Origin of the sequence: Nocardia fusca NBRC 14340, from assembly GCF_001618425.1 — a bacterium.
Taxonomy (GTDB): Bacteria; Actinomycetota; Actinomycetes; order Mycobacteriales; family Mycobacteriaceae; genus Nocardia; species Nocardia fusca.
Genome location: NZ_BDCU01000042.1, coordinates 1 through 57,671, shown reverse-complemented (window position 1 = coordinate 57,671; position 57,671 = coordinate 1). Strand labels below are relative to the sequence as shown.

General features: G+C 65.8%; 42 protein-coding genes, 6 pseudogenes and 1 other annotated feature (1 of these 49 running past the window's edge). Of the genes and pseudogenes, 23 read left to right on the top strand and 25 right to left on the bottom strand.

Features of this window, described 5'->3' with window-relative positions:
* The 3 genes from NF4_RS27050 to NF4_RS27040 all read right to left on the bottom strand — a co-directional run.
* A protein-coding gene (locus NF4_RS27050; RefSeq protein WP_063130216.1) for a hypothetical protein crosses the window boundary here: on the bottom strand, nucleotides 1–737 show its 5' portion. It extends 49 nt beyond the left edge of the window; 737 of the gene's 786 nt are visible here — the first part of the coding sequence; the start codon lies at nucleotides 735–737; its stop codon lies beyond the left edge, outside the window.
* Complete coding sequence (locus tag NF4_RS27045; RefSeq protein ID WP_063130215.1) at nucleotides 737–1,444, bottom strand: hypothetical protein; 708 nt, start codon at nucleotides 1,442–1,444, stop codon at nucleotides 737–739. The genes NF4_RS27050 and NF4_RS27045 overlap by 1 nt, the downstream gene beginning before the upstream one ends.
* 1,068 nt (nucleotides 1,445–2,512) lie before the next feature.
* Nucleotides 2,513–2,719, bottom strand: a complete 207-nt coding sequence (locus NF4_RS27040) for a hypothetical protein (RefSeq protein ID WP_232330665.1) — start codon at nucleotides 2,717–2,719, stop codon at nucleotides 2,513–2,515.
* A 717-nt stretch (nucleotides 2,720–3,436) separates the two neighbouring features.
* Between NF4_RS27040 and NF4_RS27035 the strand changes: the two genes are divergently transcribed.
* Nucleotides 3,437–4,609 carry a hypothetical protein gene (locus NF4_RS27035; RefSeq protein ID WP_157120625.1) on the top strand — a complete coding sequence of 391 codons (1,173 nt, stop codon included), beginning with the start codon at nucleotides 3,437–3,439 and terminating at the stop codon, nucleotides 4,607–4,609.
* Between the two features lie 245 nt (nucleotides 4,610–4,854).
* A pseudogene (locus NF4_RS36965) lies at nucleotides 4,855–5,043 on the top strand (transposase); the annotation flags it as partial.
* 36 nt (nucleotides 5,044–5,079) lie between these two features.
* Here NF4_RS36965 and NF4_RS36960 read toward each other — a convergent pair.
* A complete protein-coding gene (locus tag NF4_RS36960; protein WP_084533494.1) occupies nucleotides 5,080–5,253 on the bottom strand; it encodes an IS3 family transposase in 174 nt (57 codons plus the stop codon).
* A gap of 181 nt (nucleotides 5,254–5,434) precedes the next feature.
* Between NF4_RS36960 and NF4_RS27030 the strand changes: the two genes are divergently transcribed.
* Nucleotides 5,435–6,811 (top strand): IS30 family transposase, encoded by a 1,377-nt coding sequence (locus tag NF4_RS27030; protein WP_232330671.1) that lies wholly within the window; start codon nucleotides 5,435–5,437, stop codon nucleotides 6,809–6,811.
* Here NF4_RS27030 and NF4_RS27025 read toward each other — a convergent pair.
* Together NF4_RS27025 and NF4_RS27020 are read right to left on the bottom strand one after the other, a co-directional pair.
* Nucleotides 6,708–7,388 (bottom strand): IS3 family transposase, encoded by a 681-nt coding sequence (locus NF4_RS27025; protein ID WP_232330670.1) that lies wholly within the window; start codon nucleotides 7,386–7,388, stop codon nucleotides 6,708–6,710. The two genes, NF4_RS27030 and NF4_RS27025, sit on opposite strands and share 104 nt — an antisense overlap.
* Nucleotides 7,347–7,476: a sequence feature (AL1L pseudoknot), on the bottom strand. (Overlaps the previous gene by 42 nt.)
* The gene (locus NF4_RS27020; protein ID WP_063814725.1) at nucleotides 7,436–7,774 is read right to left on the bottom strand and encodes a transposase; all 339 of its coding nucleotides are present in this window, start codon (nucleotides 7,772–7,774) and stop codon (nucleotides 7,436–7,438) included. It overlaps the preceding feature by 41 nt.
* A gap of 161 nt (nucleotides 7,775–7,935) precedes the next feature.
* Here NF4_RS27020 and NF4_RS27015 point away from each other — a divergent pair, with 161 nt between their 5' ends.
* Nucleotides 7,936–10,368, top strand: coding sequence for a recombinase family protein (locus NF4_RS27015; protein ID WP_063130211.1), 2,433 nt, complete (start codon nucleotides 7,936–7,938; stop codon nucleotides 10,366–10,368).
* A 28-nt stretch (nucleotides 10,369–10,396) separates the two neighbouring features.
* On the opposite strand, the gene NF4_RS27010 is transcribed toward NF4_RS27015, so the two are convergent.
* From NF4_RS27010 to NF4_RS26990, 5 genes are all read right to left on the bottom strand, one after another.
* Nucleotides 10,397–11,677 (bottom strand): hypothetical protein, encoded by a 1,281-nt coding sequence (locus NF4_RS27010; protein WP_063130210.1) that lies wholly within the window; start codon nucleotides 11,675–11,677, stop codon nucleotides 10,397–10,399.
* Between the two features lie 156 nt (nucleotides 11,678–11,833).
* Nucleotides 11,834–12,169, bottom strand: a complete 336-nt coding sequence (locus NF4_RS27005; RefSeq protein WP_157120622.1) for a hypothetical protein — start codon at nucleotides 12,167–12,169, stop codon at nucleotides 11,834–11,836.
* Between the two features lie 20 nt (nucleotides 12,170–12,189).
* Nucleotides 12,190–12,528, bottom strand: coding sequence for a hypothetical protein (locus NF4_RS27000; RefSeq protein ID WP_063130208.1), 339 nt, complete (start codon nucleotides 12,526–12,528; stop codon nucleotides 12,190–12,192).
* A 44-nt stretch (nucleotides 12,529–12,572) separates the two neighbouring features.
* Complete coding sequence (locus NF4_RS26995; protein WP_063130207.1) at nucleotides 12,573–12,983, bottom strand: toxin C-terminal domain-containing protein; 411 nt, start codon at nucleotides 12,981–12,983, stop codon at nucleotides 12,573–12,575.
* A 165-nt stretch (nucleotides 12,984–13,148) separates the two neighbouring features.
* On the bottom strand, nucleotides 13,149–13,535 hold the full coding sequence (locus tag NF4_RS26990; protein WP_063130206.1) for a DUF4258 domain-containing protein: 387 nt from the start codon (nucleotides 13,533–13,535) through the stop codon (nucleotides 13,149–13,151).
* Nucleotides 13,536–13,878: 343 nt separating this feature from the next.
* Between NF4_RS26990 and NF4_RS38825 the strand changes: the two genes are divergently transcribed.
* Nucleotides 13,879–14,154, top strand: coding sequence for a DUF2283 domain-containing protein (locus NF4_RS38825; protein ID WP_063130205.1), 276 nt, complete (start codon nucleotides 13,879–13,881; stop codon nucleotides 14,152–14,154).
* Between the two features lie 265 nt (nucleotides 14,155–14,419).
* Nucleotides 14,420–14,718: pseudogene (locus NF4_RS39515) on the top strand (transposase); the annotation flags it as partial.
* 648 nt (nucleotides 14,719–15,366) lie between these two features.
* Here the strand turns inward: NF4_RS39515 and NF4_RS26980 are convergent.
* Nucleotides 15,367–15,663: a hypothetical protein gene (locus NF4_RS26980; RefSeq protein ID WP_063130204.1), complete on the bottom strand. Its 297-nt coding sequence runs from the start codon at nucleotides 15,661–15,663 to the stop codon at nucleotides 15,367–15,369.
* 569 nt (nucleotides 15,664–16,232) lie between these two features.
* On the opposite strand from NF4_RS26980, the gene NF4_RS26975 reads away from it, so the two are divergent.
* The 4 genes from NF4_RS26975 to NF4_RS26960 all read left to right on the top strand — a co-directional run bounded on the left by NF4_RS26975 (nucleotide 16,233) and on the right by NF4_RS26960 (nucleotide 19,445).
* Entirely contained in the window at nucleotides 16,233–16,595 is a 363-nt protein-coding gene (locus NF4_RS26975) for a hypothetical protein (RefSeq protein WP_157120620.1), read from the top strand.
* The gene (locus tag NF4_RS26970; protein WP_232330664.1) at nucleotides 16,592–17,260 is read left to right on the top strand and encodes a HEAT repeat domain-containing protein; all 669 of its coding nucleotides are present in this window, start codon (nucleotides 16,592–16,594) and stop codon (nucleotides 17,258–17,260) included. The genes NF4_RS26975 and NF4_RS26970 overlap by 4 nt, the downstream gene beginning before the upstream one ends.
* A gap of 814 nt (nucleotides 17,261–18,074) precedes the next feature.
* Nucleotides 18,075–18,473: a hypothetical protein gene (locus tag NF4_RS26965; RefSeq protein ID WP_157120618.1), complete on the top strand. Its 399-nt coding sequence runs from the start codon at nucleotides 18,075–18,077 to the stop codon at nucleotides 18,471–18,473.
* 150 nt (nucleotides 18,474–18,623) lie between these two features.
* The gene (locus NF4_RS26960) at nucleotides 18,624–19,445 is read left to right on the top strand and encodes a hypothetical protein (protein WP_157120617.1); all 822 of its coding nucleotides are present in this window, start codon (nucleotides 18,624–18,626) and stop codon (nucleotides 19,443–19,445) included.
* A 989-nt stretch (nucleotides 19,446–20,434) separates the two neighbouring features.
* Here the strand turns inward: NF4_RS26960 and NF4_RS26955 are convergent.
* Together NF4_RS26955 and NF4_RS39510 are read right to left on the bottom strand one after the other, a co-directional pair.
* Nucleotides 20,435–20,874, bottom strand: a pseudogene (locus tag NF4_RS26955) (DUF1931 family protein).
* A 13-nt stretch (nucleotides 20,875–20,887) separates the two neighbouring features.
* Nucleotides 20,888–21,019, bottom strand: a pseudogene (locus NF4_RS39510) (NAD(P)/FAD-dependent oxidoreductase); the annotation flags it as partial.
* A gap of 1,158 nt (nucleotides 21,020–22,177) precedes the next feature.
* Between NF4_RS39510 and NF4_RS26950 the strand changes: the two are divergent.
* From NF4_RS26950 to NF4_RS26940, 3 genes are all read left to right on the top strand, one after another.
* On the top strand, nucleotides 22,178–22,783 hold the full coding sequence (locus tag NF4_RS26950; protein WP_063130199.1) for a TetR/AcrR family transcriptional regulator: 606 nt from the start codon (nucleotides 22,178–22,180) through the stop codon (nucleotides 22,781–22,783).
* Nucleotides 22,784–22,860: 77 nt separating this feature from the next.
* Entirely contained in the window at nucleotides 22,861–23,754 is an 894-nt protein-coding gene (locus tag NF4_RS26945; protein WP_063130198.1) for an alpha/beta hydrolase, read from the top strand.
* Nucleotides 23,755–24,226: 472 nt separating this feature from the next.
* Nucleotides 24,227–24,772, top strand: coding sequence for a hypothetical protein (locus tag NF4_RS26940; protein ID WP_063130197.1), 546 nt, complete (start codon nucleotides 24,227–24,229; stop codon nucleotides 24,770–24,772).
* A gap of 354 nt (nucleotides 24,773–25,126) precedes the next feature.
* Here the strand turns inward: NF4_RS26940 and NF4_RS26935 are convergent, their stop codons facing one another.
* The 6 genes from NF4_RS26935 to NF4_RS26910 all read right to left on the bottom strand — a co-directional run bounded on the left by NF4_RS26935 (nucleotide 25,127) and on the right by NF4_RS26910 (nucleotide 32,244).
* Nucleotides 25,127–25,636, bottom strand: coding sequence for a glucose-6-phosphate dehydrogenase (locus NF4_RS26935; protein WP_157120616.1), 510 nt, complete (start codon nucleotides 25,634–25,636; stop codon nucleotides 25,127–25,129).
* A gap of 731 nt (nucleotides 25,637–26,367) precedes the next feature.
* Nucleotides 26,368–26,598, bottom strand: a complete 231-nt coding sequence (locus NF4_RS26930) for a hypothetical protein (RefSeq protein ID WP_063130195.1) — start codon at nucleotides 26,596–26,598, stop codon at nucleotides 26,368–26,370.
* 746 nt (nucleotides 26,599–27,344) lie between these two features.
* On the bottom strand, nucleotides 27,345–27,809 hold the full coding sequence (locus NF4_RS26925; protein WP_063130194.1) for a RidA family protein: 465 nt from the start codon (nucleotides 27,807–27,809) through the stop codon (nucleotides 27,345–27,347).
* Between the two features lie 25 nt (nucleotides 27,810–27,834).
* Nucleotides 27,835–29,220, bottom strand: coding sequence for an FAD-binding oxidoreductase (locus tag NF4_RS26920; RefSeq protein ID WP_157120615.1), 1,386 nt, complete (start codon nucleotides 29,218–29,220; stop codon nucleotides 27,835–27,837).
* A 4-nt stretch (nucleotides 29,221–29,224) separates the two neighbouring features.
* On the bottom strand, nucleotides 29,225–30,802 hold the full coding sequence (locus NF4_RS26915; protein WP_063130193.1) for an N-acyl-D-amino-acid deacylase family protein: 1,578 nt from the start codon (nucleotides 30,800–30,802) through the stop codon (nucleotides 29,225–29,227).
* A gap of 11 nt (nucleotides 30,803–30,813) precedes the next feature.
* The gene (locus NF4_RS26910; RefSeq protein WP_157120614.1) at nucleotides 30,814–32,244 is read right to left on the bottom strand and encodes a Na+/H+ antiporter NhaC family protein; all 1,431 of its coding nucleotides are present in this window, start codon (nucleotides 32,242–32,244) and stop codon (nucleotides 30,814–30,816) included.
* A gap of 124 nt (nucleotides 32,245–32,368) precedes the next feature.
* Between NF4_RS26910 and NF4_RS26905 the strand changes: the two genes are divergently transcribed.
* From NF4_RS26905 to NF4_RS26885, 6 genes are all read left to right on the top strand, one after another.
* Nucleotides 32,369–33,232 (top strand): LysR family transcriptional regulator, encoded by an 864-nt coding sequence (locus NF4_RS26905; protein WP_063130192.1) that lies wholly within the window; start codon nucleotides 32,369–32,371, stop codon nucleotides 33,230–33,232.
* Between the two features lie 921 nt (nucleotides 33,233–34,153).
* A complete protein-coding gene (locus tag NF4_RS39860; RefSeq protein WP_269749661.1) occupies nucleotides 34,154–34,285 on the top strand; it encodes a hypothetical protein in 132 nt (43 codons plus the stop codon).
* A complete protein-coding gene (locus NF4_RS26900) occupies nucleotides 34,282–34,578 on the top strand; it encodes a WXG100 family type VII secretion target (protein ID WP_063130191.1) in 297 nt (98 codons plus the stop codon). The genes NF4_RS39860 and NF4_RS26900 overlap by 4 nt, the downstream gene beginning before the upstream one ends.
* Before the next feature lie 344 nt (nucleotides 34,579–34,922).
* Nucleotides 34,923–35,348: a hypothetical protein gene (locus tag NF4_RS38820; protein ID WP_063130190.1), complete on the top strand. Its 426-nt coding sequence runs from the start codon at nucleotides 34,923–34,925 to the stop codon at nucleotides 35,346–35,348.
* Complete coding sequence (locus NF4_RS39855) at nucleotides 35,261–36,082, top strand: hypothetical protein (protein ID WP_063130189.1); 822 nt, start codon at nucleotides 35,261–35,263, stop codon at nucleotides 36,080–36,082. The genes NF4_RS38820 and NF4_RS39855 overlap by 88 nt, the downstream gene beginning before the upstream one ends.
* 2 nt (nucleotides 36,083–36,084) lie before the next feature.
* Nucleotides 36,085–36,750, top strand: a complete 666-nt coding sequence (locus NF4_RS26885) for a pentapeptide repeat-containing protein (protein WP_063130188.1) — start codon at nucleotides 36,085–36,087, stop codon at nucleotides 36,748–36,750.
* Nucleotides 36,751–37,233: 483 nt separating this feature from the next.
* Here NF4_RS26885 and NF4_RS39495 read toward each other — a convergent pair.
* The 3 genes and pseudogenes from NF4_RS39495 to NF4_RS38100 all read right to left on the bottom strand — a co-directional run.
* Nucleotides 37,234–37,368: pseudogene (locus NF4_RS39495) on the bottom strand (magnesium transporter); the annotation flags it as partial.
* Between the two features lie 246 nt (nucleotides 37,369–37,614).
* Nucleotides 37,615–48,429: a hypothetical protein gene (locus tag NF4_RS26880; RefSeq protein ID WP_157120611.1), complete on the bottom strand. Its 10,815-nt coding sequence runs from the start codon at nucleotides 48,427–48,429 to the stop codon at nucleotides 37,615–37,617.
* 9 nt (nucleotides 48,430–48,438) lie between these two features.
* The gene (locus NF4_RS38100) at nucleotides 48,439–49,110 is read right to left on the bottom strand and encodes a hypothetical protein (protein ID WP_157120610.1); all 672 of its coding nucleotides are present in this window, start codon (nucleotides 49,108–49,110) and stop codon (nucleotides 48,439–48,441) included.
* 609 nt (nucleotides 49,111–49,719) lie between these two features.
* On the opposite strand from NF4_RS38100, the gene NF4_RS36925 reads away from it, so the two are divergent.
* The gene (locus NF4_RS36925; protein ID WP_084533487.1) at nucleotides 49,720–49,920 is read left to right on the top strand and encodes a hypothetical protein; all 201 of its coding nucleotides are present in this window, start codon (nucleotides 49,720–49,722) and stop codon (nucleotides 49,918–49,920) included.
* 109 nt (nucleotides 49,921–50,029) lie between these two features.
* Here the strand turns inward: NF4_RS36925 and NF4_RS26870 are convergent, their stop codons facing one another.
* Nucleotides 50,030–51,544 (bottom strand): hypothetical protein, encoded by a 1,515-nt coding sequence (locus tag NF4_RS26870; RefSeq protein ID WP_063130185.1) that lies wholly within the window; start codon nucleotides 51,542–51,544, stop codon nucleotides 50,030–50,032.
* Nucleotides 51,545–53,103: 1,559 nt separating this feature from the next.
* On the opposite strand from NF4_RS26870, the gene NF4_RS26865 reads away from it, so the two are divergent.
* The 3 genes and pseudogenes from NF4_RS26865 (at nucleotide 53,104) to NF4_RS40310 (ending at nucleotide 56,637) form a co-directional block, all read left to right on the top strand.
* Nucleotides 53,104–53,472 carry a Het-E N-terminal domain-containing protein gene (locus NF4_RS26865; protein WP_063814728.1) on the top strand — a complete coding sequence of 123 codons (369 nt, stop codon included), beginning with the start codon at nucleotides 53,104–53,106 and terminating at the stop codon, nucleotides 53,470–53,472.
* A gap of 15 nt (nucleotides 53,473–53,487) precedes the next feature.
* Nucleotides 53,488–54,915 (top strand): annotated as a pseudogene (locus NF4_RS40315) (ATP-binding protein); the annotation flags it as partial.
* Nucleotides 54,916–55,101: 186 nt separating this feature from the next.
* Nucleotides 55,102–56,637, top strand: a complete 1,536-nt coding sequence (locus tag NF4_RS40310) for a WD40 repeat domain-containing protein (RefSeq protein WP_439956775.1) — start codon at nucleotides 55,102–55,104, stop codon at nucleotides 56,635–56,637.
* On the opposite strand, the gene NF4_RS26855 is transcribed toward NF4_RS40310, so the two are convergent.
* Nucleotides 56,632–57,540 carry an IS5 family transposase gene (locus tag NF4_RS26855; RefSeq protein ID WP_063130182.1) on the bottom strand — a complete coding sequence of 303 codons (909 nt, stop codon included), beginning with the start codon at nucleotides 57,538–57,540 and terminating at the stop codon, nucleotides 56,632–56,634. The two genes, NF4_RS40310 and NF4_RS26855, sit on opposite strands and share 6 nt — an antisense overlap.
* Between the last annotated feature and the right edge of the window lie 131 nt (nucleotides 57,541–57,671).

The following is a 57,671-nucleotide window of genomic DNA, read 5'->3' as shown; positions in this document are numbered from 1 at the left end:
TTCCCGCCGCGGTGGCTGTGGCCATAGTCCGGGCGAGGTCGGACGGGACGTTCCGGATGGCTGCCCGTCCGGCAAAGACTCCTAGTAGCCCCCCCCACGCCACCACCGGCGCCGGAGGCTGCCGAGATTCCGACCGAACTCCAGTCCATCCCCGCACGGTTGCCATCCAAAATACCGGCAATCTGCCCGACTTGAATGCCGGCGTCGACCCCACCTTCCAGCAAAGCCGATACCGCGATCAGTTCGGCGAGGAAACGGGACAGTGTGACGTGGGCGTCGGTTCCCTTGGCAGAACGGCGAGCGACGAATGCGTCGAACCTCGCCACATGTTTCGACCGGGCTCTGGTCAGCACCTGCACAGCCCGCAGCGGATGCCAGCCACCGGCTATCATGAGTTCGAACACCGTCATCAGCCCGAAGGCATACATTGTGTACACCTCTTTGTCGCTGTCGGCGGTAGTCGCGTCGTGGTACCGCGCCATCTGGTCGGATACCTGTCGCATCTCTACGACACTGGCACGCAGTGTCGCTGCCGCGCTGAGTATCTGGTCGCCGGCTTCGCCGCGAACGGCATAGGAGGCCGACGCGACCTGCGTGTCGATCCGTTGCAGGATCCGGTCCAGGTCGGTCTGCGCATGCTGCCACGCCGCCCCCACTCGACGGCCGGCGGCACCGTCCATCCGCGGGACCTCCTGCCCGAAGACGACGACCTGCACCGGCGTGGGCAGCTCGGCCATCAAATCCTGTGGCGTGACCAGAGCACTCCCTCTCGCGCCGCGCCCTCGATCAGCAGCCGGCACAGCACGCGGGCCGGCTCGGTCGCGGCTGAGCCGTTTACCGCGACGTCGGTGAAGCTTTCGATGAGTGCCATGGACGGATCGAGCCGGCCCTGCCGGAAACCGGCGCCGCTCAACTGGTCGCGCCACCGCTTGTAGCCCGCTACCACCTGCGCCAGGTTCCGAGACCGGTATGCGGTGCCGCGCAGATATTCCGCGATGAGTGTCCGTTCGGCGTGGCTTCGTACCCGCCCGGCAGTACAAGTCTCAACAGCCCGGCCGAACTCCGCGATGGTAGCCGCATAGACCAGCCGGTCCACCGCCCGCGCCACCACCGATTCCGGTCGGTGCGCCTTCCGAATCACCTCGGCGAGCCGACCGGGCTCCCGAGTCAGCTCTTCGCCGAGGACCACCGACCACCGCAGTGGTCCGGTCGGATCGCTGTCGTCCGTCGCAGGCGTAACGCGGATGACGGCCTCCGTACCTGAACCGGCCAGGTCGATACTCTGCACGCTTATCTCCGGAAACCTGGTGACCACATCGTCGACTGCCGTCAGAAACTCACCGATCGTCTTCTCGTCGATTCCCACGGTGGCGATATCGAAACCGTGCACCGCACAGCCGTGCCTGTACTCGATCAGCCGCGCGTGACGCGCCAGATCGCTCACGCTCTGGAAAGAAGCCCTGAGGAGTTGTTTGCGCGCAGACCGGTCGGCACCATCGCCCCGCTGCGGGGACTGGCCGGATTTCTGCTCGCCTGCCTGCTTACCGGCGATCGGACCGGGAGAGCCCGGCCGCGACCACGGTGGCGCGTCCGATGCACGAGGCGCCGGGCTTCCCTCCTGCCGCAGTTTGCCCGGCGGTCTTCGTTCCATAGGTGCACTGACAGCCGGCCGCCGTTCACGGCCCCCGGCGCTACTCGACCGTGCCGGGAGTATTCCGCGTTCCGCCGCGGCCGATGCTCCTTTCCGGTCGGCGGGTCGGCCAGAATCGTGCACGCCGGATTTGAAGTCGCCGCGCGCCGGTTCTGTGGGGCGCGGTCCAGCGTGTCCCATGGATGAGGCGTCACTGGCTTTCGATCCGGCCCCTTCCGCTGGAAGCGTCGTATCAACGTCGGATCCCGGCCCGGTCCCCGCTATCGACGCGGCAAGGGGACCGGCCGAGGCAGGCATATGGGTCCGGACGAGCCGCTTTTCCTCCGGGGCGTTTGCGCGCCGACTGTCGGCGCGAGACTGCACCGGAGCCAATCCGGTCATGGTCATCGGCTGTCCCTCAGCGAGCGGCAACGGGTCCGCAACTATGGACCGGATGGAAAGCTGTCGGGCGGAATCGCCGACAGCTCGCACGTCCCCGCTCACGGCTGCATCCGTCGACTCCAGTGTGTTCGCGGCCCCGATCACCTTCTCTCCGAAGCCGGCGAAGGCTTCGGCAACGGCCCGGAAGGCTTCGAGCGCCTGCCCCTGCATGGGCTGGTACGTCTCGGCGAAAGCCGTACCGGCCACGTCATCACCCCACCACGCGCCCTCCTGAGCGCTGACATCGGTCAACCGCTGCACAATGCGATGAACTTCCGCACCGATTTCGCAGAGCTCCGAACCATAGGCCCGGAGTCCGTCGGGATCGAGCCACAAGTCGCCGTTCACGCCATGCTCCGCCCGCTGGGACTACATGCCGGGACCTGTCGCACGGGTAAACAGGAGCGGTTACGCACGGCCGCCGTGGCGACGCCGCGAGGATCAGTCACGGTAGATCGTGACGTAGGCATTGGTCGCGGGTCCGATACTGGTGGGCCCCAGGCATGTGGCCGCACCCTGACCGGAAGGTGGGAAGGGGCCACTCCAGGACCCCTGGTACGGACCGATAGCCAGGATCGGAAACGCATTCGGTACGGCGTGCAGGCCGAAGCACTCGACGATCAGCGCGTATTCCGTGCCGACGGGCATGTCGACATCATGGCAGCCCGCTGTGGTACCGAAAAGGTCCAGCGTGACGGTACAGTTCTGCGGTGCGGCTCGGGCTGTACCGGAACCGATCACCACGGCAAAACCCAGTATCGACACGGCCCGGCCGCGACCCGCGCGGCAGCAGTTGTCGTTCTTTTCATCGGAGTCCCTCCCAGCAGATCACCTGATCATCGGATGTCGACACGCCGTCATTCCGAGAGAACCACCCGCCACAGCAGGTCGCTCCCTTCGTGGAGTGCCTCCCGTATGGGGTGTTGCCGGACACCTCCGACTCTCAGTCGTCTCTGGCACCAACCCGCAGTGTCGTCTCGATTATCTGGGGCCGGCCGGCTGCGGGTAACACGTAAATTGCCAGTCTCGGCCAGGCAGAACAAGACCGGCAATATGACCGATATCGACTTCTTTGCCGGTCGGGCAGACTGAGGCCCCGCCGCCGGCGAACGAGTGCCGAGGAGATGGTGCGATGGGTGAGCTCCACGTCAGTTCGAACATCCTGCTCAGCGGCGCAATCCCGGCAAACGGTGGCCTCCCGAAGGGTCAGGAGAAAGTCGTGCAGCTCATCCCGGTCGAGCTCCCCCATCAGGCGCGAAAGTTACACCGCGCCAACCTCCCTCGACCAGGTTTCAAAAGCGTTCATGTACCGGGTGACACGATCATCAACGGCACCGCGTGTGGCCCAAGTCTCTCTGGCTCCTGATGAAACAACCACTGGACATTATTCGACAAGCTGCCCTCGATCTCACTTCCTGCCTCGGCCGAGCAGCCAGACGCTTCGAAAGTGCATATCGCGGTGATCGCATGGGCGCGAAAGCTGTGGATGCCGCAGTTGACAAATACCAGGTTGTGGACCACGGCGGAGCCGGAGCACTTCGCAGCCCTCTGGTGTCGGCTGTCGACCTACCTACTCCGGGGCGGATGATACAGCATGCCTCACCCCTCACCGAAAAATCCGCGCTAGCGACGGCCACCCGACGAGAGTTCGCCGAGTTACAAGCCACTGCAGCGAATATCGGGCTGCAGAAGATGGACCGCCTGGGCAGGCCGCCCACCGCCCTCGACTGGGCCGCCGAACACCGCCGTCTCACGGTGGAGCGGGCAAAACAGCCAGAGTCCTATTCCGGGTCCACGCAAGCTGCGCTCACTCCGCTGACAGACGAGGGCGGGTTCATCACTCATATGGGTCTGAACATCCCGCCCGAAGGAGCGAAGCGAGACCCCGAGACGGGAAAGTACGAGTTGGACCCCAGGACCGGCGAGGTCGCCGGGCAAGCGACGCCTGCCAGCATCGTCCGCGCGGAGGCCGGGCGAAGAGCCCATGCGCGATTCGGGCCCGGAAATGACCACATCGACGAACTGCAGAACACCGTGCGGTTGACGGATGGAACAACAGTGAATTCGAATCGTCTGGTCCGGGGGGAACGTGGAACCGAGGTCAACGTCCAGCAGCGGGAGTATCAGGCCTCGCGGGGCAAAGATGTTTCCCAGTGGGCGTCGGAGATCCCCGCCGATAGGGTCATGTCGGTACCAGCGCTGCAGGCGGATCGGGAAAAGATCCGGCAAGATGCATATGAACAGCTCGCAAATCCCGGCGAGTTCACAATACGGACCTGGGCAGATGCCGCTTACAAGCTGTTTCTGTCACCGGAGATGCGGAGCGGGAATGATGCGGTGTCGCGAACCCTTCTCGCCGAGGCCGGTGCATATCACCTCGGCCGCGTGCCGACCTATCCACACGATATAGACTTCTTCGCTATGACCGTGGATCAGGACGAGTTCATCGACTACATCGTCGAGCACGACCGGCGTATGCAGACCGGTGAGCCCGTCTGGGGCTCCGTACCTTCCCGGCGATCCGCGTCGGAGGACTGACCCGGGCCGAAGTGGCGCGGTAGGAGCACTGCACAACGTCATGCATGATGCGAGCGACGTACAGGATGCCTTACAACGCGGCGCGATCGTCGGACCGATGCCCTCGAGTTCCGGAATGTGGATTTCTCTACGACGACCGGCCGATTCTCGGTGGCGTGACGTTTTCGGTTCCGTTATGCGGCGGCAGGGATCGTATTTCCCGGACTGGCTGCTCGAGCGCCGCGAACGTGCCGAGCGGGCCGAGTATCTGCCCGGAAAGTTCGTGGCCGTGGGTCCGGACTCTGCTGCACTCGGTGTTCGACCAGGCCGACACCGAAGCCGTTCACGCCCAATGTGATCGGATGCTCGACACTTTCAGCGAGAAACTCCCGAAAGTCGTTGAACACCTCGACACGGCACGCGCGGACCTGCTGGCGTTCACCGCGTTCCCTGAGGTTGCCCCGGTTCCCCGGGCGGTTTGGGTGTGGTGGCTACGCCGCTCGTTCGGCGGCGGTGTGAGCCAGTTCGTACTGTACGGGGCTGAGCATCCCGATTCTGGAGTGCCGCCGGATCGGGTTGTAGAACGCTTCGATGTAGTCGAAGAGCGCGTTCGCCAATTCCTGCCGGGTCACCCAGTGCTTTGTGTCGAGTAGTTCGAGTTGCATTGTGCCGAAGAAGCTTCGACCATGCTGTTGTCGAAACAGTCCCCGATCGTTCCCATCGAACCGAACAGGCCCGCAGTGCGGATACGCTGGCCGAAGGCTCAGCTGGTGTATTGCTCAGGTTCAACCGGTGGACGCAACACCCGAGGTTATGGAGGGTGTTGTGGGAAGGCCGTCGGATTGGATGCGGGAGATCACCGGGCGAGCGCCGATGCGGTCGCTGGGGGCTCCAGGGACGCCGCGGTCGGTGGAGCGCCTGTTCTGGGGCAAGATCGCCGAGGGCCTGCTGCCGACGGAAGCTGTTGTCGCAGTTGGGGTATCGCCTGTCAAAGGAAGTCGGTGGTTCCGCGATGCTGGCGGGATGTCACCGTATTCGTGGAGCCGGCCCGGCGGCCGCTACTTGTCGTTCGCCGAGCGTGAGGAGATCGCGCTGCTGCGGGTGCAGGGCAAGGGTGTGCGGCAGATCGCGCAGGTCCTGGGCCGCAGCCCGTCGACCATTTCCCGTGAGTTGCGGCGTAACGCCGCGACCCGCGGCGGCAAGCTCGACTACCGCGCCTCGGTTGCCCAGTGGAAAGCCGAACTGTTCGCCAGGCGCCCGAAAACGGTGAAGCTCGCCGAAAACAGGCAACTCCGGGACTACGTCCAGCAGCGCCTGGCGGGGTGGGTCACCGATGCGAAGGGCAGGGTCGCCGTTGGGCCGCCGACGGGAATCTGGACCGGCCGCAACAAGCCGCACCGTGCGGACCGGCAATGGGTTCAGGCGTGGAGCCCGGAGCAGATCGCGCAGCGGCTGAAGATCGACTTCCCCGACGATACGTCGATGCGGATCAGCCACGAGGCCATTTACCAGGCACTGTATATCGAAGGGCGCGGTGCCCTCGATCGGGAACTGATCCTGACTCTGCGCACCGGCCGGTCGCTGCGCATGCCACGGGCCCGCTCGAAGCGCGTCGCCTGGGCCCACATCACTGCCGACGTTCTGATCAGTAACCGGCCCGCCGAAGCCGAGGATCGTGCGAATCCGGGCCACTGGAAAGGCGATCTCATCATCGGTACCGACCGCTCGGCGATCGGCACCCTTGTCGACCGGTCCACCCGGTTCACAGTCCTTGTCCACTTGCCTCGTGAAGACGGATGGGGAAAGACGGCGCCGGTCAAGAACGGTACCGCGCGCAGCGGTTACGGGGCGTCATCGATGAACAAAGCGCTATCGGCGGCGCTGCGGAAGATCCCCGAGCCGATGCTGAAGTCCCTGACCTGGGACCGGGGAAAGGAGTTGTCGGCCCATGCGGAGCTGGCATCGAGGACCGGTGTCCCGGTCTTCTTCGCCGACCCGCGCAGTCCTTGGCAGCGCGGAACCAACGAGAACACGAATGGACTTCTGCGCCAGTACTTCCCGAAGGTCACCGACCTCTCGCGGTGGACCGCGAAGGATCTCGCGGCCGTCGCGCATACCCTCAACACACGACCGCGGAAGGTTCTCGAGTGGTGCACTCCCACCGAAGCGGTGGAACGTCACCTACAATCGCTGCAACAGCAAAGTGTTGCGTCGACCAGTTGAATCCGCCTTGCGACCCGGCGTCTGTGTGGAATATGAGGCCGGGCTCGATCGGATGACCGTAGTGGTCGCGCCGCCAGACAGCCATATTGAGTGCCTTGGTGACCAGGGCGGTCGTCTTCGAACTCGCCGCGGTCCAGCCGACGATCGCGCGGGAGTAGGCGTCGAACACGAACGCCACATCCGCCCATCCGGTCCAGGTCGAGACATAGGTGAAATCGGCGACCCACACCTGGTTCGGCGCGGCAGCGGTGAAGTCCCGGTTGAGTCTGTCACCAGCGCGTATCCCGTCCTTGCCGGGAATCGTGGTCCGATGCCTGCGGCCTCTGGCCACCCCGTTCAGACTCAGCTCCCTCATCAACCGGTCGACCGTGCAGAATGCCACCTCATAGCCCTGGCGTCGCAGGTAGCGGGTCATTTTGCGGCGGCCGTACATCGCTTCGGGTGTGTTCTGCAGATCCCGCAGGGCGTTCTCGACCTGCGCGTCGGTGATGTCACGGTCGGAGGCCGGCCGGTGGCGGGCCTTGCGGTAGGTCCTGGGCGCGATCTGCACGCCGTGCGCCGATAGTGCGCGGCAGATCGACTCGACGCCATAGACCTGGCGGTATTCGTCGATGAACCCGACGATCAGCGGTGTCGCGGGTCGAGTTCCCGCGCGAAAAAACTCGAAGCCAGCTTCAGGATCTCGTTGGTTTGCTTGAGTTCCCGATTCTCTTTCCGCAGCCGCGCCAACTCGTCGCGCTCAGCCGAGGACAGACCCGGCGCTACCGAATCACCTGGCCGTGAACCCGCGGCAAGAGCTTTCTTGATCCACAACCGCAACGTCTCGTGATGAACATCGACCAGCGGCCCGATCACACGGGCAGCGGCATAGGCGGATCCGTACTCATCGAGCCGTTCCAGAGCCAGGCGAACGGCTTTCTCACGAACCTCGGGCGGGTAACGCTTCGACATGATGGTGACCATCTTCCTCTACGACGGAAGCGGCCCCCAACCCGTGACGGTTCAAGCATGGGGTTCACATAGAAATAGATCAGGCCCGGTATTAACCGGACCTGACCAGTTGTTTTGGGTGGAGCTAAGGGGGCTCGAAGCACTGACCCTCCCTCAGCAGTTCCAGTTATCTCATGATCACCGCTCCACAAACGTATTTCGATGTCGGACAGTCCCGTTCGGTGCCTTGGGACCGCCGGCCGGAGGCGTCCCGGCTACTGGCCGATCTGAAGCGGCCGGACCGTGGCTGGTCGGCCATCGTGGTCGGGGAGGGTACCCGGTGCTGGTTCGGCAACCAGTTCTCCCTGATCGCGCCCCGTGTCCACGCCTATGACGTCGAAGTGTGGGTTCCCGAGCTCGGCGGGATGTACAACGCTCGCAATGCCACGCACACGATGATGATGTCCATGCTCGGTGGGCTCAGCGAGTCCGAACGCCAGCATGTGCAGCAGCGCACCCGCGCCAGCATGGACGCCCAAGTTCTGAACGAGGGCCGGCATCAGGGCGGCCGCGCACCTTATGGGTATGTCGTCGTCGATGGGCCGCCGCATCCGAACCCGAACCGCGCCGCCGATGGTCTGTGTCTGCGCATTCTGTCCTTGGACGTGGAGGCGGCACCCGTAGTGCAGCGGGTATTCCGGGAGTACATCGAGGGCCAGGGCGACAAGGCGGTCGCCACGCGGCTAAACCGCGACGGCATTCCGTGCCCCAGCGCGCACCGCCCAGGCCAGGACCGGCACCGCTCCGGCGACGGGTGGCAGGCCTCCACTGTGGCCGCGATCCTGCAGAACCCTCGCTACACCGGATACGCGGTCTTCGGCCGCTGGGCCAAGAAAGAGGAACTGATCGACCCCGACGACGTCGCGGCCGGCTACGCCATCCGATTCGTCCGAACGACAGCCGATCGGGTGATCCGCTCGAAGAAACCCGCACACCCGCCCGTCGTGTCGGTCGAGACCTTCACCGAAGCCCACTTGATCCGGCGCAGCCGGGCCGGAGCCAGCAATCGTGATCGCGCACGGAACACCCGGTCCAGGATCACGACACGCCCTTACCTGCTGCGGGGGCTGATCACCTGCGATATCTGTGGCCGGGAAATGCAGGCCGGTGTCATCCGCAGCGGTGTTTACTACCGGTGCCACTCGAAAACCCTCGCGCCCGGCAGTCCCGTCTTGGCCGAGCATCCCAAGACCGTGAACCTGCGCGAACTGACTCTTGCCGACCCCTTGACCAGATGGCTTGCCGATCTGTTCAGCAAGCATCAGCGGACACAGACCCTGGAATTCCTGCTCGAAGCGTACAACGCCGACGACAGCGATATCCGGCGCAGCATCATCAAGGCACGGCTCGCGGATGCGAACCAGAAGCTGGAGCGGTACACCCGAGCGATCGAGGCCGGCATCGACCCCAGCAGCCTGGTCGCAGCGATGAACGCGGCACAGGCGGAGAGAGCTGCCGCTCAGGTCGAGCTGGACACCACACCGAGGCCGGTCCAGGTCACCGCGCGCGAACTCAGCGGGATCATCGATTCACACGGCGATATCCGCGCCCGACTCGATGCGGGCGACCCGATGGACAAGATGGAACTGTACAAAGCCCTGGAAGTACAGATTCGATACCAACCGATACAGCGCGGGTCTATCTCAGGAACGATGATCGCGAGAAATTCGACCGCGCTGCCGATCGGCCTCGCCTGCGCCGGCGTCGTGTTGCTGACGGCGTGTGGCGGGGGCTCGGGCCGGCTGGCGGAGGTGGTCGCGAGCCTGTTCGGACCGCGCGGCACCGCCGCCGCCGCGACTCGTTCGATCAACTGGCGCGATACCGACGCCGTCTTCGGCGTCTCGTTGCCGCTATTCGATACGGTTCGCAGGATCCTGGACTCGATCGACCGCCCATACGCACTCGGACTGGGTGAACTGTGCGTCGCGCACGGCTCGGACAAATGGGGCCTGCACCAGTACACGCAGCACTACGAAGGCCATTTCGAAGCGATCCGTGACCGACCGCTCACTGTGCTCGAGATCGGAGTCGGCGGCTACTCCGATCCCCGGCGCGGCGGCGAATCGTTGCGCATGTGGCGGGACTACTTCTGCCGGGCCACAGTGTTCGGCGTGGATATCGTCGACAAGACAGCGCTGTCCGGACAGCGGATGACCGTACTGCGCGGCGACCAGTCCGTACCTGCCGACCTCGCCGAAATCGTGCGGACCACGGGCCCGCTGGATATCGTCATCGATGATGGGAGCCATCTGGGCTCCCATATCATCACATCGTTCCAGGCGTTGTTCCCGGCTCTCCGCGACGGCGGCTGGTATGTGATCGAAGATCTGCAGACATCCTATTGGCCCGGCTTCGCCGAGAACTCCGGTGATCACACGAGGTCGTCGACGGCGATCGACTTCGTCAAAACGCTGATCGACGGTTTGAATTACGCCGAGACGGACAGCAGAACCGACAGCGAGACCGACGCACAGATCAAAGGGCTGCACTTTTACCACAACATGGTCTTCATCGAGAAGGGCGCCAACCGCGGTGCCGGCGCACCGCAGTGGATACGGAGGGCCTGAGCGAACCGCCGGCCCCGGCCACCGCCGGTCAGCGACTGTCCGGATTATATGGATAGTCTTGCACCCAGTGGAAGCCGCGCCCTTTCAGGGGCAGACCCGACGTGTCGGACTTCCGTAGCGCGATGGTTACCTCCTGTCCCTCCAGTACACCGGACATTCGGAGCCGGTCACCGTCCAAGAGGCCGAAAGCGAGTGTCGAACTCTGCCCGCTGTTTCCGTACCGCCGCAGGTCGATCGTGTGGGAATCCATATCCACCGCGGCCAGATAGATGCCGAACGCGTCATCCATCCGCTGGTATTTCATCTCACCGGCGTACTCGAAGAACACCCGCCGCCACAGCTTGTCCTCGGTGACCGACAACGGAACCATACGACCATCGGCGGAGAAACTCTCCACCTCCCACATGCCGTAAAGCGCGGGTTTGTCGCGGGTATCGCCGTGCGTATCGCGAGAATCGACACCGGATTGGACGATCGGAATCGCGATCCAGAGAGCCAGCGCGATCTGGGCGACCACGACGCAGGCATTCGCGCGCCTACTCCCGAAGATCGGCGCTCGGCGAACCGGTTCCACAACGCGTAGCGACAGCAGCACATCAGCCAGTCGACGCAGATCGGGAGCCAGAAGGAAGACGCCGATCGCCAGGAGGTGACAGGACATGATCTTGACCGGTACGTCGTAGGTCATGTTCAACACGAAGACCTGGGTCAGCGCCACAGAGCTCACGAGGGCTCCGAGTGCGGCCGTCGCGGGTACGAGCAGCAGGATTCCGCCGATCGTCTCGGTACAGCCGACCACCACTTCATAGGCGGGAGAGGCGCCGACCGATGACCAGAGCACCCCCATCGGGGTCAGTTCACCGAACGGTGTCATCAATGTGCTGAGCGGCGGTGACGGCATCTGCGCCAAAACGATCTTGGCCACCCCGTACAACAACAGTTGACCCGCCAGCGCGAATCGAAGAAGCAGCCGGAACCAGGTGAACAGCGCGGGGTGACTCGTCCGCCCTCGTGCCGATACCGACCAGATCACCGTCACCGCGGTGGCGATCATCATGAGCACGAAGACCAGGACCCAGTCCGAGCGCCGGTCGCTACTGGCGGTAGCGGCATGCACGAGCGGACCGGCGACACCGAACACGTCGGCGGCCACCCGATCGACGAGCGGGCGCAGGAATCGGGCACCGCTCAGATCCGAGGTGGGACCGGTGAGTACCCCACCGAACACCGTGATCACCTGAGTGCACAGGCAGTACAGGCCCAGATATACGAAGCAGAAGCGGAACACTACCCGGGTCGACGGGGCCACGCCTTTTCCTCTACAATTCCGGAGAATTCCTCGTGGCTCGTCCCTTTACGCATCGGTAGAACCACCGATGATCCTTTCGTTCGCTATCGGGACGGTGATCCCGAGCGATGTAGCGCAGCGGCCGCCGGCTCCACCCGAATCGGGAGCCCACCGCCGTCAGTCCGCGCCCGGCGCTTTGCCCGGGTCGCCCGATACGCTCGGACTGCCGTCGGAAGGCTGTGTCCAGCGCTCGAGTTCGTCCACGTAATCCGTCAACGTCATGCGATCGGCAGATGTCAGCTCTCTACCGTCGAGCACCTTTTGCAACACGTGGCGGTACAGTTCGACGGTGGCTCGGTCGTAGGAATAGAGGAAATCGCGCCGGGTATTCACACCTTCCGAGGAAGCCGCGATACCCTCACGCACCGCGAATTCAGCGATACGCACGACCTGCGATTCAATCAAGCCGTCCGGGAATATTAGCTGCCACCCATTCGACACGGGGTAACTCAATTCCCACCGCTCCTCACCTGTCAATCGAAGTCGAAGAAATCGCTATCGCTGTCATAGATTTCGCTGCGCGCGTATGCGACGCTCACCAGCCACTCGTCGAATCGTTCGATGCAGCCGCGAACCAGGTTCGAATCCTGTTCGTCCAGAGGACGACCGTCCAGCGCCTTCTGGACGGCGTCACGATGACGGGCAGCGGAGGCACGGTCCAGGACACCGGAGAACCAGTAGCGAGGATCCTGTCCGACCCGTACCGCAGCCGCACCCTCCGAGTCCACGATCCCTTCCGCGAGAGCGAATTCGGCGATCCTCGCCACCTGCTCTTCACTCAACCCGGGATCGAAGCGGATCTGCCACTGCACAACCGGGTCCGCATTCGACGTACCGCTGCCCGCATCGTCCAACGCTAGTCCCCGACCCGGTTGAGGTGCTCGTCGTAGGTACCCATTCTGGTTTCCTTCTTCCCGAGCTTGGCGGCCGCATCGGCTATCTTCCACCGACCGCCGTTGTGCCCGTCCACATCCTGTGTGATGTAGAGGTTTTTCTTCTTGTGCTTGAAGATGATACATCCGTGGCTACGGCCCACGAATGCCTCGTTGAAACCCAGGGCCTGTGCGGCAGCACGATCCTCTCCGTCGGAGAAGCGCTTTCCCCCGACAGTTTCGAAGTGCGGCTCGACGGGGCCGAATTCCAACCCGACAGTCGCCGGCGGCGTGGCCGGGATCGCCATCGGGACCTGCGCGCCGGCGACTCCAGCCAAAGGCAGCAGGGCGACGATCAGTGCGCCCGCAGCGAACGACCTATTGACAAAGTTCATGTTCTGATTCCTGACGTTTACGGCACCTGGGCGGCATTCGGTAGTCCCCGATATGGATCACCGAACGGTGCAAAAGTGATCAACGGAATGACCGGTCGATCCACCCCGTCGGCCGACACCGAGCGGGCCGCCACCAGCCGCGAGGTTCGGCTGTGTCCATTTCGATCAGAAGACCGTCACGATCTCGGCCGCGTCGTTGATGGCCACACAGGTGCCGCCCCAGCACACCTTCCACGTCCGGTGCTCCGGCTGCCATACGCCGTTGTTGTGGCTGGCGATGACCGACTCGACCTGATCCTTGCTGATCCGCCGCTCCGCCATCCGGTCCAGCGCGTGCTGGGTGTATCCGGCGATGTAGTTCGGCCTTCCCCGCACTGCCTGGAATCCGGTATCGCTCAGAGTGCTCGCCGTCGCCGCGGTGGCCACCACGGAAGTCGAGTTCGCACCGAGGACCGCGGGACTGTCCGCAACCGCGGCCGCGACCGGCGCCGCGGAGAGGAGAATTGCGGAGAACGCCAGCAGTTTCGCAGCGGCGCGGGTGAACGAGTTCATTTCTTTCCCTCCCAGTTGTCCACGCCGAGGTATGTACACCTCGCGCGTATTCCATGCGCCCCGATCCATTGCGGATCGCTTCGACGGACCTCTGAATCATGCACGCATCGTGCTCTGCACACATTGCTCGACAACAGTCTTGGCACCCACTTGGCAGAGGTGTGTCAGTGGCCCGGAAGTACGGACACAACCTCACTATCCGCGACTCCACCACCGAGAACGGGCTCTCGAGCCGGCTGGGCCGAAAGAGCATGTCCGTACTGGTTGCACAAGCGCAGCAGCCCTCGATAACCTATCGGTGACAAGAACCGCGAAGACCGGGGCCGACCAGGGGGATCGACCAGTGACCGAGCAACCGCAGCACTCGTACGTCAAGGAATTGACCTGGGACAGACAGGCCAACGCCGCCTATATCGCCATGGCATCCAGCGAGCCGGGGCCACGCCGGGCCGCATCGACGCTGCAGGTCGAGAACAAGGACGGCGAGACCGTGGCAACGCTGGATTTCGCGGCGGACGGCACACTGCTCGGGGTGGAACTACTGGACGCGGCCAAACAATTGACGGCCGCGATGAAGTCGTCGGCGGTCGACATCACGGACGGCCGCCCGACGTCTTGACCAGCGTGACCCTCCCGAGGGCGCGAATATCTCGGGGACGAGCGATTGCACAGGCGCCATCCGCAAACCAGGGCACCCGTGCGGTCGAATCCGTTCAGACCGCAGGACCGGTGTGCATGGTCAGCAGGTAACCGAGGTTTCATGTCGGCGTGCGATCCCGCCGACCGCAACGTCGGTCGTGAACACCAGGTCTGCCGTCCAGAGTGATGCGGCCCAACGCATAACGGGGTGTCTTACGTGGGTGTAATTCGTTGTCCGGCATGATGTGACCCGTGGTCGACAGGCTTCTGCCCAGAGACTGGTCCCGGATGTGTTGTGGGACATCGTGAAACCGTTGCTACCCGAGTTCAGCCCAGGCGGCATGGCGGCGGGACCGTTCCGGTTGGCGAGCGGGCAGTGTTCACCGCAGTGGTGTTCGTGTTGACCAGCGGGTGAGCGTGGCAGCACCTGCCGCCCTCGTTCGGGGTGAGCGTGCCGACCGCGCATCGCCGGTTCATGGTGTGGGCTGATTCCGGAGGCTTCGACGCACTGCACCGGGAGATCCTCGACCGGCTCGGAGCCGCGCCGGTTCGACCTGCCGGTCCGGGTCACGGCGGGCCCCGGCTGCATGTTGATGGGTGCGGGCGATCGTGGAATCTACACTCGCTGTCCATCGGATTCACCCGGCTCAGCAGCCAGGGGTGACTGATAGCTCAACGCTGGTCTTCACACCGTCGCCACGGTTCGGTACATGCACCCTTGCGGCGCCCACTACGACCGCAGGAGTCGTGCCCGATCCGGGGCCCTATGTAGACGAAAAAGGAACCGACCAGCCTCTTCTTGCTGGCCGGTTGATGATCGAAACCGACTTCGCCGTCTCTGGACCGGGCGGAGCGGCCATGCGACGGCAGTCAGCGACCGCGGACGTGTCACGCCTCTGGTCCATTGCTCGCGTTCTCCCGTGATCGGCCGGGCGGTCGAGAACATCGAACGGACTGTGTCCATCCACCTGCTCGCCCCACATACCAACATGCAGCGTCCGACACATCAGACCCAGTTTCTCCAGATCAGGAATACCGGACGGCGGCCTGGGCATGTCGCCTCGGGGTGCGCTGGTGGTGCCCAAGCAAGTCACCCAGCCTTGAGCTGCTGGATCGACGGGAACTCGTCGGCCACCGCGTTGATGCTCCTTCCCGTAGGTGTGGCCGCTGTCGGCGGCCGACTCTCTGCTGCTCACTCGTCTTGCGGCGTCCGCACCACGACGATGCCTGCAACGTTGCCAGGCATGTTCGACGCCAAAGCGTCCTCATCGAATTCCCCCGTCATGATCGCGAGGACGTAATCGGGCGGTGTGGATCGCAGAGGATCGAGCGTGTGCTCGAAATACCTCAGACCCCAGTGCCCGGTGTCGTCGGGAACGTCGCTAAAGACCGAACCAAGCAGTTCATGGTCGCCATAGTGCTCGCTTGCGACACTCGTTGATACTGAGGAGAACTGAGCGAGGCGAGCTCTCAGCACGGGGTCGATCATCGAACGGGTGACTGCCAGCGTTCCGTCCTGCCGAGTCTGTAGGAACTCCCGAAGGTCCGGTGAAAGCTGATTGTCGAGCGCGGGTATCAGCGGTACGCTAGCCGGGGTGCCCGTCCGGCGGATATGGGGGTCCGAGCTACTTCCCGTAACCGTTCCGGTAATTCCAGCCCCCGTTTGGAGCGCTTGGCCGTCGCGGCTGACACCCAAGGCCGCGCAGCGGCGCCAGTTTTGGCTTCTGCAAGTCGCTCGCTGCGGTGCTCGGTGAACAGGTCGATAAGGACTCGGGTGGGGTTACATCACTGCCGCGATCTCGCCTGGTGTCAAACCTTCGTTGCCGGGTCGCTGTGTCGGAAACGCTGCCAGGCACCGATGGCGCCTGAAGTGCGACAAGCGTCACCATAACTGGATCATGTTTGGGGGGAACCGAATCCGTGGCTGGTGCATCGAATACTGGTGAAGGGGAAGAGCTCCGGTCCTTTCGAGCCTGGGCCGAATCCACAGGGGATATGGCCCGAAGGGCTGCATCGAGTTTCGATGCTCGTCCGGAGCTGTAGAACGGGAGAAGCGAAATGTTCGGTAAGGGACTGGTTAGCGCAGCTGTCGTGGTCGGAATGGCGCTGATGGGGGTATCGGCGGGGTCGAGTGCTGTCGCCGCGGCGGCGCCGGGCTATACGGCGGTCGACACGCAGGTGCTCGCTGCTCCGTCGAAGGCGACGTGCGACAAGGCTGTCAAGCTGCTGACCCAGGTTGTGCGCTTGGCCGAAAAGTACAAGATCAAACTGTCGCCGAAGCGGAAGAGCGAGCTGCAGGCAAAGATCAACAACGGCACCATCACCTCAAACGACCTCCCGGGAAAGATCCAGTCGGAGTTCCCGGGCGAGTTCAAAGGTAAGACGCTCAACGACATCAAGAAGGAGTGTGGGATCAAGTGACCACAGAGGAAGGGCCGGAGGGTGAAAGTCCATGGTCGGAGGAGTTGACGGCCGAAGAGATGCGCGAAAGCCTCGTGGGTCTGTCGACGACTGAGCTCGCTGCCCGGTGGTCGGTCGGTGACGAGTACGACGACTACTACGAGGCAGTCGCCCGAGAGCTGTACGAACAGGGTGAACCGGGCGTCGAGGTGCTCACCCAGGAGCTGGCCGGTCGTCGAGTGCCGCAGCTACGCGCAGCGCTCACCGTCTTGGCAATGCACCAGGGCAGCGAACCGGCGTTCGTCGAGAAGGTCAAGCTGCTGGCAGGTGATTCCGAACCGGTGATAGCTGGGGACGCGATCAGGCTTCTCGGCTCACTCGGTGTCACAGAACTGGGAGAACGCATCCGCGGCTTGGGGGATCATCCGTCGCCGTTCGTGCGGGCCAGCGTGCTGGACTATCTGGCTCGGGCCGAGCCGGAGTTGGCGTATCCGGCGCTGGTGCAGGGCCTTCGCGACAGCGACTACGTCGTGCGTGAGACCGCCGTCGATGCGCTCGACGACCTCGACTCGACGGAAGCGATCCCCGCGATCGAGCCGCTGCTGGAAGACCCTCACGAGGATGTTCGCCAGGCCGCGCGGACTGCCGTGGACAACCTGCGCGAGCGTGCCGGCTCCACCGGCTGAAGCGCGGCACACGATTCGGGAGTGCGACGGAACGGAGGTGTCCTTTCTGTCGTGCTGACGAACTGTGATCCCGGACGTCGAGCTCGCGAGATGTGAGACACGAACGAATGCGGCCCCCGGAACACTGATTTCGGGGGCCGCATCCGGACATCATCGGCATTCAGGCTCTGCCCTGGTCACTCAACCGGAGAATCTCTGCGCCCAGGCGGGTGGATAAGCTCCGGACGGAGAATCTCAAAATGATGGAACCGAACGACAACTTGCTGTGTCGAAGCTTGTAACAGAACAGATTTCGATCAACGGCTCGCAAGTCGATGGACAGGCGGTGTAAGGCCGCCACTATACAGGGGAGGACTGACTCAAGTCCTGATGGATGTAGCGGCGGTGCAGGGCATCGCCGGGGCCCTACAACGGTCAGCAGGAGCGGTCAACGACGCAGCACTACGTGTCTCCGACGATTTGCGGGGGTTCGAGACCAGCGACACAGGTCGGGAATATCAGGCTACGGGCGAGCGACTGGGCCATGGCCTGCACGATCTTGGTCGCTTTCTCTTCTCCTGGGCCAACTGTGTACACGACTGCGGCTCAGCACTTCAGGCCAGCGCAGACAGCTGCGCCGGAGTCGATCAGTCGACCGCGACCAACCTCGGCGCTGTCGCAGGAGCGTTCGAGTGAGACCTCCCAATGCCGACAGCGTCGACACGATCCTGGATTCTGGCGCTGAAGGGCTGCGCTACTTCGAGGTCTTTCTCCCGCGGTATCGCGAATGGGCCGGCCAAGAACCTGCAGGGGGTGGCTACTACGCTCTGCTGCGTTGTATGACCAGCAGCGCGGCGCGGACTTGGAAGCCTTGAGCAGGATCGCTACCACGTTAGGAGAAGAGCTCGAAGGACGACTCGGCGATCAAGCCAGCGCCCAAACCGCCCGCTTCGGCGAGGTCCCGAACCACTGGAACGGCTCCCCCGCCGCCACCAGCGCCCAGCAGTTCTTCACCGACACCACAACCAGGCTCACCGCGGGCATAGACGCATTGCGCGCCGTGCACACCGCCGCCACCACCGCGATCGCACAGATCGATGCTGCAGTCCGGAACAAAGCCGACACCAGCAAGAACGAGTTCGACGCCACAGCAGCAGCAAACAAGACACCCGAGCAGATCGACTGGATTGTCGACCTGGCCCAAGGCCAAGGCGACACCGGCCAGTCCGTCTAGGACCGCCTGCGCACCGAGCTCCCCGACCACTATGTCGACGGCGCGAACCCGCAAACGACCTGCCGCACCTGGCTCGACCAGGTCTTCGTCGCCGAGATCGACGCGAAGATCGCCCAATTCACGACCTTGTGCTCGGATACCCACACCGCGGTGACCGCAGCCTACGAGCAACTACTCACCGCGCTGGACAGCATCGAACCCACACATTTCCTCTCACCCGGCGGAACGCCCTCAACCGACACCGACCTCACCTACACCGTCGGCCAGCAGAGCCACGTCCTCGACTCGCCCCAATCAACCACCCCACCGGAAGGCGTCGACCCCTCCACCTCCTCCAGCCTCGCATTGACTACCCCGGCACCGGTAAACACCAGCGAGGACACCTCGACCGAGGACGAGACCAGCGAGGACACCTCGACCGGGCCCGCAAGCGATCCCAGTTCATGGACGCCCGCCGATATCGCAAACATGGTGACCGCGATAAGCCAGATCACCGGCAGTATCCCCGACATGGTCACCGCTGTAAGCGACCTCGCAAGCAATGTCGATGAGATCGTTACGGCCGCCGGTAACGCCACCGCAGCCGTCATCGATGCCGCAGACAACCAGCCCAGCGCACTCCCTGTCGAAGAAACTGAAGAGACCGAGGACACCGACGGCACTACGGACGGCGGCGAAGAAGAAGCATCGAGCGAGGACTCGGACGAAGTCGGCTCCAACGACAGCGACAGTGAGGACTCCTCCGAAGAGACAAAGGATACCGAGAGCGCGGCCGTTGAGGTTGGCGTCGGCGAGTCTGCTACCGACAGCGAAGTACCGGCTTCCACTGCGGCGGCAAATGCAGGAGCCAGCCCAGCGACAACCACTTCGTACGGAAGCCTGCGCGGGATCACTCTGGCTGCGCCGGCCCGTGGCTCAGGGGACCGCGCGGTACCGCCCACTATCGGCGTTGCGCAGACACCAGGAAGCTAACGGGATGATGTGCCCCCGGTTCTACGGAGTCGGTGATGTGCCCCCGGTTCTACGAAGTCGGATTTGGGCTTATCGGCGACGACGAGCATCAGGATCACCCCTCCCTGCTACTGGTGACACCTATACGGTATCGGCCCGACCCGACAGGCTGCGGGACAATGATTGTGGCTCAGCATCTTTCGGACCAACAGCAAGGGCGGGCGCCACGCAGAGGGGCGGCCAGAGCATCTGGCACACCAGGTCAGCACGCCGGACGATATGGCGGTTCGGGTGCCGGCGCCCGAGCCGAGTATCCAGCTCGCAAGCTCCACGCCGGCATCGACTCCCCGATCCCGACGATGCCACCGGTTGATTCGTCGCCCCGCCCCCACTGGTCACGCTCTACATGCTGCCGCCCACCCGGCCTCCCGACGAAATAGCTCACAGTCGGCGAGGACGCCCGCACCTCGTCCCATGCGGGGCACGGATTCAGGCCTCCGGCAACGGCAGCGCCGCGATGTGGGTTGGCCGCCGCGAAAGGACACATACGCGAGTTGGTTCTCAGGACTGTCTCAGCTGAACCCGACTTGAACCCCCACACCGCTGACCTGCGCATATGGTTCGATCAATTGATGCTCACACCAAATAACAGCAGGTAGAAAGAGGGAGATATGTGTCCGGAGGGGGAATCGACCACTACGCCCACGCGCTCAACCACCGAAAACTCCTGGTTATCAACAAAGCGTAGCTCCCGGTCTGCCCCAACGCTCTAGCAGGAAAGCCGCATGTCGGTGCGCCCAGGGCATCGGTTCATCGGACACAGCGGCCTTCGCCAGTCGGCACCGGACGCGGCCGGCCTTGGTCGTGGCAGGCTGTGCGTGTGAACTCCCCCGGCCTGTCGAGCAGCCGGTGCCCCACACCGACCGCTCGGCCGTGTCAGGTGCGGAGGAACTGGTCTCAGCGTCGCGCCGAGCGGCGATCTACTGGCTCGACGGGCTGCGGGCGGGTGGTCAGAGCAGGAGATGGAAGATGTCGAAGGCGACCTTCCATTCGGCGGTCCCGGGGTTCTTTCGGTCCGGCTCGATCGTGACGAATGTGTGCGCCAGCGCCACGCTCAAGCCCCCGGCAATCAGCGGCAGTCGCTGCTCGGTCGCCTCGGAGAGGGTCATGTCCAACGGCGGCCGGGCCGTCAGTTGATCGAGCACGGACTGTAGTTCGATCTCCTGGTCCAGTTTCTCGAACCGGTGGATGCCCTCCTGCAGTCCCTTGGTGATCGGCAGGTCCCACGGTTCGATCACGTCCCTCAGATTTGCCTTTGCCGACGCTTGCCGATGAGTATCAGGTCGTAGATCTTGTCGTCGACGAAATCCGTATAGCGCTTCAGATCGTTCCGGTCGACGTGCAGGCTGGCCGCTGCCCGGAAGAATTGCTGGAATTTCACGGTACCCATTACTGGCATGTCGTCAGCTCCTGTCGAAGTATTCATGGATTTGGCGAACCGCCATCGCGCCTTCGCCGACAGCGGATGCGACCCGCTTCACGGAGCCGCTACGGACGTCGCCCGCGGCGAGCAGGCCGGGCAAGTCGAACTCGACTCGTTATGTGAGCTTCGACGGCTGCTGGCGTCGTCCCGTTCTACTCGACGCCAATGGTGCTGAATTCAGTGGGGATGACCTTGTTCTAGCTCTTTCGAACAAGGATGGCGGAGCTCATATCGATCGATTGAACGAGAGACCTACGCGCTGGTGCACTCGAACAGCGCCGGGTTTGTACGCTTGGCAACGAAGACGCTGCGGGTGAACCGATTGCCGACACCGATCTACGCATCGGTAACACGCAGTGCGCAAGGCCCGCCGAACAGGTGGGCAGCGTAGAACAGATGATCGCCCGCATCGGAATCACCGCAGCGGCGTCATAGGGTGCCGGCAGATGTTGTGATCATGATGTGGACCCTTGCCTCCGCCCGGACAGCCCTCGATGGCCGATGGCAACGGCTCAGGTCGAGTCGGCGAAATGGATGTGCCTGCCTTAGATGGCCGATTGCCGGATGTGCCGAGCCACAGCTCGCTGCCGACCAGATCCTCGGCACTTCGGAACCCGAGCACGCGACTGACAATCTGCAGGTCGTGCAGTGTCAGCCCGGTCGCCGTGCCGACGGGACGTGTGCGTCCGCCACCTCGCCGCCCCGGGCTGGGTCGTCTGCTCATTGCGCACTCGCCCCTCCCTGCAGCGCAACTCTGCCGCTGAAGAATTCCACCTCGTCACACATGACCCCGCCTTCAATTACATGTCGCCTTGTAATGGAAGGTAACCCATCGGCGATGTGACGTCAACCACAGCTGAATCGGTGGTACACCAGGCCCACCACATCGGTCGCGGACCGCACTGCGCGCTGCACGAAGCGCGCCCCGACCGTCGGCCGGACTATCGAGGCCACGGTCCGTCGAAGGAACAGCTGAACGCAGCACTCACTGCCACCGCACCGAACGAACTCGTCACCGACTTCTACTACAAGGCGATCCCGACGGGACCCACACCGCCGGCATCGGTATCTGCTTCAACGGTGCCCGCGCCGACGCCGAACGCGCACTCGAGCCGCTCACCGGACTCGGCCTGTTGCCGGATAATCCGACCCCGAACACGATGACACCCACAAAGTCTGGACTCGAGAGCTCAGCAAGAGTCCGCGATCACTGGCGATGGATTCCTGCTACGCCAGCTCTCCGATGATGCACTCTCGGTACGGTGAACACATGCCGGATATCTCCGCCGTGCCTCGCACCGGCCGCCCCCGCGACACTCGAGTGGACACGGCGCTACTCGAAGCCGCGGCTCAACTGATCGCCGAACGCGGCTACGGCGCGCTCACCTTCCAAGCTGTCGCCGATGCGGCGGGAACCAGCAGACCCGCACTGTATCGCCGGTACAGCTGCCGCGCCGACCTCGTCGTCTCCATGCTGATCGACCGGTACGGCCTACAGCCCGGCGCCGAGGATCTGGGCGACATCGAAGCCGAACTCCTCGCAATCCAACAACACCAACGCGAGCTGTTCAACGACCCGGTACTGCGCCGAGCCGTGCCCGGACTACTGGAGGAACTCGGTCGCACACCGGAGGTCGCACACCGGTTCCAAGAACAGTTCCTCCGACCGCGCCGCCGCTCCACAGCAACAATTCTCGAACGCGCTGTCGCCCGGGGCGAGATCACTGTCGAAGTCGACCCCGAATGGCTGTGCGACCTCATCACCGGGCCGATGCTCATGCGCGCACTGATACCCGAACTCGGGCCCATCGACGAGACGTTCGTTCAGTACACAGTGCGCTCCGCGCTCGACGCAGTGGGCCTGACCGAGCACTGACAACTCTATGGTTGACGTCACAAATACCCGCGCGGTATATTCCATTACGGATCGGTACGTAATGGAAGGCGTGGTCCATGCGTGAAGACGTGGAGTTCCTCAGCGGCGGAGTCACCCTGCGCGGGTGGCTGTATCGGCCGGAACAGCACGTCGGCTCCGTGCCCCTGGTCGTGATGACGCACGGATTCGCCGGCGTGAAGGAATGGGTCGCACCGTTCGCCGAAGTATTCAGCGCCGCCGGCCTCGCCTGCCTGGTCTACGACCACCCCGGATTCGGCACCTCCGACGGCGCCCCGCGTTTCGAGGTGGATCCGGCCGCGCAGATCGAGGGCTACCGCGACGCGGTCACCTACGCACAGACACTCGACGGAATCGACACCGACCGGATCGGTATCTGGGGCACCAGTTACGCGGGCGCCCACGTCCTGGTGGTCGCGGCCACCGACCGCCGCGTCCGCGCCGTCGTCTCTCAGGTCCCACTGACCAACGGCTGGGCGACCTTCGGCCGCCTCGTACCCTCGATCATGCTGCCGACCGTGCACCAGGCGATCGCCGCGGATCGGTCGGCCCGCGCCGCGGGCGAACCGCACCAGACGATCAAGGCCGCCTCCGACGACCCCACCGAACTGGTCGCGATGCCGGGCGCCGAGGTCTACGAATGGCTGATGGCCAACGGTCCGCAGGTGCCGACCTGGCGCAACGAGGTGACACTCTCCAGCGTGGACAAATTCCAGGGCTACGCACCGGAGGCTTTCGTGCGCCGCGTCTCCCCGACCCCGCTGCTGATGGTAATCGCCGAAGGAGACACCCTCACGCCCAGCGATATCGCACTACAGAGCTACTCCGACGCCCTGGAGCCCAAACAGCTCGAGCTGGTCCCCGGCGGTCACTTCTCGGTGTACGGCGACCGGTTCGACCAGGCATCCTCTTCCGCGCGGGACTTCCTACTGGCGAAACTCACCGATCGGTGACGAACCGGATTGCCCGGCAATCGGCCGAGATCACTCCACGGCCCGTTCATACGCCACCGTGAGCCGCCGACCGGGCGAGATGATGTCATCGAACAGATCACAGCGCCGATCGAAAACGGCGGGCAGGCCGCAGCCGGACAACAACAGTCACCGAGTAGGAACCGGGTCACTCACAAGCGCGTGCGCGATATCGTTCCCCATCCTCGAGGGCACTCGGAGCGCACTGAAGCCGGTAGCCGCCGATTGCAGCGGACGCCCGATCGTCGCAACATTCGGTTGACGGCCGGGAGATCACACTCCTACGATACGTTACAACATGTAATTATTCTGGAGGTGTAATGCAATCCGCAACGGCGGCAATCTCCGAATACGGTCACGAATCGCCTGGGGATTCTGTGCCGCTGCGACGTCGCACGACCGAGCACATCGGCACCCAGCAGCGAAGACTCCCCGCAGCCCCTTCGGTGAACGAATGAACTCGCTCGCATTGAAAGTCGGCGACAACGGGATTGCGGTTGCCCGCATCACCGACAACGACCTCCCCGGACTTGTGGTGCGCGTGCCCATACCGCCCCTCGACGGGTGGATCGTGTGCCGCAACCTGCTGCTCGATATCGCGGGCGACGACGAGATAACAACAATCGGTATCGCCTGCCCGGATCCGGGCAGCAGCACGCTCGACACCCCCACACCGGGCTCGAGCGAGCAGTGGCCGGCGGGTAGCCACCTGAAGAACGCGGTGCAGCGCACTTTTCCGGCCGCAGCCATCTATCTGGCGCCATATCGCACGTGTATTTCGCTCGCCGAATCCCACAACGGCGGACTGCCTTCAGAGGAGCCTGCGCTGGCTGGGGCCGGAATTCTCGCGCTGCTCGCATACAAGCGCCGGCTCGTCGGTATCCTCCGGCGCTTGGAAGCCGACGCAGCAGCCGACGCTCTGGAAGGATCACAAACCTCACCCCGAGCCTGCCTCCATCAAACCATTCGATGGCGTTATCAAGACCCGGGATACAGGTAGCCAGGCCACCGGCCATCGGCCATCGGCCGACTGTCCACACGATTCGAGCAGATGCCCGCCGCGAGGGTCGCCAAGTGGAAACCGCGATGTGGGATCGGCCCGATCCGGATACGAACCGCCATGCCCACTCCAGCGGGACCCGCGGAGCTGACCGTCGTGCGGAATCGGACGATCCGACCGACCGATCCGGAAACCCGGGGCGCCGAGGTTCGGGTGTCCCGCACGCACCGGGTCGTCGATGCCCGGTCCTGCACCAATCGGACGGACACTATCGGAGACGGCGCCGCTCCTCTTCGCGATGTTCCTCCTCCTTCTCGATCTCTTCCTCACGGGCTGTCTTGTCACTCATGGTTGTCACCTCCTTCCGGTGGGGTCCAGACGCATCACCGGGTCGGTATCGAGCATCCGGCGCAGTACGGCATCGAGCGGCGGCGGAAATACGAGATCGTGGCCCAGCCGACTGTCCACCGCCGCGATCGACGCGGTCAGCGGTGAAGCGGCGACGCGGCCGACGATCGTGTCGAACAACCGGGGCGGCGTCGCCAGGTAGTAGAGGGCCCGCCGCCGGATCCCCGGCGGCACCCGGCGGGTCGATCGTTTCTGGACCGGCTCGCCGAGTTCGGCGGCATAGAGCAGTCCATCGGGGGTGACCAGTACATGTTCGGCGATGACCGCCAGGTGTTCCGGGGATTCGCTGCTGCCCCACTCAGTCGCCGCGAGCCGGATGTGTCGCAGGCGCCAACCGCCGTCATCGGCGAGCAACTCCTCGACGGCGTCCCGGTGCATCCACGAAAAGGGTCCGGCGCCGGATCCGAAACATTGCCACAGCGCTTCGTCGACGACCGGGAACATTCGCTGATTCATCGTGCACTCCTCGACTGTGCCCTGTTCTCGGACGAGCTGTCCGTCGTCCGGCTCGACTTCGCATCGAAATCACCTCGGCGGAGCGGCCGGGGTCCATCATCGCGTCCTCGACGCCGCGAACGGCCGGTGCCCGGACGACAGTGCCTGCGCCACATTCGGTCCATCCCAAGTGGTCCCCCGCGGTTCGGCATGCTCGCGGGTCCGTGTTCCGCTCCCGGCCGAGCCAATCGGGCCCGCGTGATAGGTCCGGATACGCTCGGGGGCGCCGTCCACGCCGGTTACTGTCACCCATTGCCGGTTGCTCAGGATCCCCGACGCCCCGTGCCCGAGAATCGCAGCACATCTCACGGATGCGTGAAATGCGTCGAGCAGCCGCGTTGTCGAAGTCAAGTGAGATTTGTAGGCAGCCGGCGACCCGCGGCCACCAGCCGCACTCACAGCTACGAAGCCGAATCAACGGCGCAAGCACCTGCGATCTTCCTCGGAGGAATGCTGCGTCCGCCGATCTCGGACGATCTCGGAGCTTTCCTCTTCTAGAGTTCTACCCTCCCTGTCCCGGCGCCACATCCACCCGCGCGGAAACTTGTCCGTTCCGACGCCCACCCTGTAATAGTGCGCGATCTCGTTGTCCCCCGGTGACCCGATCGGCGATCGCTCACCCCCCACGATCGTTATCAGCGCTCCGGTTGCGGCACGGACTCACAAGTCTCCCCCGCCGGCGACAGCGCGGATCAGATCCGGAGGTAGTTCTCGATGTCCTCGTCGAAGCTGGTCAGCGGCTGCTCGGTCAGGGTGGGGCGGGTATCGGTGATCGCGGCCAGAAAGTCGTCGGTGCCGGCAGGGACACCGGTGCGGTGCGTTATCTCGTGTTCGAAGGCACGCCGTGAAACCTTGCGGGCGGCGTACTCGATATCAGCGGGTGTGAACATCTCACCGACGGCGACCAGCGCATCGAAATCCACGTTCTCGGCACAAGACCCGATGTAGAGCCGCCAGATCGCCTCCCTCGCGGCACTGTCGGGCGGGCCGACCGGGATGAGATCCAGGCACCTCCGTCCGGCCGGAATTCTCCCCCATAATCCGCGCACGGTGCCGACCGGCCACCGCGCACGCCGGCGTCGTACGCATCGGCAGCTCATTCGGCGCCGCTCGACACGGCGATCGGCCGGTGTGTCGACGTTCGCGGTCGGATTCCGTCTCGTGGCAATGCTCCACCATGCGTGACCCGCCGTATCCCCGATAGTGTGACTCCTCACTCCGAGGTGGCAGACGATCTGCGTACAGCAATACGAGATTGGTGAGCATTGAGTATCGAAAGCACTTCACGATCAGCTGGCATGCCGCCGGACTTCGCCGGACGGCGACTCCCCCTCTACACCGCCGAGTACGCGACGGACCCGCATCGCGATATGCTCCGCCGGTTCGGTTCCCTGGCCCCCGTGGAGCTGGCTCCCGGAATTTCCGCGACCCTGGTCATCGGCTACCACACTGCATTACGGATCCTGAACGACCCGGATCGCTTCACCTCCGACCCGCGGGCTTGGGAGCAGAACATTCCCGCCGATTGCCCGATCCGCCCGATGATGGAGTGGTATCCAAATCCACTACACAGCGGAGGTAGCGAGGGCGGATCGGGCGGCGACCGCCGCGGCGGTCGGAGCAGCGACGCGTCCGATGCCGATCGGAACGGAGGGCAGTGCGGCCGCGATCACACCTCGAACACGAACTCGACCTCCACTGCGGAACCACGCGGCAGCTCGGCCAGGCCGACGGCCGACCGCGCATGCCTGCCCACCTCGCCGAATACCTCGCCGAGGAACTTCGACGAGCCATCGATCACCTGCGGCTGCTGAATGAACCCCGCCGCGGAGGAGACGAATCCGACCACCTTGACAACACGGACGACGGTGTCGAGGCCGACGAGGGCGTGGACGGCGGCCAAACCGTTCAGCGTGCAGAGCCGGGCGGCGTCCGCCCCCTGCTCGACGGTGACGGTCTCCCCCAGTTTGCCGACGGTGGTGCAGCAGACCCCGTCGACGAGGGGAAGCTGCCCGGAGGTGTACACGAGGTTTCCGGTGCGCACCGCGGGCAGGTACGCGGCGGCCGGTGTGGGCACGGTCGGCAGGGCGATGCCGAGCTCACGCAGCCGTTCAGTCCAGGTGGTGGCTGTCATGTGGTCGAGAGACCTTTCGCGTTCGTCAGAGCTGTGGGTTCGCGGGAAGGATTGCGGGATTGAGGATTCCGGCGGGGTCGAGGGCGGATCGGATCGCACGCATCAGCTGGAGGTCCACTGGGGTGCGGCCGAGTCCGATCCACGGCGCCTTCGCACGTCCGACCCCGTGCTCGGCGCTGATACTGCCGTCGTGCCGGGCGACGAGGCGCAGCACCATATCGGTCACGGCTTCACGCTGATCGTCCGCGACGTCGAGGAGATTCACGTGGATGTTGCCGTCACCGATGTGCCCGAAGCAGATCGCCCGCACTCCGGGGAAAGCGTCGCTCATCCGGACCGTCAGTTCCGCGAGGAAGCTTTCGATCTCGCGCAGCGGCGTGGCGAGATCGAGTTTGACCGGCGGCGTCGTCGAGACCGCGCTGACCGCCTCGGTGTGGCTCTCCCGGTAGTTCCACAGTCTGTGCGCCGGGCCGTCCTCGATCGACGCGTCGACGATCACCGACTCGCCTGCGGTCAGCGCGTCGAGCAGCAACTGCTGTGCGTCCGCCTGACCCGACACCTCGACCAGCAAGGCGAACGGGGTGTCCTCCGCGAACGGCGCCCGGAGCGATTTGTGCTGCTGGACCAGTTCGATTCCCGACCTCGTCATCAGCTCGGCGGCCTCGAGGGTCAGACCGGAACGCTGCAGAGTGTTCAGGAACCCCAGTGCGCCCCCCACCGATTCCACACCGACAAGTGCGACCTTGGTGGCTCGCGGGGAGACCACCAGCTTCATCCGGACGCGGGTGATCACCGCGAGGGTGCCTTCGGCGCCGGTGAGCAGGCCGGGCAGATCGTAGCCGACGTTGTCCTTGGTGAGTTCTTTCCACCGGGTGAAGACGGTGCCGTCCGCGAGGACGGCCTCGACACCGAGCAGCTGCGCTCTGGTGTTGCCGTTCTTGATCATCCGGATGCCGCCGGCATTGGTGGAGACGATGCCGCCCATCGTCGCCGAATCGCGCGACGCCAGGTCGATGCCGAAGTCGAGACCGTGGTGGCGGGCCGCGCGCTGTGCCTCCGCGACGGTGACACCCGCGCCCGCGTCGATCGTCCGGCCCACCGGATCGACCCGGTCGATCCGGTTGAGCCGCACCGTGCTGAGCACGATCTCGCCGTGCATCGGGACGGAACCGCCGACGAGGCCGGTGTTGCCGCCCTGCGGAACGACCGCCATCCCCGCACGGTGACACGCCGCGAGTACCGCGGCCACCTCGCCGGTGTTCGCCGGCCGCACGACGGCGGCGGTGTACCCGGTCCAGCGCCGGGTCCAGTCCGTGACGAAACCCGAGATCAGCTCCTGCTCGGTCAATACGTGAGCCGCACCCACGATTTCGGTCAACTCAGCTGTGAGCGACCGGGTTTCCACCGTCATTCTCCTACTTCCTTCTACGGACAAGTTGTCCCGCGCGGGCGCCGGTCACCGTGCCGTCAGCCACCGCGACTACACCGTTGACCAGCACCGACCGCACACCGCGCGCCAACTGCCAGGGATGTTCGAACGTCGACGTGTCCTCGACCTCGTCCGGATCGAACACCACCACGTCGGCCGCGTAGCCGGGAGCCAGCGTTCCGCGGTCGGCGACGTCGATTCGCGCCGCGGGCAGTGTCGTCATCTTCCGGACGGCCTCCTCGAGCGGCAATACCTTCTCTTCCCGCACGTACCGCCCCAGGACGCGGGCGAAGGTGCCGAAACTACGCGGGTGCGGACACCCCGGGCCGGTGGCGGTGAGCACCCAGCCGTCACTGGCCACCGACACCCACGGATGCTCCAGGACCGCCCGCACATCCGCTTCCTTCATCGCATGGTTCACGATGGGCGCCGAACCATGGTGTGCGGCCAGGATGTCGAGAGCCGCCTCGGCAGCATCGGTGCCGCGTTCGGCGCCGATCGCCGAGATCGACATGCCCACGTACTGCTGGAAGTCGCCGGGCGGGAGGTCGGCGATCACCACGCCGTCCGGGTCGATGTCGCGGCCGAACCGGCTCCGCAGCTCGGCTGCGATCTCCCGGCGCTGCTCCGGTACCGCGAGCCGCGCGAGCAGGGCCTCCCGGCCTCCGTCGACGGCCCACTTCGCGAGGCGCGACGACAGATCCGTGCTCGACGCCGTGTACGGGTACACGTCGGCGGTGACGTCGACACCGCGTTCCCGCGCGGAGTCGATCAGGTCGAGTGCTGTCCGGACCGACCCCCAGTTCTCCGGACCCATCGCCTTCAGATGCGAAACCTCCACGCGCGCACCGGCGGACTCCGCGACGGCGATGGCTTCCGTCACCGCGGCGATCAACTCGGATGCTTCGTTGCGCACGTGTGTCGAGTACAATAGCCCGACCTCGGCCGCGACACCGACGAGGGTGCGCAACTCATCCGTTTCCGCGAACAGTCCGGGAATGTAGATCAAACCCGTCGAGAACCCGACCACCCCGGGGGCAGTGGCCGCGTCCCGGACGATATCGCACATCGCAGCCAGCTCATCCGTCGTCGGAGGGCGGTCGGCCTCGCCAATGACGGTGTTCCGGAGGGCATTGTGCCCGATTTGCAGGCCCACGTTCACCGCCGGCGCGCACGCCGTGACCACCGCGCCGAACTCCCGCGCATCGGTCCAATCCCAGGTGAGTTCGGCCTTCCCGAAAACTCCGGCGCCGGGCGGCGCGCCACGATGCCGATTCGGGAAAGGAGAGTGACCGCAGTTCCCGGTGATCAGCGTCGTCACTCCCTGGACGAGCTGGGTCTCGGCGGCCGGGTGGCCGGGAAGGGTGAAGTCGGCGTGCGAGTGCAGGTCGATGAATCCCGGTGCGACCACCGCGCCGGTAGCGTCGATCGCCGTGTCCGCGCGGTACGGCCCGTCACCGATCTCCACGATGCGACCGTCGCTGACGGCCATGTCGGCGCGGCGAGCTACCGCACCGGTCCCATCGACGACCAACCCTCCGGAGATGACGATGTCGTAGCTCAAGATGTTGTCTCCTAACGGGTTTCGATGTACATGATCGCGACGTACATGACCGTCGCCGGTATCAGCAGGCACCACCCGGTGATCAGCATGTTCTTCAAGCTGGTCGACCGGGCGAGGCCGAGCGCACCGAACTGGTTGGCGTTCGGGAACGGGCCGTACGTGTCCGCCTTCGACGCGAACAGCAGCACGATCACCCAGGTGCCCACGCCGACACCGACGGTGCTCGCCAGCTCCCCGAACAGGTTGTCGAGCAGGACCACCTGCGCGGCGGTGGCGCCGGGCACCCCCACCCATCCCAGCAGTGCGATCGCGACCGCGAAGGGGAACGGTCCCAGATTCTGCAAGCCGCTGCCGTAGGACTCGAGCACGACAGTGAACGGGTCGATGAGATTCACCGCGTTGAACAACACCGCGAGCAGCCAGAACAGCAGGAAGATACTGATCAGCGACGCGGCACCGGCATAAACCCGATCGGCGATCTGTCTCGGCGACAAACCACCCGCCAGGCCGGTAGCCATCGCCAGGACCGGCAGGGCGAGCAGCGGGAAAGCGGTGCCCGCCGAGGTCACGGTCGCGTAGACGACACTCGCCAGCAGTGCGACGACGAACACAGCCGTCGCACGGGACACATGCGGATTGGCCACCTCGGTCTCCGACTCGAGTTCCGACTCGTCGTAGAAGTCGTCCTCGTGCTCGGTTCGACGCTGCATCCACGGCACGATCACCAGGCCCAGGACCAGCGACAGCAACGCCAGTGGCCCGGCTCCGTAGAGCACGAACTGCAGGTACCCGACCTCGGCGGCGTCCATGATCGCGACGTTGGAGCCTGCGAACGGAGCGAGCGCGAGACCCGCACAACCGCCGATGAAGATGGTCGATGCGGTCGCGCTGCGCGTGAACCCCATCTTGGCCGCGATCGGCAGCAGGAGCGGCACGGCGATGGCGAGGGCGCCGGCGAGCGTGCCGAGTGCGGCGACCAGGATCAGGCAGGACATCATCATGCCGAGGGCGACCGCGGTGCGGCTCCTGTCCCCGGCGACGCGCATCACCGCGCGCACGATCTGGGTGGCCACACCGGTGGCACGCAACACCTCCGCGAGACCGGCGCCCAACATGATGATCAGGCCGATCATCGTGATCTGGTCGCCGACCGATTCGCCGAGCAGAGCGGCCGCCGCGGTCGGCGCCGGCATCAGGATCAGCAGTGCCGACGCGATCGCGACGACCGTCGCGATCATGATGTCCATACCGAGCAGCGCCAGCACCGCGTACAGGGCGATCGGCAGCAGCCCCCACATGGTGGCGCCGTCGACAACCACGCCGACGACGATCGACAGCAGCAGACCCACCAGCGCAAGGCCGGTGGCGACGGGGGATGTCCGCGGTGGTGGCGCCGCCGCGGGCGGCTTCGCCGCTACTGCGGTGTTCGTGTCGTATGCCATGGGAAGTCCTCGTTGTCAGCCACATCACCGCGATAGCGGTGCGCGAACGAGAGCTTCCTCCGACCTCATCGTCGCGTCCAAGACAGATTCTCGATCGGCGATCACTTTTCTTTATAATGGCTGGATGAACCTCCAACGCGCCCGCTATCTCGTCGCGGTGGCAGAGCACTCCAGCTTCACGCGGGCCGCCGCGGCACTGCACGTCGCCCAGTCCGCGCTGAGCCAGCAGATCAAAGTGCTCGAACGCGAGGTAGGGGTGACGTTGATCGACCGGAACGGCCCGCGGATCGGACTCACGGATGCGGGCGTAGTCGCCGTTCGCGAGGCGCGATTCCTGCTCGTTGCCGCGGACCGGGCACTGATGCGGATCCAGGCCGCCGCCAGCGGGAGCGCGACACTGCGATTCGCGCATACCCGGTCCTGGGCGGGCGGCGCCATCGCCAACACCCTCGACGCGTTCCGCACGCGGTTCCCCGACGTCGCGATCGAGGAACATCGAGGTTTCACGAAACGGAATCTGGAGTTGGTGCGGGAGGGCGTGGTGGACATCGCCGTTGTGCGGCCTCCCGTCGACGAACCCGATATGACCGTTGAGGTGATGGACCGCGAACAACTGCTGCTGGCCGTTCCGGCGAACCACCCGTTCACGACCCTGGACCGGATTCGACCGGAGCAACTGGTCGACGAGCCGGTCGTGTTCTGGCCGCGCTCCAACGGACCCGGCATGTACGACTGCATCGTCGAACAGATGTGGCCCGACACTGCACCGCGCGTGGTACGCAGTGAAGCCGACGACGAACAGGTCCTGCACGCGGTGGGAGCGGGAGTGGGGATCGCCCCCATGCCCGCTGGACGCGCGAACACCTTTCGCGTTCCCGGCGTCCATCTCTGTCAGCTCGACGGGCCCCCGAAGTATCTGACCGTCGGGATCGCCTATCGCCCCGACAATCCCAACGCGGCGCTGCGAGACTACCTCGATTTGATCTGAGCAGCGGCAGCCCCGATCGCTGCCACGGCGCAGACTGAACCGGCGAGCTGCAGCGAACTTCGCATCCTGGCCCTCGCAAGGCCGATACGTGCTCCGATCGCGGTGCGTGGACGTTGCTCCCGACCGCGATGAAGCGGACAGAACCGTACTGGCGGCAGAGACATGCTCGCGGCCCGCGAGGTGCGTGGTCGGGTCGAGGCATGGACACGGCCCTCGGGCAGAAATGCCGCGAAAATGTGTCCGGAGAGGACAAGAGCCCCTCGCACAATGCCCCGACCTGCGAAAATATCAAGAGTGAAACATTGCGATACTGCATAATCGCAGTTCAGCACATTACGAGAGTGTCCGGAGGGGGATCAGAACACTGGAATCGCGGCAGCTGCACCGGGGTTCGGTGTGCATGCGGCCAGACTACACGGTTTCGTTGTTGTTCCTGTGAAGCGAATATCGACCTAATTCCGGTCCGGGCATGAACTGCTGGTGCCACGACAACCGACCCCGGGTCAGCCGCCCCGTGAAGGAGGTTCCTTCCATTGAATCTCGCCTCGTCGAGTATTCGCCGACATCCAGGAATCATCGTCTATGAAGCTTGGAAAGCTACCGGAACTTTCTTCGGCCGGTCCCGCCTTGGGCCGGCGGTCTGGCAACGCCTACGAGTAGATCCGATCACCTCATCGCGCGCGGTGAAGTTGAGCAATGAAGCTCGGGAGGATTGCGACTCCGCGGGATGCGAACGGTCCGAGTGGGCAAACCCGAGCTACCGCTCGTCCCGGGTGGCTGAAAGGCTCGGTGCGGATCGATGTGCGCGCGAGCCGGTAGCTGGGTCAGGCGCTCCCTGATAATCTCGCAGTCATGGTCGATCCAGGGGGAAGTCCAAACCCTGCCGGTGATGTCACTGTTGTACCGGAAGAGGTTCGGACGGTGGGACAGTTCGTTGCCGATATCGCCCGGAATCTCCGGTCCGGCCTGGATTCGGCAGGCACAGACGTCGATGCGTTGCTCGCCGACGGGTGGCGTGGCGACTCCCAGCAGTTCCCGAGCTTGAACCTATGAACTCCGAATTCGCCGTCGATATCGAACGACTCGACAACCTCGTCTCCCGCCTGTCGAGTCTGGCCGGCTACCTCACCGAACAACTCGACCTCATCGACGACAAGGTCGCCACCCTCGACGGAGCCTGGGAAACCCTTGCCGCCAACGCCTACCGCGACGCCCACCGCGTGTGGTCGACCGGGGCCCGCGAATTCGCCACCGGCCTGGCCGATATCAGCGACGCCGCCCGCACCGCACACACCCGATACACCACCGCAGCCGAGGTGAACCGGAAGATGCTGGACGGTGCATAACCCATGACCTGGGTCATCGACTCCGGCGTGTACTACGCCGCCGCGGACAAATGCCGCCTATTGGCCGGCGACCTCTGCCTAGCATTGGGGCCCCTGCACAGCACTCTGCTGCACGAGTGCGGGGGCATGGCCGGCGACCACAAGGACTCCGAAGCCTGGACCACCGCCTACAACAAGCACGCCACCGATATCGTCACCCTCGCCGCGACCCTGGCCAACGCCCTGCAGCGTTCGGTGATGTCCTGGCTGCCAACGGCTACAACTGGTGGCATGCCAACCGCGCCACAGCCAGCGGCCCCGAACCCGAACGCCCCACCGCCTCCGAACCCCTCTACGACTCCGGCATGGAACTACCGGGCAACGCCAAAGGCGACAACGGTCCCGGCCTCGACGAAGGCGCGGTCGCCGGGCTACTGAAGGAGGTCGGCCGAATCCCCAACGGCGATGTCACCAGACTCGGCAAAGCCGCAGACGCCTGGAAAACATTCGCCGAGCACACCACCATCACCGGCGCCGCCGACCGGATCAAAGGCGTCAACGCTACCTTCACCGGCAACACCGACCCCAACATCGCGGCGATCGAAGCCAAACTCATCACCTTGACCCAGGCCGCCGAACAGCTGGCCCAAGCTTCCAAAGCACTCGTCACCCCGTCGGCGATCATCGTGACGCCCTCCGGGAGATGCGCGACGACATCGAGGCCGCGGTCGCCCAGGCCACCCAGGAGCTCGCCGTCGCGGTCGTCATCACCGTCGGCATCGTCGCGGTAGCCGCCGCCCTCAGCGCCGGACTCGCCGCCCCCGCCGCAGCCGGCGGCGGTGCTGCGGTCACCGTCGAAATCGTCGCCACCGCCGCCGGCATCATCAAGAATGCCGTGTCGATCAGCCGCCTACTCATCATCTTCGGCGCCGTAGTCGCCGCCGGAACCGCCTCCGGCGCCTTCACTGCCATCCCCGACCTCACCACGAACGGCATCAACGCCGCCCTCGCCTCCATCGCCGCCATGGCCGTCCACATAGCCACCGATGATGATGCGACCGGTCCCGCGAATCCGGGCAACACCCCAGGTACACCCGAGTATGCGAAACGTGTGGAGGAACTTGCGCAGGATCCGGCGAAGAACGGGAAGGTCAGTCCACAGTCGAGGCGCGAGGCAGAGGTTGGCTTGACCAATGAGAATGCGGGTAGAGTCGGGCCGCTCGAGCGAGCACAACCAGGTCCCAACGGAGAGGACACCGGCGAGTTCGTCGACAAGGAGACGGGCCTGCACTGGGATGTCAAGAGCTCGCCGGATGTCATTCCCGATTATCGGCCGGCCGATGTCGCGGGTAAGCCGATACCCAATCCACAAACCGACGAGGAGTTTGTCGAAATGATCGAGGACTCGCTTGCGGACGGAGAAGGTGTAATGGTCGACCAAAGTGGCATGACCGAGTCCCGGAAAGCTCATCTCAGGCAGCTTGTGGAAAGCCATCCCGAATGGCAAGGAAAGGTGCTCTGGTAGAAATGGCGACCACAAACGGCCGCACCGTTGCGGAGGTCCGCAACTGGCCCGTGAGCCCAATGGCTCACCGAGCCCTGGCCGACTATCTCTCAGCCCTGCCTGCCGACCCCGCGACCGAGAGCAGCCCATCGACGCTGCTCAGTGGATCCGGGCTCGATTTCACCGGAGCGGACCTGTCCGGCCTGGATCTGCTCGGGGCGGAACTCAGCGAAGCGATCCTGACCGATGTGAAACTGGTCGGATCCGACCTGTATACAGCATGGCTGACAGCCGCCGACATCAGCCGGGCGGACCTCAGTCGCGCAGACCTCCGCAAGGTCCAAGGACGCGGCTGCCACGCCCAGCAGGCAGTTTTCCGCGGTGCGGACCTGCAGCGCGCCGACTTTTCGGTCGCCGAATTGGCGGGCGCGAATTTCCACGGAGCCCGGCTACAGCGAGTCACGTTTTCAGGGGCAGACCTTCGCAGAGCGAACTTCAGCGGTTGCACATTCGAACGCACCAGACTGTCCCGCGCACGGATCCACGGCGCTCACGTCGAGGAAGCCGAGGGCCTGGTCATAGGCCCCGTAGATATAGGCGAGAGCGCGCCGATAGTGCTGGACGGACCCGACCTGCAGGAGTGGTTCCACTCCAACGGAGCCACGAACGTCCGGGTCCATCGAACTTAGCCCGAATGGCAGACAAGGACGGCCTGTCCTGGCAATGATCCTCGATAGCTAGGATCGTGCCGCAACATATCGACCCGTACGGGATCCCACGGATCGACCACAGGCACCGGGCCGGGGAACTCATCGCCGATCGCCGATACGCTCACTGGAATCCATCTCCGCGAAGAGCACACCCGGCAGAAATACCGGCGATGGCTCCGATCGCACGCGCCACCCGGACCTACCGCAGCATGATGTCCGGTCGATCCGGTAAGAGCTGCGAGCGTCAGGCCAGGGACGCTCGGCCCAGGCCACCAACATCCTCAGCGCAGCGTCAATGGGGGCTGGATGTTTCCGGCGGGTATACCACCAAGGTCCTCCTCTAACGAGAGGCGCCCAGGATGCGGCTGGGTGGGTAGGCGCGGCCACGGAGCGCGACACCGCCGAACCGCTGCCCGCGGTGCCGCACCGCGGGCAGCGCCGATATCAGCCAGCTGGTCAGGTCACCCGCATCCGCGAGCGCGGGGTGAACACCTCTTCCTCCATCGCCTCCGCGTCGCGCTCCACCGATATCGCCACCTCCAGGTAGGTGTCGACGACGTGGTCGGCGATCGCGTGCATCACCGCGCCGGGGCCCAGCCGCCGAGGCCGGGGCCACCCGATTCGTCGTGCGGCCGTCGCTGGCCGGCGTCTCCCAGTGTCTCGACTCGATCGCCGCGTACGGCGAGACGATCGTGACCGCCTTCTCTTGACCCGTCGAGCCGGGCGCACCACCTCGCGGATATGCCCGGCCCATGGTTTTGCGTGTCCTGCCGAGGGCACACCATCTGCCACACTGTTTCCGCATTTCAAAAGGTGTTTCGATGCGCGGTACCAGCAGGCCGGTCAGCGTCGCCGACCCGGCGTTGTGGTGTCGTTTCCGCGCGGGGAATCACTGGAACCGGGTCGCCTGAGCGTCCACGGTGTCGGCCGCGGGCCATCACCTGGCGCCGACCCCGCCGAGTGGGTGTCGGGCTCGAAGGTCCTGTTCCCGATCAATCCGGTCGACCCATCGCCCCTGGTTCCCGAAGTCTGGATCGTATCGCCTTTTCCGTGCGGATCAGTGCCGTCGACCAGAGGTATAGAGGACCGGGATGTCCGCCGGGTGATCGTGCCGTCGGCTCGGCGGTGATACCGCACGGCACCGAATCGCCGGCGGTCGAGGGATCGACGCGCCCGCCCGGCCGGTGAATTATCGGCAGCCTTGACTGTCAAGTCGTAGATGATCCGCACCGCGTCCCCGACGTTGTCGTAGCCCTGCGACCGGACGTCGGAGAACGCTGAGGCAATCGCTTCACCCGTGTTCAACCGCCCGTCGGCGTGGAAGCTGTATCCGCAGAGCCGGCTCTTCAGCCACTTCTCGTAGCCGGCTACCGTGGCCGGGCCAAGGCGTTTGGCGATGTAATGGCCCAGCAGGGCATTTGCGATCAGCGTGCGAGCCACCCCGTGCCCCGCGTAGTCGGCTGCGTGCCCTAACTCATGCAACACTACCGCTCGCACGGGACGATGCCGGCCACTATCGGGGTGATAGCCGTTGTCCGCCACAATGGTCTTGGCGCGCCAGAAATTCTCGGCGTTCATGGCATAGTTGCGATCCAGTACCAATCGCCGGGCGTGGACGAGCCGGACCGCACGCTCGCCGGGGCGCTCGTATTCATATCGCCGCGGTGTCGCATCTTCGTCGTAGGCCAGTTCGGCGTACCCCAATGACCGAGTGCCGTTGGCCTTATCGGTGTCGATGATGGCAATTTCGGGGACATTGTAGGCCGCCAGATCGTCACGGAACTCGAAAGCCGTCCGCGCGTATTCCCGCAACACGTCCAGGTCCAGTTCCGAATCGAACCCGGTCACCTCGAAATGCCGTCCCGTTTCGGCATACAGCACATTGCGCAGATGGGTCGCGATGTCGTACCCGGTCGACAGGGCCGCCCACTCGTCATCGATCACCGTGGTGGGCATCAATGCCGCGTTCCCGGGTTCAGGCAAAGGCACGGAACGGGTATCGGTTGCGGCCACGCTGCGCGGCGCCGACCCGTCGTGCGCATCCAGCAGTCCGGCCAACCCCGTCAGCAGTTCTTCCTCCTGACCAGGCAACTCCGTACTCAGTAGCCCGAGCGCCAGCGCCTTCGACTTGTCCAGCACACCCGTGGACCATTCGACCGCGTCCGGGAGCATCTCGAGCTGCCACCGCCGGAACTCCGGCCCGTGCTGTGGGCGACCCGTACCGGCGAATGCCTCGCGCGACAACTCGTCCACGGCCGGATGGGCCGCCCGGCCACGCGAAATATCCAGCGCTGCGGCGAATGCCAGCACGGCGACCGCGTAGGCCGGCCGATCCGGCACCATCGCCGGCAGCTCGCCCGCCGCCACGGCTCGGTGCACGTGTTCCAGGAAGTAGTCGTCGTACGGATCATCCGGTGTGCCGGCCCTGGCCGATTCCGACCGGAAAACGTCCGGTTTCAGGAAGAACCGGCGATTCACGTACAGCGCCAGCACTTGCGGCGGTTCCTGTTCTGCCGACGAACCGGCCACCCGCGTACGCCGCTGATCATCGGAGGCGAACGCCGACACCGCCTCACCTTCCCACAGAACAGACGGCTCGATGACCGGAACATCCACGTCCGGGTATCTGCTGAACAGCGTCACCCACGCCCGCGCGAACTCCGCAAGCACCTCCGGTGTCAACCGGGCATCGTCGAACTTCACAACCACATCGCCATGACCGGGGAGAGCACGCAGAACCGACTGCAACCGGGCACCGATCGCACGGTTGCGCCCCAGCCGCGAGGTCCCCGCGTCGATCAGCTCCGACCATTCATCGGAGATCCCCGGCCCGTACCGCTGCGCGGGGGGTACGACCGAGGGACGCCTGCCGATGAGGCCGTCGCCCATATTTCCCCGCGACTCCTCGGACCGGGAGCCGTCCTCGTTACCTGCATCCGAGGGATGCGACCGTTCCGGCCGATCGGAATACACGTAACCACCGGAGGTATCCATCGCACCGAGCACCCGTGTCCTGGCGGCATCGAACACCTGACCGGCGACATCGAGCATTGTGCCGGCTTCCCGATAGCGCTGCAGGAGGGACTCGTTGCGCCGGAACCTGTGTGCGTCCAGCATCGACTCCCACCGGCCGTGCTGCGCGTTGCGGGCCGCGGCCTCGACGAGGAGATCGTGCTGGACCAGGCTCGACGCTCGGACCTCGGCGTGCGGCCCGAGCACATAGCGGCGGACGGCTACGTCGGCCCCGCCGTTGGCCACCGATTCTTCGGCTATGAATCGACCGGCCGCGTCGAAGCCGTAGGCGGGGATCGTGGTGCGCAGCCAGGCCAGCCAGCCGGCCGGCGTCGGTTCGCCGAGCTCCTCTGCGAGGTACAGATCGGCCAGGGCTTCGAGGGCGGCCACTTCGCCGTCGTTGCTGCCCGCCACGCCGAGAGCGTGCATGTATTCGTGGGCGGTATAGGCGAGAACCGGCCGCAACAGGAAACTCTCGGGATGCAAACCTGTGGCGACCGTGCGCCGGGCCTCCTTGCGAACTTCGCCAGCGCTCGCAGCCCATGTGGTGTCGAAAACGATCGACTCGGTGTAGCACCGAACGGCACCGTACCCCGGCAGGGTACCTGCTTGGGCGTCCTCATAGCTGAGGTCACCGAAACCGACCTCGCGAATATCGGTATTCGGATACGTCCGCATCAGCCAGCCCATTCCCCTGGCTACTTCTTTCACCACGTCGGTGTCGAGACGCGGCGAATCGAAACCGGAAACTTTGATGTTCTCGTGTCCCGGGAAGCCACGCAGGAGTCTCTGTAACGTATCCCCCACTGCCTGGTTGACCCGCGCGACGGTATCCGGATCACCGAGGTCCGCATCGGCGCCGATGACGGAGAATTCATCCACCAGATCCGGCGGCACCCCGAGCTTCTCGGCATTCGTCGCTTCCCGCAGCTCACCGATCGGTGCGTCCCCGGTGATCGGACGCTTCTCGATCCCGTCCTGAGCTGCCAGTAGTTCGTACAGCCGCCCAGCGGGGCTGTACGCCATGGCACGGCCCTCGGCGAATGCCGCAGCCACCCCGACGGCCACTGTGTACTCCCGGCCGAGCGCGTGCATCAAGTCGCCCCTGCCGAGACCCTGCAGGACCTGCCAATCATAGAATGCGTCCCAATGCGGACCGCGCTGTCTCTCGACCGGCCGCGCAGCCGCCGCGAAGTCCTGCTCGAAGAATTCCATCAGCGTCGGCAGCACCAACTGGCCGGCGTACTCCCAACCCGGAATACCGAGATGGGGCACCAGATCACGCACGGCCCACCGATACCTCGCGCGCTCCGCGGAATCACCGCGGCGCTCGCCCACCGGGGAGATCTCCATGGGGAAAGGCTCGGGTTGGCCTCTCGATCGACCGGTCCGGAGATCCAGGACGATCTGCCGCTGCCGCTCTGCGGGATAAGAAGAGTCGTACGTCCTGATGTGTCGCGGGAAATAGTGTCGACCGAGCACGATCGAGCGCTTCGTATGCCCGGGGAAGACTGTGCAGATATCCAGCACCGCCTGCGCATACACCCGCAACTCGCCGATATCCACATCCGCATCGGCCAAATCGAACCCGCGCACGCTGTGGTCCGCGCCGCCGGGCAACGCCCGCAACTCCGCTTGCAGAGCGACACCGATATCGGCAATCGTGGTATGCCCCGCGAACACATCGCGGCGCAGGCTCTCGACCGCCACCCACCCAGGTCCGGCATCCGCTCCACCCGCGGCATCATCGCCCGGTCTCCGCCCGATCGTGCCGCCGGGCGCAACGGCATCGCCGGCCGGTCCGGTGCTCGGGCTGCCTATCTCGCCGGTGATGTTGCCGTGTTCGAGGATGAGGGCGATGAACTCGTCCTGGCTCGTAACCATGGCGAGTAGATCGATATCGTGAGGGAATTCGGGGACCCGGCCGAGGTGGTGGACGCCGACAGCGGCCATGAAGGACCGGATGACCGCGTCGGAGCCGGATTTTCGCTGTGGTGCGTGGAACAGTTTGTAGGCGATCTCGGCCCAGGTGGCTGTGGTGAATTCGCCGGGCGCGGCGAGCTGGGCGAATGCGTCGTCGAGGATTCGCGTGCGTTCTTCCTGAGAGGACGTTTCGGAGAACACCTGGCCAGGAGCCAAGGCCGGTCCCGCGAAGGGGAGTTTCCCCGTCCGTTCGGCGCGGCGCTGCCGGATTTCCTGTGCGAGGTTTTCGGCGGTTTCGCCACGGATGAGCCTTCGTCCGAGGGCGGTCGTGCCGTCGGTGAGGCGAATGCGGGTTTCGAGGATGTCTCCGGTGACGCCCTCGGCGGTGAATCGCCGCCGGGCCCGTGCACCAGCGGCGGCAAAGGTTTCCCGGGCCCAAGTCGGCAATCCCACCGGCGTCTGTCTTCCCGGAATCCATATCGGGCCTTCACCATAGCGGGGAATGTCGCCGAGTCTGGTACGGCGGGGCCGGTCGATCGCTTCGGACAAAGCGCCCGGCCCGGCCTCCGAAGCAGTTGTCATGGTGCGCTGGTCGGTGATCTTCCAGAACTCCTGCTCCCAATCGGCAGGGCCGGGAGGACGGTCGAGCCCACGAAGATCTGCGACCACGGTGTTGGCCCAGTCGGCCTGGTCCTGGGCGAATTCGGCGAGCCGGTCGAGGTCCGCGGCGGCCTCGGCGGTGTGCGGGCGGGTTTTCTGGTCCAGTCTTCCGGGCAGCGGGAAGTTTTCGGCCGTCACGCCCGACCTTCGCGCCTCACTACTCGACGACTCCTCCGGACGAGCACCGGAATCGGCGGGTCTGCTCCCGATCCACCCGGGTGACCCGGCGTCGCGCCCACCTGGCTCGGGCAGTGTGCTTCCGATTGCTCCGGTGGATCCGGTCTCATCGCGTTCGGTCAGGTACCGCGTCAGCTCGAGCTCGTCCCGCAGGCGTCGCACCCGCCAGTTCGGCTGACCGGCATCGGCCTCGATCTCGGCCGCGGACTGCGGTCGCCGCGCGGTTGCCGCGGGCTCGGCAGGGGCTACAACAGCGTCCTCGGATGGACGGGCACCGACACCGACGGGCTCTGCGCCGCGGCGGGAGTTCAGAGCGTCGATGCGCGGTCCAGGTTGCCGGGGTGGCCCGGCCTCGGGCACGGGCGCCGGCGCTTCCTCGACTGCCCGCTCCGTTTCCGGACGCACTTCCGGCCGCTCGGTCATCGCTGCGGTGCCGGGGTCGCTGGCGAGTTCACCGGCCGCGTCGAAGTCTATGGTCCAGAAGCGGCGGTCGGCAGCGGACAGCCTGCCGAGGTAGCGCTCTTGCTCACGCTGCCAGGTGGCCAAGGGGATGGCCCGGTTGAGCAAGGCGCGGCGGTTGGCGAGGTGCTCGGGGCCGAAATCGCTGGTGTAGTCGCCGTCCGGCGATGCGGCGAGGTCGACCACTTTCAGTTTCGGCCGGGCGGGGTCGGTGCTGTCGTTGACCAGTACAACGAGGTGGTTGTCGGCATCGGGGCTGCGGCCCTCGGAGTTCTTCCACCGGTAGACCAGGACCTGGGCGCCTCCAGGGCGTTGTTTCAGCGAGGCGACGGCGTCGTCGAGTGAACGCGACTCCTGCGGTGCGCCGTTGCGGAACGATTGGCGGGTGGTGGCCCAGTTGCGTCCCCGCAATGCGAGTCCGCCCGGTGGCATGGTGAAGTGGTCGGCCTTGTCGGGAAAGAGCACGCGCATACCGGTGACGCCGTTGTCGACGCAATTGTTGGGGCTGCGGCGGTGGATCTCGGTGACCAGGTCGAGCAGGGCGGTGGTGGCGAGATAGTGCGCGGCCGCTTCGACGACGTCCGCGTGGGGAGCGGTTCGGTCGGCGCCGCCGGTTGCCGCTTCGGTTTCCGAGCCGTACTGCCGGTTCGCCGCACCGCCGGATACCTCACCCATGAGGGCTTCGCCCAGGATGTCGCGGGCCATGGTGGTGCTGACCTCGGCGAGTGCGGGAGACACGTCGGAGGAGGGGCCGGGGCCGCGCTCGGAGGCAGGCCCGGGATCGGCCGCCGCCGTCAGCGCCCGGGCCAGTTCGCGCTGGGCGGCGGTTGCGGCATCGCCGACCTGGCGCAGCCCCTCGGCGCCTTCGACCTCCGCGGCATCCCAGCCGAGGGCGGCGGCGAGCGGTGCACGGCGCGAGATGAGGTGGTCGAGGGCCTGTTCGTCGGTGAGCAGCGCGTACCGTACGGCTCGGCCGGGTGCGGTGGCGTCGATGGACTGGTGCAGAGCTTCGACCGCTGCGGGTGGGACAGCGGCGCGGCGCAGGAGTTCGCGAAGCGGATCAGCCGCTTCGGCGGTACGAGTTTCGGCGTTACGGGTCGTTTCGTCCGTGGCTCCGGCGGTAAGTGCGGGCGGTGGAACACCGAGCAGGCCGGCCAGCCTCCGCACGCGGTCGGCGGGAGTGTCGGACCCGGCGAGGCCGGCGTTGTCCGGATGCCACGGTGTGACGGCCGCGAGGAGCGCCTCGGGCTCGGAGATGGGGGCGTAGCGGAGCAGGAACTGCGCGGTCTGCTGATGGTGCGCGCGGTCCTGCAGCCCGGGTACGAGCGAGGCCAGCGCGTCCGCGGACTCGACGACGGCGTGGTGTGTTTCGGGGGTCGGGTCCGCCCGGTGTGCACCGACGGCCTGTTCGTAGGACACCACGGTTTCGCGGACCCCGCTCAGGTGCACGGCGTTGCGGATGATCCCGTCCTGTGGGGACATGAATGCTTGCGCGCTGCCGGGTGCGCCGTTGCGTGCGGTACGGTTCTTGCCCTGCTCGTAGATGTAGGACTGTTCGGGGACCTCGGTCATCCAGACATGCATGCCGCCTTGGGCCAGTACCTCGTCGGAGGGGGAGATATCGACGCCGCGCTGGCCCTGCCGGTTGATCACCAGGATCTTGCCCTGCGCACCGGCGGCGTCGAAAACGTTCTGCAGCCGAGTTTCCCAATCCGCACCCCATTTCGCGATCCGGGTGGCGTCGACGGCTTCGATCGCCTCGCGCGGCACACCGGCCCGCACCAGTGCGTTCACCTGCTTTTCCACCAGATCGTTACGGTGGCACAGGATTTCCTGGAACCGGCCGTGGCCGCCGTCCCACATGACGTGGGCGGATTCGGCGAGAGCGTGGAGTTTGGCCCGGGTGTTCTCGTGCACCTCGGGGGCGCCCTCGACCAGCCGTACGGGGTTGTAGGGGTCGACCCGATGCGGTGTGTCGAGGTTGTAGACGGTTTTCAGGACGCCACCGAGGTCGGCGAGGGTGCCCGAGGCGCCCGTGACGTGGTCGAAGAAGCGATCGGTGCCGTAGATCTCGGCGGCGGTGATACTTGTGGCGGAGTCGGTGTCGGCGCGGAGTACGATCCCGTGCTGTTCGGCGCTCATCCCGATCGCCTCGGCGGCGCGGATTTCCTTGGCCTCCACGGCCTGGGCGAGACCGGCCTTGCCCTCCTCGGCGCTCCACCGGGTTTCACTCGAGGTCTTCGGATTGCGCTGCAGGCCGTGTTCGCCCTGATCGATGATGACGATCTTGCCCTGATCCATCACATAGTGGGTCTTGTTGCGGGTGGTGAACTCGGCGGCGGCAGCCATCTCCAGCCGCGAACGCCCCATGTCCTGTAGCCAGCGCTGCCCGCCCGGTAGCGCCTGCACCTTCTCCACCCCGCCAGAGGTGAGACTCGCCTGCCCGTCGTACCAGTAGTCGGCCCCGATCTCGAAGGTTCCGTCGGGCAGTTCGATATCGACTTCTTCGACGAGGCGTTTCAGGCCGAAATCTTCATATGACAACTGCCCCTTCGCCAGCGCGCCGGCCAGAAAATCATGGGCATCGAACACCTCCTGGGCAGTCGGCTGCGCGGCCGCCTCCGACTGGCTCTCCGAACGGATGAACGTCTTCTCGCCGCGGTCGACGACGGCGTCCATTTCATCGATCACCACGCTGCGCGGCGGCGCCTCCTGACCGGAATTGCACAGATGCCCGACCGTCTCACCAGTGGCCACCACGATCGCGGGGCGACCGGGCTTGTGTCCGAACCCGGACTCCTGATCGGCACGCAGCACGTCGATACCGAAGGGCTCGAGCACCCGCCGGTACTCGGTGAACTCACGATGCGCCAACCCGTCGGCGGTCGTCACCAGCAGCACCGATCCCTCGCTGACCGCCTGCCGCATCGAGTGCAGCATGAACATCAGCGTCTTGCCCTGTCCCGGCAGCATCTCCACCGGCCGGCCGGCCGCCAGCTCTAGCACACCCTCGAGCTGCGTAGGCCGCAGCACCATGCCGCCGGGGATCTGCTCGCTCACCGTCTGGCGCCGTATAATCTCCATCCCCGCGCTCAGCGAATCCCGCTCACTCCCATGGAAAAGCCCCGCGGCCACCGCCTCGTCGGACAGGTTGGACAAGCGCAGATTCGCCGGCAGGTGCTCGGCCGAGCGGGCATGGAAATCGGCCAGGATCTCCTCGGCGCGCTCGCGCGACGTCGGCCCGTCCGGGACTCGATCGCCGGATGCCCCCGCCGACTCGGTATCCCCGGCGGGTGCACGGTCACCGGAAGTGTCCGACTCACCCGGGACCGCGCGGTCACCGGAAATACCCGGCTCACCGGTGGTTTCGCCCGAATCGGCGGCCGGATCCACCCGCTCACCAGAGGTGTTCTCCCCACCCGCCGTAGCAGGCTCGCTTCCGGCGCCGTCGGTGCCTGCCTGTGCGCTGGTGGTGTGTCCGTCGTCGGACGAGCGAACCCGGCCGGCCTCGGTGCCCATCCCGTTCCGGCCGGCCTCGGCACCGCTGGCCGCGCCCCGCGGCACCGGGCGATCGCTTGCGGCACCTGTCAAGGCAGCAGCAGTCGAGGCGTGCGGACGGTTCGCGGCGGTGTCCATGACCTTCGGTGCTGGTGCGGTTTCGCCGGCCGCCGACACTGTGCGGAGCGCCTCCCCCGGCATCCGGCCCCCCGCAGGATTGCGCTGAGCACCGTCGGGTGCCGGCGTGTCGCCCCGGCCTGCCGGCATCACCGTCTCGGGACGGCCCGGAGCACCGGTGGTCTCGGGACGTCCTCCAGCCCTGGCAGCATCTGCACCTGCCGCGGCGCCCGATGTTTCGACCCGACCGGCGACGGACTCCGGACCAGCTGCCACCGCCGCTGGATTCGGGTGTGCGGCGACCGCCCCCGGTCCGGTTCCCCGCACGTCCGGCGACGCCCACATCGGGTCGGCCACAGCCTCATGACCGGATGGGCTGGGGGCAGCTACCGGTTCCGCGCGCCCCACGACGGACACCGGCTCCGCGCGCTCCACCACACCAGGAACCGATTCCGCCGGCTGAGCCGCAGCAGTCGCGGACTCGGGACGGTCCACCGCAGACGGATCGGAACGACCGGCCGACTCGGTTCTCTCGGCATGTCCCGGCTCGCCTCCCGGAACCGAATCCGCGGCCGCGGGCGTGGTCACGGCAGCCGAGGACGCTGTGGGCGCACCGGACGTGCCGTCTGCCGAGACCGCCCGATCCGGCACCGTCGCCCCGGTCCGATCCCCGGAGCTCCACGCCGCTTCCGCGCGTGCCCACTCGGCCCGGGCTTCCGGGGAGATCCCGCGCGCCACCGAAGGCCCCGCGTTCCAGGCCGCACCGGCGTCCGGATGAACAAAACCGCCGCTGCCGTCCACGGTCTGCGGAACGACCCCCGGTCGCGGCATCCCGGCGCGGGCAAACACCGCACCGGAGAATCCGCCGTTGACCAGGGCGCCCAGTAAATCTGTGTAATGCTCCGGCCAGCCGGCGACGAGCGCCGTGGCACCCAGACCGGACACCGCACCCGCGGTGCCGTGCACCAGACCCGCCAGCATCGGGCTGGAGCCCACCGCAGGAAATATCGTGGGCGCGTACCGGGCCGCGAGCATACCGCCCGCCGCACCGGCCACACCGGCAAAGCCGGCCAATCCGATCGACCTCAGGTCGATGCCGGTCGGGTTGGTACCGTCCGCGCCCATCAGGAGCGGATCGCGATGCCCGGCCGCCACCTGTAGCCCCTGCACACCGGCATCCACCCCGGCGGTCAACCCCGCCGCCTGGACTGCCCCCACCACCGCGAACCGCCCCGGCCCTACCTTCGGCATCCGCGCCGCGGTATTTGCCGCGATGCGCTCATACGCCTGTTTCCACGCCGCCCGCATGGCCGTGACCCGCGCCCGCCCGGCCAGCAGGCCGGCCTGCGCCGCGGGCGCCGCCGCCACCACCCCCGCCGGACCGGACGCCGACGCCGCCATCAGCATCCCGACCAGGCGCACCGCAAGATCGATCGCGAAGACGAACATCACGCACAGATGTTTCTCCGCCTCATTGGCGGCCGCATCGGCCTGATCGGCCAGCGCCACGGCCTGCTCACGCAGCATGCCCGCGCCGTCCTGCTGCTGTTCCAACGCGTCGCGGAACCCGTCACCGAACCTGCCGATGGAATGCTCCTGCGCGAGAATGCTTTTCACGGCATCGGCATGTTCTCCCAGCGCGGCGGCATCGGTGCGCAGTTCCTCGGCCATCCACCGCATCTGCGAGATATCCGTATTCGGCAGCATCCCCCCGAACACCACCATCTCGATCGGCAACCGCACGAAATCCGGTAGCCCCTCGAACGCATCCCGCAACGCGACCACGGGATTCAGTAATTCCGAATCGACCACCCGCGCCACCTAGTCCCGCTGGTGTGCGGCGTCTACCAGCAGCGTATGCAGCGTCCGGGCCGGCGCACTCGCCGCACCACCCCGCAGTACGACCTCGGCGAATCCGGCACGCACGGCCCGCTGCACGTCGAATCGGCCCGAATCATCCGTCGCGCCGGCCAATTCGGCACGCCACTGGCGAAATCCGCGCACCAGCTCGGCCAGCGTCGTGTACTGGCCCGCGACTGCTGTCATGTAGTCGGCCACCAGCGCCCGCCGCGCACCTGCCCCGGCGGCGCCGCCACCGGCGCTGTCCAGCGCCGGACCGAGAGCACGAACGGTTTCCGCGTAGATCCCCGCACCACCGGATCCTGCTGCCGGATCATCCATCGCGGCGGGGGCCGTGTCATCCGGTCCCCCGCCGGCCGGGACGCCCGGTGTGCGTGCCGCGCGGCGGTCGAGGATTATCGACCGGATCGTCGCCGATATTCGCCGTTCCTGCCGCCACTGCACCGGCTCCGCCTCGTCGCCCAGCTCGGCCACTGCGACGCGATCGACAACGATCATCGGATAGTCCGTCAGCACTCGGTCGACGGCCGCGGCGAACTCCCGCATCGGCTGCTCCGCCAGGTCCGGCAGGTCGAACCCGGCGACCTCGACACCGTGCGACCGCGCGAGCATCTGTCCCAGCCAAGCCGGCACGGGCGAACGATCGAGGTTCTCCGTAGGTCGCTCAGGTGCGGGACGGCGGCCGTTACGGCGCGGCGGCTGGGATCCCGGTGGGGGCGAACCATTTTGCGGATTCGCCCCGACCGGCGGCTGCCGGCCCGGCATATTCGGCGAACGTCCGCTCCAGGGGCTTCCTCCGGAACCGAGCCGAGTCGGACGGGCAGACTCCGCACGGGGTCCGGTATCGACTCGGTTCGGTCCGGTCGGCGCCGGGTTCCCCGGCACCGGGAGACCGGGCGCCGTGGGAGCCGATACCGAGCGGGATGGGTTGCCAGGACTCGGCGCATCCACAGGGCCGGTTCCGCGGGCCTGAGCCGGGGCCCGGGTAGCGGGGGCCCGGTCAGCGGAAGCCGACGGCCTGTCACTGCGGGGAGGCACCTGAGCGGCGGGGGAATTCGACACCCCGGTCGGCGCTGTCCCCGGTGGCGCGGCACCCATATCAGGCTCCGTCCGCGACGGGGTCGCCGATTCCGCCTTCACGCGGCGGTCCGGAGCCGTCTGGGGCTCGGTCACCGTCCGGGGCACGGAACGCTCGGTAACACGAGCCGACGCGAAACGCGTCTCGTCGCCGGGACCGGGCGTGTGCGTTATGCGCCGACCGGCGTCCCGATCGTCGATCGCGAATCGGTCAGCGGCACTGCGGATCGCCGCGGCGGTATCGCGCAAGCCGTCCGCCATCGCCTGCTGACCGGCCAGCAACTGATCGGCATTGGGGGTGAAGCCCTCCGCGAACGCGTCGCCCATATAGTCGTCACCCCAGCACCCGTGGGCGAGGTCCAGTGAATCGCGCAGGTCGGCACAGGCGCGGCCGACCTGCTCGCCGAGTTCGGCCAGCCGGGCAGACTGCCGCAGCAGTTGATTCGGATCCAGTTCGATTTCGCCGGCCATACCGCTACACCCCCGAATTCGCCCGACCGGCCCGGCGCCGCCGGAATCGTTCCTCGACCCGCGCCGCGAATACCGCCCACGGCACCGACGAGGTCGAACGCTCCACCACGGCATCCGGGGCGACATAGAACACCGCACGGTTCAAGGCGATGTCACCGTCCGGCGCCGGTGACCGCACAACCCACACTGTCCCGACCCGCTCGGCCCGCAGCGTCGACAGCGGATAGCCGGTCGTATCGTGGCCCTGCCGTCGAATGTGCTGCCACACCGAATCGATCGCGGTCTCCGCCGAGATCGCCGCGCCCGCGACCTCGGCGACGGCGCGTTCCTTTCCCGGCCCGGAACTTTCTGCCCCTCGACGAGCGTCCCGCGCATCCTCCGCCCCCGGTACTTCCGACTCGGTCCGGGGATTCCCATTTCCACCGGTAGCCTCCAGCCCCGCTACGGTGAACTGGAACAGGGCGCCGTCGAGATCGAACCGGTCCGCGGATCCGAAGGCCCGCTCGACAACGGCCCGGGTCACCGACTTGGCTTGCGCGGCGAGGACCAGCTCCTCGGCACCGGCAGTACCGGCCCCGGCGCCGACCACGCTGCCGATGATCCCCGCCACCGCCTCCACCGTCCACACCGCCGGAATCGCCGGTGCGCACTGCGGGACGGGGTCGGATTCTCCGCGATGCCAGCGCCCGTCATGCCACCAATGACAGAATGTCAGCAGCCCGGTCGCGGCCCGTGGATTGAGTACCGGGTCGGCCACCCATCTCGGTGCGCCGGCGAAGAGATTCGGCATGTCGGCGCCGGCATTGTAGACAGCATCGAGCATCGGCGCCTCCCACACACCACCCGAGAGCACTGCCCGATCGTGGGGAAGCAGAGTCAGTGTCGAACCGCTGCGCCCCGCTCCCTCGAACACACCGACCGACGGCCCCACCCGAGGCCCCAGCTCCAGCCGGGTCGCCACGAAGGCAGCGGACAACACCACCCACCGCGCCCACAGCACCCCGAGGTCGGGCAATTCGCCGTCCACCGTGGCCGCGCGCACACCGCCGCCGCGGTCCGTCTCCACGGCCGCCGCCGCTCGCTCCGGTGTGCGGGCCGGTCCGGCGCCGCGCCGAAGGTAGGCCGCCAGCCACACCGGCAGCCGCTGCCGCGGGTACTGTTCCAGATCGGCGAGATAGGCTTCCGGGGCGAACAGCTGCTCCCCGGGGAACGGTTCCGCACCGTCGTCACGGAAAGTCTCGACATCCTCCCCGTCCAGTCGCACCAGCAACCGCCACCACGGCCCGTCGCCGGATTCGGCCGAGACCACCCGGTGCCGCCGCACCGCATCCCACACCGTCTCCGGCACGGCACACCGCACCGGCCCCGCACTCGTATCGGCCAGCAGCACGGCAGACTGACACACGACGGTCATTGCAAACCACGCCTCGAGCCGCCGCCAGCCGGCCGGAGCGAAGGCCGGCAGTCCCCGCGCGATCTTGTCGACCACGCCCGCAATCTCCTCGCCGTGCCGGGACATCTCGCACCCCTTACCGACAGCTGGGCCACCACGACACCGGTGCCCATCCAGAGTTCCACAGCACCCACAAAGATCCCGCGCAACAGAAGTATTCGAACACCTGTCTCCGCAGTTACTCCATCGTCTGCACTGATACCTGGCAACATTTGGAGCCCGGTACGGAAAACCCTACTGAAACGGCCAGTGGCGAACAATCAGTCCATTGCCTCTTCTGAAAAGATTGTGCGCACTGCACATTCAGTGGACTGATTATGTCCATGCCGCACAAGTTTGCGGCGGGACCGTTTCGTGGTCGGTAAGTCCGCCCCCGGCGCGGCAATGGCATAGACGGTCGGCATCGAGCCCGAACACTACGGACGGAAACGACGCGGACAGCGGACCGGCGGCTTCGAAGCCGAGCTCAGCCTGCTAGCGACGCCCGAATTCGACGATTTCGTCGTGATCGCGGCCTCCGCGGAGCGGCGCATTCGATTCGCCGACGCGCCTCGGAGGTACTGATCCGCAGCAGATCACTCAATAGCTCCGCCGTGTCCCGATAGCCGGTGCCGGCAGCGAGACTACGGCGCTTGGCCTCGGCTACTGCAGCAACCATGGCGGCACCCAGTCGCCGCCGGTGACGCTCGGTTTCGACGAGAGTGCGCAGCAAGTCGACATCGGCCAGTTCCGGCCATCCCCGGGCCGGCGCATGCGACTTCGATCGGGGAGCTCCGGCCGAGAGCTGTGCGCGTGTCCGGCCCTGATCCCGCGTGCTTCGGCCGTATCGTCCGTTCTGACCAGGCTTTATTCCAGCTTTGACCAGCGGAGGTAGGCATGGCGGGCACTCACGAATCGGTGCAGTCGGATGCGGGCGGCGTCGTGACCGTCGACAACACCATTGGGTCCCGACCCCGGCCCGGGTGCCGGCGCCGATGCTGGCCGTCGCGGGTCAGCCTCCGGATGCTCCTGGGTGGGCGGTGGAGATGAAGTCGGACGGAAACGGACGGGTTCGCAGAATCCTGTAGCACCGAGCCGGTGAACATGACTGGCATTTGCGCCTTGGCTCGTGTTGCGCCATAGGTCCGGGTGGCGAGTCGGCGAGGGCACCTGAGGGTCTGCTCAGGCTCCGGTGAGGGTGTGGGAGGCCTACCATGAGGGGCTGGTCGACCGCGGTGATCCATTTCGGCCCCGTGTGACGGGACACTGGATTCCGGGTGTTTCAGTCCTGGAGACGGACCCGATATCCGCCCGGCGACGCGACGGAGCAGGGCGGAGCTCGGCAGACGGGGAGTGCACCCGGTGGCAGGCATCCGAGCTGGTGCGCTGCGCGTTCAACGAACTCCTCGGTGTGCAAGAACAGGTTTCTGATCGTCGTTTCGAGCCGATGACTGACGCCGTTACTAGATGTGCTCACCCACCGTCAATGCTGTTCCAATCGGTCTTGATCTGGCCGATTGCCGTGATTCTTCGAATCTCTTCTCTCGCTGGCCTTGGTGGCGGATGGCTGTCGCCGGTTCTGGTTCAGGCCGGAGGGATTCCAGCTGTGTTACCTTGTGCGGCAACATATGCGGGAGGGAGCGGTCATGGACCCGTTGACGGTCATTACCACCGCGTTGATCGCGGGAGCAGCCGCCGGGGGCACCGAAGCCGCGTCCATGGCGGTGCGGGACGCGTATACGGCATTGCGTGATCGTCTCAGTGGCGACGCCGATTCCGGAACCATCACGGTGCTCGAGGCGAACGAGGCAGCACCGGGTAGCAATATCGGTGAACTGGAAACCACGCTCGGTGAGCGTGCGGCGCGCGATCAGCAACTACAGGCAGCCGCGGAAACCTTGTTGGCGCGACTGCCTACCGAGCGGGTCGAGCACGCACGGAGCAAGATCGATCTGAGGCATGCCCGCGGTGTGCAGGTCGGTGACCACAACACCCAGCACAACACCTTCGGCTGAGACCGGGGCTCCGCTGTGCACGGCGACAGCATCGAGGACGAGGCCAGCGAGGGATCCGATCGCGGTCGGGTGGTGGATGCTCGCGCGGCGCGGGGTGTGCAGATCGGTGATCACAACACGCAGGTCATCTACAGCTATCACGGGACGTGGACCGATGGGGTGGCGCCGGCCCCTTTGATCGGCGTCGCGGGCGAGGTCGAGTCGCCGTATCGGGGGCTGGGCTGGTTCTCCGAGCGTGACGCGCCGTTTTTCTTCGGCCGCGACACCGCGATCGACGACCTCCTGCAACGGCTCTCACAACGGGTGCAACAGCCCGGCATTCTGCTGGTGTCCGGGGTGTCAGGTGCGGGAAAGTCGTCGCTGCTGCGGGCGGGAGTGCTGCCGCGCATCCGCGGGCAGGGGTTGCTGAATACGCCGGAGGCCTACTCTTGGCCGTGCCTGGTACTCACAGCGGGGCACGATCCACTCGACGAACTCGCGTTGTCCATAGCCCAGGTGGCGAGACTGGACGCCGCGACGACTCGCCGTGAACTCCGCAACGACCCGGCAGGGTTCGCGGTGATCGCCGCCCAGGCCGCACAGACCGTGCCGACGCCGCCCGGCGGTGGCCGATGTGGGTTGTTGCTGGTGGTGGATCAGTTCGAGCAGTTGTTCACCCAATGCCCGGACGAATCGCAACGCCGCGCGTTCATCACCGCGTTGCACGCAGCCGCGACCACTCGGCGCGCCGACACCGTGACGCTGGTGGTGCTGGTGGTGCGCGCGGATGTCGAGTTCCGCTGCGGCGACTACGAGCTATTGAGCGACGCGTTCCAGCACCACTACCTGGTGACCGCGATGACCGAGCGACAACTACGAATGGCCATCACCGAACCGGCCAAACAGGCCGGGTCACGCATCGACGACGACCTCGCCGAACAACTATTGCGAGAAACACGTGGCCACGCCGCTGATTCGGGGCCGGCGACTGTGTCGGCGGCCGGGGTACTGCCGCTGCTGTCGTATGCGCTGGATCGGACCTGGCGGCTACGGCGCGGCGATACGGTGACCGTCGCCGATTATGAACGCGCCGGTGGTCTCGGGGACGCGGTCGCCGAAAGCGCCCAGCGGGCCTACGGTTCGCTCACCGCACCCCAGCGACGCGCTGCGCGGCGTGTTTTCCTCCGGCTGGTCGTCAGCGGCCCGGACGGCGTGGACACCGCCGACCGTGTAGGTCTCGACGATTTGGCCTGGGATGGGGTGGACAGCGGCGACGTCGACGCGGTTCTGGTGGCGTTCACCGAAGAGCGCCTGCTCACGATCGGTGCACGGACCGTCGAGATCAGTCATGAAGTGCTGTTGACCACGTGGCCGTTGTTGCGCGATACCTGGCTGGCCGAAACGCGTGACCACCGGGCCGTGATCGCGCGGCTACGCATCGCCGCGGCAGAATGGGCAAGTAGCTGCCGCGACCCCGCGCACCTGTACTCCGGCAGCGTCCTGCACACCGCGACCTCCTCCGCTGCCCAAACGGCTGCTGATCCGGCACGCTACCCATCCCTCGGTGCCACCGAGATACAGTTCCTCGCTGCCAGTACTCGTGCCCAGCGCCGCCGCGTCCGCCGGCGGCGAGCCGTCACTGGGGTGTTGATGTTCCTGGTCGTCGCCTTGACCGCCGCGACACTCGTTGTGTTCCGCGCCAATCAGAACACCATCGAACAACGCGACAGAGCGGTCGCGCGTGAGCTGATCGCCGACAGTGAACGCCGCGCCACCTCGGATCCGTTCGGCTCTCGGATATCGGCACTGGCAGCATGGAGAATCGAGCCGACCGACGAAGCGCGCTATGCCCTGCTCGCCGCCCTCCACAACCCGGCCACGGCACGATTCACCACCCAAGGCGCGGTTCAGTCGGTGGCACTCAGTCCGGACGGCGCCACTCTTGCCGGCGGCAGCTTCGATGGCTCGGTTCAGTTGTGGGACGTGGCCGGTAACCGGCCGCTCGGCAACCCGCTGACCGGCCACAGTAGTTCGGTGAATTCGGTGGCGTTCAGTCCGGACGGAAGCACTCTCGCCGTCGGCAACGAGGACGGTTCGGTTCGGCTATGGGACGTGGCCGATCGCCAGTTGATAGGTGAGCCGCTCGCCGGTCACGCTGGGGCGGTGAGGTCGCTGGCCTTCAGTCCGGGCGGCACGATCCTCGCCGTCGGCAGTACCACCGACGATGGCTCGGTGCAACTGTGGGAGGTGGAAGGTCAGCGACCTATGGGAGCCCCACTCGTCGTCCAGGCCAGTTCCCCGGGAATGGTTTCGGTGTTGGCGCTCACGTTCAGCCCGGACGGTGAAACCCTGACCAGCAGCGGTAGCGACGGTTCGGTTCGGTTGTGGAATGTGGCCGGCCGCCGGCTCGTGGAAGACCTGCTCGCCGGTCGCGACCATTTCGCGGAGTCGGTAACGCTCAGCCCGGACGGCAAGACTTTGGCCAGCGGCAGCAGCACCGTCTACGACGAGAGCGCCCGCAGCACTAGCGGTGCGGTTCGGTTGTGGGATGTAGAAGGCAACCGGCCGCTGGACGCGCCGTTCCCCGGTGTCAGGTTCCCATACGATATGGGCTTGTCGGTCGTATTCAGTCCGGACGGAAAAATCCTGGCTGTCGGCAGCGGCGATGGTTCGATCTGGTTGTGGGATATGGAAGGCGACCGGCCGCTCGGCGAACCACTCGTCGGTCACAGCAATGCGGTGAACTCGATGGTGTTCAGCCGGGACGGCGAAACCTTGGCCACCGGTAGCGGCGACGGTTCGGTTCGGCTGTGGAGTCTGGCCGGACGCCGGCCGATGGACGCCCCGCTCACAGGTCACAACGAATCGGTGTTGTCACTGGCGCTCGGCCCCGACGGCGAAACCTTGGCCACCGGCAGCGACAACGGTTCGGTTCAGCTGTGGGATCAGTGGGAAATAGGAGGTGAACAGCGTAACGGCGACCCGCTCGTCGGCCACAATGATTCGGTGGTGGCGGTATCGTTCAGTCCAGACGGCAAGATCCTGGCCAGCGGAGGCTACGACGATTCGGTTCGGTTATGGGATATAGAAGGCAATCGGCCGCTGGACGCCCCGCCGATCGAGGTCTCTTTCTTGTCCGAGGTGGCGCTCGGCCCGGGCGGCAAGCTGCTAGGCCGCGTTTCATAAGCCGTGGCCGGATAACCACAGGTTGATTGCGGCGACGCGGACCGTGGCCAGGTAACGGACAGCGAGTTTGTCATAGCGGGTGGCGACTGCGCGGTGCTGTTTGAGGCGGCTGATCGTGCATTCCACGGCGTGCCGCAGTTTGTAGAGGTTCGGGTCGAACGCTGGCGGCCGGCCGCCAGCGTTTCCTTTGGCCACGCGATGCGCGGCCTGGTCCGCCTTGATCGGGATGGTTGCCTTGATCCCGCGTTGCCGCAGGTAAGCACGGTTGGCCGCCGAGGAATAGGCTTTGTCGGCCAGGACCCGATCCGGTCGCGACCGGGTGCCACCGACCCCGAGTCGCGGCACCCGTATTTCGCCGAGCACCGTCGTGAACTGCGGGCAATCGGCCCACTGACCAGGTGTGATCACCAGCGCCAACGGCCGCTGGCCCTGGTCGGCGGCCAGATGCAGCTTCGTGGTGAACCCACCCCGCGACCGTCCCAGACCGTGGTCAGCGGGTTCGTCGTCGAAACCACCCGCCGGCTCGACCTGACCGGCGAAGTCGCGGCGGGCACCCGCCGCATGCTGGTGCGCACGGGCGATCGTGGAGTCCACGCTCACCGTCCACTCGACCTCACCGCCCGCGTCGGCGTGGGCTTGCAGCGCGGTCAGTATCGATTCCCACGTGCCGTCACGCTGCCAGCGGCGGAACAACCCGTACACCGTCTGCCACGGCCCATACACCGTCGGAATATCACGCCACGGGCTGCCGGTCCGGATCCGCCACCGGATCCCGTCGATCAACCGGCGTTTCGACCACCGCGGGGGCCGACCCGGCTTCATACCAGCAGGTAGTAGCGGTTTCAGTTTCGCCCACTGGGCATCGGTCAGATCCGCACGGCAGGTTGCCGTTACGCTGTTCAAGAGGTCTCCGGTTGGTTTCCGGTTGTGCTTGGTCGTTCAACCAACTACCGGAGACCTCGCCACATCACCAACTTCTCAACCCGGACAACGGGTTCCATCCCACACCATCGGGCTTATGAAACGCGGCCTAG

What these genes read in the sequence shown, in the direction of transcription:
- NF4_RS27040 (WP_232330665.1), bottom strand. Translation starts at nt 2,719, where the DNA reads ATGCCCGTCGGCACGGAATACGCGCTGATCGTCGAGTGCTTCGGCCTG.
- NF4_RS27035 (WP_157120625.1), top strand. Translation starts at nt 3,437, where the DNA reads ATGAAACAACCACTGGACATTATTCGACAAGCTGCCCTCGATCTCACT.
- NF4_RS36960 (WP_084533494.1), bottom strand. Translation starts at nt 5,253, where the DNA reads ATGCAACTCGAACTACTCGACACAAAGCACTGGGTGACCCGGCAGGAA.
- NF4_RS27030 (WP_232330671.1), top strand. Translation starts at nt 5,435, where the DNA reads ATGCGGGAGATCACCGGGCGAGCGCCGATGCGGTCGCTGGGGGCTCCA.
- NF4_RS27020 (WP_063814725.1), bottom strand. Translation starts at nt 7,774, where the DNA reads ATGGTCACCATCATGTCGAAGCGTTACCCGCCCGAGGTTCGTGAGAAA.
- NF4_RS27015 (WP_063130211.1), top strand. Translation starts at nt 7,936, where the DNA reads ATGATCACCGCTCCACAAACGTATTTCGATGTCGGACAGTCCCGTTCG.
- NF4_RS26995 (WP_063130207.1), bottom strand. Translation starts at nt 12,983, where the DNA reads ATGAACTTTGTCAATAGGTCGTTCGCTGCGGGCGCACTGATCGTCGCC.
- NF4_RS26990 (WP_063130206.1), bottom strand. Translation starts at nt 13,535, where the DNA reads ATGAACTCGTTCACCCGCGCCGCTGCGAAACTGCTGGCGTTCTCCGCA.
- NF4_RS26980 (WP_063130204.1), bottom strand. Translation starts at nt 15,663, where the DNA reads ATGATCGACCCCGTGCTGAGAGCTCGCCTCGCTCAGTTCTCCTCAGTA.
- NF4_RS26975 (WP_157120620.1), top strand. Translation starts at nt 16,233, where the DNA reads ATGTTCGGTAAGGGACTGGTTAGCGCAGCTGTCGTGGTCGGAATGGCG.
- NF4_RS26950 (WP_063130199.1), top strand. Translation starts at nt 22,178, where the DNA reads ATGCCGGATATCTCCGCCGTGCCTCGCACCGGCCGCCCCCGCGACACT.
- NF4_RS26945 (WP_063130198.1), top strand. Translation starts at nt 22,861, where the DNA reads ATGCGTGAAGACGTGGAGTTCCTCAGCGGCGGAGTCACCCTGCGCGGG.
- NF4_RS26940 (WP_063130197.1), top strand. Translation starts at nt 24,227, where the DNA reads ATGAACTCGCTCGCATTGAAAGTCGGCGACAACGGGATTGCGGTTGCC.
- NF4_RS26935 (WP_157120616.1), bottom strand. Translation starts at nt 25,636, where the DNA reads ATGAATCAGCGAATGTTCCCGGTCGTCGACGAAGCGCTGTGGCAATGT.
- NF4_RS26925 (WP_063130194.1), bottom strand. Translation starts at nt 27,809, where the DNA reads ATGACAGCCACCACCTGGACTGAACGGCTGCGTGAGCTCGGCATCGCC.
- NF4_RS26920 (WP_157120615.1), bottom strand. Translation starts at nt 29,220, where the DNA reads ATGACGGTGGAAACCCGGTCGCTCACAGCTGAGTTGACCGAAATCGTG.
- NF4_RS26910 (WP_157120614.1), bottom strand. Translation starts at nt 32,244, where the DNA reads ATGGCATACGACACGAACACCGCAGTAGCGGCGAAGCCGCCCGCGGCG.
- NF4_RS26905 (WP_063130192.1), top strand. Translation starts at nt 32,369, where the DNA reads ATGAACCTCCAACGCGCCCGCTATCTCGTCGCGGTGGCAGAGCACTCC.
- NF4_RS26900 (WP_063130191.1), top strand. Translation starts at nt 34,282, where the DNA reads ATGAACTCCGAATTCGCCGTCGATATCGAACGACTCGACAACCTCGTC.
- NF4_RS38820 (WP_063130190.1), top strand. Translation starts at nt 34,923, where the DNA reads ATGGAACTACCGGGCAACGCCAAAGGCGACAACGGTCCCGGCCTCGAC.
- NF4_RS39855 (WP_063130189.1), top strand. Translation starts at nt 35,261, where the DNA reads ATGCGCGACGACATCGAGGCCGCGGTCGCCCAGGCCACCCAGGAGCTC.
- NF4_RS26885 (WP_063130188.1), top strand. Translation starts at nt 36,085, where the DNA reads ATGGCGACCACAAACGGCCGCACCGTTGCGGAGGTCCGCAACTGGCCC.
- NF4_RS26870 (WP_063130185.1), bottom strand. Translation starts at nt 51,544, where the DNA reads ATGTCCCGGCACGGCGAGGAGATTGCGGGCGTGGTCGACAAGATCGCG.
- NF4_RS26865 (WP_063814728.1), top strand. Translation starts at nt 53,104, where the DNA reads ATGGACCCGTTGACGGTCATTACCACCGCGTTGATCGCGGGAGCAGCC.
- NF4_RS40310 (WP_439956775.1), top strand. Translation starts at nt 55,102, where the DNA reads ATGTTCCTGGTCGTCGCCTTGACCGCCGCGACACTCGTTGTGTTCCGC.